Origin of the sequence: Methylobacterium sp. 092160098-2, from assembly GCF_028920805.1 — a bacterium.
GTDB lineage: Bacteria > Pseudomonadota > Alphaproteobacteria > Rhizobiales > Beijerinckiaceae > Methylobacterium > Methylobacterium fujisawaense.
In genome coordinates this window covers 276,553-329,252 of the sequence record NZ_JAQPZJ010000002.1, presented here as the reverse complement: position 1 = coordinate 329,252, position 52,700 = coordinate 276,553, and the positions used below count along the sequence as shown (strand labels likewise).

Sequence of the window (52,700 nt, the reverse complement as noted above, 5' to 3'; positions counted from 1 at the left end):
TGCCGGACGTATCCGAGCATGGCCTCGTAGGAACGGGCGAGCCGCGAGGAGAGGTCGCTGGCGGCACTGTCGGGATCGTGGCCGCAGAGCCTGGACCAGTCCGGGAAGCTGCCGGCGGCCCGCACGTCTTCGGCGTCGGCGATCAGGCATCCGACGGCCGTGGCCGCATCGAAGTCGGGCCAGGACTGGGTGTGGTGGAATTCGATCGGTTCCGCTCCGCCGAGACGGCAGACCCAGTGGAAAAGGGGGATCGCGTCGGCGGCGTCGCCGATCCAGAGCGGATTGATCTCGACCGGAAGGAACTCGACCGGGAGTGTTCGACCTTCGAGCTCGACGAAGGTCTCGCCCGGGACGGCATCCCGGAGCGGACTGTTGGGTTGGAGGTCCATCGCGGCGTTCCTCGTTCCTTCGCGTCGGAGCTTGCAGGCGGCCGACGCTAGAGACAAGGGCCGGCGTGGACTCAGGCCGCCGCCGGCTGCGGACGTCGGGCGTGAAGCGCGGCCGTGCAGATGCACAGCGACAGGGCCTCGGAGGCCGCTCCGACCTCGACCGCGCCGGCCTCGCGGCCCGCATCGGGCATCCAGCCGACCGAAGACCATCCTTCGGGCGTGGCACGCACGTCGATGCGCACCCCGCGGCGGATCGCCAACCCCCTCGCGTGGACGGGAGACGTCGTGTAGCCGGGCACCATCGGGAGCAGCCACGTCATCGCCGACAGGACGTCGTAGTCCACGCTCTCGCGTGGTTCGCTCGAGGCGAGCAGGCAATGGACGATCAGATCGGCCAAGGGGGATCCCTGCCGCAGTTCGGCGAGGAAGCGGACCGCATCCTGCAGGCCGATGCCGCGTCGGTCGGGGTCTACGGCGATGGACGCGCTCATGGTTCGTTTCCCGATCGCAGCTGGATCACGCGGGTGCCCGCCATAAGGTCGTGCCGCCCGGGCCGGCGCCGCACGACCGCGGCCAGCACGAGGGGAGCGAGACCGAACTTGAGGAAGTTTCTCGAAAAGGCGGCCCATGCCCGCGGCGGTCGGCCGTCGGACGCGACCACGCGGAGCCCGCAGAGCAGCTTGCCGGGCGTCGCACCCACGCGGCTCTCGAAGGCGGGGGGCAGCAGCAGGAAGGCGGCGACGTAGACCGCCGCTTCGGACACGGCCTGACCCGCGCGCGAAGACGCCCCCACGGCGGCGTAGCCGAAGCTCCACGCGCCGACGAGGGCGAAGATCGAGAGGATGTCGACGAACGCGGCCGCAGCCCTGTCGTCGAGGTCGGAACGCGGTTCCATGGCCTTCCACATCGAAGGAATGGAAAACGCTAGCCCGGCTTCGCGGACCCGTCAACGAAGCCGGCGACGATCCTCTATTCGGCGTAGAGGACGTCCTCCTCGTCGGTGGCGGCGGTCTCGTCGGGGACGGGGTGCCGCCTGACGTCGTCGAGGAGGAAGAAGGCGTAGTCGACCGCCAGATCGAGGGGCACCTCCCGCCTGTTCTCGGCTATCTGCCTGCGCCAGCGGGTCATCCGGTCCCACCTCGCGTGATCGAACAGTCTCCAGGAGGAGGGGAGGCGATCCTCCATCCAGCCGGGATCGACGCCGTCGACGTCGATCCGCGCGAACATCATGCCGCGTTCGCAGGGCGCCTCGGGCTCCGGCTTCTCCTTCGCGAGCGCCTCGAGCCAGGAGACGAGGAGACTGCCCGGATCGTTTCCGTCGATCCGGGCGTCGAGGCTCGGCGCCGATCCGATGCGGTGGCGCAGGAGCCGCTCGAAGGCCGCCACGTACTGGTTGGACGAATAGCCCAGAGCCTTTGCCCGGGTCAGGAACGAGACGTCGAGCCAGGGACCCTTGCGGCTCTCCTCGTCCCGCAGATGGGCGGTGAAGCGCCGACGCGTCTCCTCCCGCTGCTCCGACTCCGCTTCCCGACGGGAGACCTGGACGAGCTTGCCGAACTCCTCGCGGGGCAGCCGGTTGATCTGACCGCTGATGTCGCCGTCCTCGGCCAGGATCCAACGAAGCCAGAGCGGCTCCGCCGCCAGGAGCAGGTCGAAGTCGATCTCGACGCCCGCCGGCCCCTCCTCCGAAGCGGCGAGGGCCGCGACGGTGAGGTCGTCCGGCCCAGTGGCATCCGAACCCGCGAATCCCGTGTCCAGCTCGGAGACCGGAGCCTTCGCGTACAGACGCGCGAGACCGACATAGGCCATCGCAGGCTGCTCCCGCGCCTGGGCGAGGAAGATCTGTGCGAGCACCGCCTTCTGCTTCTGGCGTCCGATCCGCATGAGGCGGGCGAGCGCGATCTCGCGGGGCCATACGATGCGGTGGAAGCGGTTGGCGTGCCACGCGTCGCCGAGGATCCCGGCGGCTTCCCTGCGCGCGGCTCCCGGCACGATGCGCTCGAGGTAGTAGTCGTCGCGCCGGACGTGGTCCTCGAACCATCGGAGGAAGGCGGAATCCGGATCGCGCCGCGCCTCGGCCACCCGTGCATGGTACGGACCGCCACCCGTCGTGGCGCGGACGGCCTCGATCTCGGCGTACCAGTCCTTGTGACGGCCGACGACGAAGTCCTGATCGACGAAGCCGCAGGTCCGGGCGTGCGCCGCGCACCGTTCGATGGTCGCCGGTGTGACGTCGTAGACCTGGATCGCGCGCAGAATGCTTTCGACCACCCGATCGCCTTCGCGCTGGACATCCTCGACCGTCGCGAAGCGGCGCTCGCCGTCCACGGAGGCCGGGCCGCGGCCCGGTGCGGATACCTTCTTCCGGCTCATCGCCGCCACCTCAGCGCTTCTTGATGAAACGGGCGACGATGCCGCCGTCGGCGCGGTCGAGGCCGGGGTTGTGCTGCTTCTTCATGTGGACGTCGAGCCACAGAAGGAATTCGTTGTGCGGGTCACGAACCGGATCGCCGCCGACGAGGCTTTGTTCCCAGAGGCTCTGATACTCCTCGAAATCGATCGTCTCGCGGTCGACGCCGTACTTCTCGAGCAGGATCGCCGCGAGTTCCCGCGTCTCGGCGTAGAGGACGAACCGGCCGCGCCGCTGCTCGTCGCTGCGCCCGTCGAAGATGTCGGCCGTCTTGGCGTCCCGGACCTTGCGCGATCCGACGAGCTGGATGCCCGGCCTCAGGTGGTCGAGCTCCTCCTTCGTCTTGAGCCTCGGCCTGAACTCGATGTGCGAGATCGTGCTGCCGTCGCCGGACGTGATCGGCTCGAAATCGAGCACGAAGCCGGCGATCTGGTTCACTTCCGCCACTGCCGGCTCGAGCACCTTCTGCCGGAAGTTGTTGTAGCGCGCATACGTGTCGCCGACCTCGCACATGGTGCGAAGCTCGCCGACGGACACCTTCCAGACGGGGTGGTACCGCTTCACGTAGAGGAGGGCATGCTCGTAGAGGCGCTTGGCTCCGATCCTCCGGAAGGAACGGGCGTGCATCAGGTTGATGGCCGCGTAGATGTTCGGCTGGTTCAGGAACGTCAGCATGATCGGATCGAACGCGTAGCGCAGTTCGCCGTTCTCGGCGCGGCAGAGGTCCGCCGAGAGGAAATGGACGATCGCGAGGTGTTCCCGGCCCTCGTCCTTGTAGCGGATCTCTACGTTCACGCCCCCGAGGCGAAGGAGCGACTCCTCCAGATCGACGAGGCGGTAGCCGCCGCCGATGTACTTGAGGCAGTCGCGGACCGGCACGGAATGGACCGGGCGGTGCGTCAGGGCGTCGTGCGCGATGTAGAGGAGGTAGTCGAACAGCTTGTGGTCGACGATCTCCAAAGACGTCTGCGGCTGGGCCGTGACCGCTTCGATCGCCTTCCTGAAGGTCCGATCGTAGCTCGGGGGAATGCGGGCGATCCGCGTCGAAGGAATGGAGGGCATGGTCAACTCCGTTTCGAGGCATACTCGACTACGCGGTCGACTACGGCAAGAGAAAAAGTTGTAGTCGTCTGTGGACCGATCCGTAGTCGTTGATCCAGCGGCGCTCTCGACGGAACATGTCCGATCCGTAGTCGACCCCCCGGCGTTTCGTAGTCGACCCCCAAATTAGAGAACGGGGTTTCTCAGCAAAATCAACGACTTGCAAAATCGTTTTCGGATGTGAATCTTATAGAAGGGCGGGATCCCTTGGAATCCTCGAAAATCCCGATCCGAAGCAACGACGCGACGTTCGGAATTTTTTCGAGGATTCGTAGTCGCCTCGTCCGTCGTTGCTTCATCGTGAGCCGAGAGAGGGGCGTCTCAGAGCCTTTCGCCGAAAATCCCAGGGCAGCTCGAAAGAGCCGACCCAGATTCCCCTGCGACCCAGCCGGGCCTCCGACTCCTGGGCCACGTACCGGGTCGACACGGCCTTCGGAACGACGGCCAGCCCCTCCTGGACAAGCACGTCGGCCGGATCCACGCCGTCCGCGGTGGAGCAGATCGAGGAGACCGCATCGCCGGCCTGGATCTGACCGACGCACCGGAGACGCTTGCCGTCGACCAGCGTGGTCAGACGGTCCCTGGCCTTCTCCCCGCATCGCCAGCCGGACAGCTGCGCCGCACAGATCTGAGCCACCTCCGGCGCATCGGCACCGAACAGGGTGATCAGCCTATCCCCGACCGTCAGAGTGTCCCCGTCGATGACGGCGGCCGAACCCTCGATGATCATGCCCTTCGGGTCGGCGAGCTGGCCGGACCTGCTCGGCTGCAGGACGTTGGTCTGGGTCGGCACCGTCTGGACACCGGAAGAGGCCGGTGCGGACGAAACGGCTGGACGGATGTCCTTCTCCCGGTCCGGCTGCGCCTGCGGCGTGACGGTCTGGAAGTCGCGGTTCGTGTTGTTGCCCAGACCGAACGGATCGGACGGAGACGTCCGGAGATAGGTCTGGCCCGGAAGGACCACGCCCGGAGGAGCGGTGGCGACCGAAGCGACGCCACCGTAGGGCGTGGCGCCCGGCACGACGCCGATGGGGGCACCGGACGGACGGTACGGATTGTAGCCCGGCACCGTGCCGTTCGGGACGTAGTAGGTCGTCTGGGCCTGGACGTCCGCGGTCGCCGCGGTCAGCAGGGCCGCGGCGAGAATGGATCTGAGCATCGGGCACTCCTTCGCTGGGCCGAGTCTCGGGTCGAAACCGCGGACGCGCAAGTCCAGTCCTTCCCTGGCGCGTGGCGAGCCGGCTTCCTAACCTGATCCGCGGGCCTGCATCGGCCCCTCGTTTCGAATGTGCATTCCGGAGAAGGCCCATGGATTGGAGTGCGGACCGCATCGAGACGTTCAGAAAGCTATGGGACGACGGCATGGCGACGAGGGCGATCGCCGCCGCCCTGGGCGTCACGAAGAACGCCGTGGTGGGCAAGGCCTATCGGCTGGGTTTCGAGCGCCGGCGTCCGTCCGTCCGGCCCGGCTCGGCGCCACGGCCGGTCGGAGCGGAGAGGCGGCCCGCGACGCCGGCGAAATCCCAGCACCCGATCCTCTCCCTGACGCCGGATACCTGCCATTGGCCGATCGGCGACCCCAAGCTGCAAGGCTTCCGCTTCTGCCTCGGAGCCACGGAGCGCGGACGGAGCTACTGCGCGACGCACGCCGCCCGTTCGTCCCGCGGATCGGGGCGGATCGGAAGGAACGACGATCGTCCCGGCGCCGGTTGATCTTGGCGTTTCATTCCTTCAAGCTCGGCCGATGCAAGGAACGAATTTCAGGGCCGAATGCGCCGAGGCCCCCGCGGTCGTCGACCTGTTCTCGGGGTGTGGAGGCTTCTCGCTCGGCTTCGAGAACGCCGGTTTCCGCATCGCCGCGTCCGTGGAGATCGATCCGAGCGCCCGGGCCACGCACGCCGCGAACTTCCCCGGGGCGGCCCACTTCTGCGACGTCACGCGGGTCGATCCCGACGAACTGGCGCCGGCGCTGGCCGGAGCTCCGTTCCGCGTGCTGATCGGGGGGCCGCCCTGCCAAGCCTATGCCCGGGTCGGACGCGCCAAGCTCCGGAGCGTCGCCGCCCGCGAGAAGGCGCACCTGGACGATCCCCGGGTGATGCTCTTCCGGCACTGGCTCCGCTTCGTCGAGGCGATCCGTCCGGAAGCGGTGGCGATGGAGAACGTCATCGACAGCCTCAGCTTCGGGGGCCGCAACGTGATGGAGGAGACCTCGGAGATCCTGGTCTCCCTCGGCTACCTGCCGCGCTACACGATCCTCAACGCCGTCCATCACGGCGTGCCGCAGATCAGAGATAGGGCCTTTCTCCTGGCGATCCGGCACGACCTCGGCGTGCAACCTGCCTTCCCGGAACCGACGCACTGCCACGAATTGCCGCGTGGCTATCTCCATTCCCGTCATGTCGCGGTCAGCGGCGGCGGCGCCGCATCTTCGCGTTTCTTCGTCCAGCCCGCGCATCCGACGGCCGGCCTGCCCCCGGCCCGCACCGTCTTCGAGGCGATCGCCGACCTGCCCGTCCTGAACGGCTCCATGGCCGCCGGCGCGCGGAAGGGGCGACGGAGCACGCGGGACTTCACGCCCTACCGTCACGACGTGCGGCCTTCGGAGTATGCGGACGGCCTCAGGACCTGGCGGGGCGAGGCGGGTGCGACCGGCCACGTCACGCGGGCGATCGGGCGCGACGCCATCCTCTGCTCGCTCATGCAGCCCGGAACGGAATATCCGGCCGCCCACGCGATCGCCGAGGGGATCCTGGCATCCCGCATCGAGGCATTGCGGCAGCAGGGATCGGTCCCGGACGAGGCCGCCGTACGCTCCCTGAGAGCGGGCATCGTTCCGCCCCATCCACCGCACACCTTCCCCAACAGATGGTGGAAGATGGTCGCGGACCGGCCGACGCGGACCCTGCTCGCCCATCTGGGGAAGGACGGCTACAGCCAGATCCACTACGACGGCGAGCAGGGCAGGGTGGTCTCCGTCCGGGAGGCGGCTCGGCTCCAATCCTTCCCCGACGCGTTCCTGTTCGAGGGGACGATGAACAACGCCTTCCGCCAGATCGGCAATGCGGTTCCCCCGCTGCTCGCGGCATCGATCGCGAGAAGCCTGCTGGGATCCGTCGTCGGATCGACCATGCGGCTGGCTGCATGACGAAGGAACGTGCGGCTTTGAAACCATTCCACGGCCTCGGCCATTAGACCTGCGAGAACCCGGTGGGGGTACCCGGGCCGCAAGGTGGAAGCGCCGCGATACTCGGGCGCCGATCGGATGGCGGCGCATGGAACAGGCAGCCTTCGAGGCCATCGCTTCGCTTCTGCAGACCGAGACGGACGCGGCGGCGTTCCGGGACCTGTTCACCCGCTTCGCCGCGGCGGCAGGCTACCGGGCGTGGGCCGTCGGCGAGATGAGGCGTACGGAGGAGGGCGGGCATACCCTCAAAATCGTCGCCTCGTCGCCGGAGGTCCGCAGCGGCTGCTACGAAGAGGGGGCCGATGACCGCTTCTCCCGGCTGATCTCCCGGACATGGCGGGCGAGGGCCCCCATGAACTGGCGCATCCCCGGCGAAGCGGGCCAGCGCGAGACGTCGTGCCTACGGCTGCACGCCGACCTCGGCGGTTCCGCCGGCGAGGAGATGGCCGTCATGCCCTTCGACGTCGTGGATCCTTCGCGCCGAGGATACGGCTTCGCGTTGGCCGGCGGCGCGGGAGGCAATCTGGACGAACTGTCCAGAGGCATGCAGCTGTTCGACGCCCACCTCGCGCGACGCAGACGCGAGGCGAACCTGCCGCAGCGCGTCGACCTGAGCCGCCGCGAGCTCGCCGTTCTGCAGAACTGCGCTCTCGGCATGAAGAGCGACGCCATCGCGGCCGCGGAAGGGATCTCGCCGCACACCGTGAAGGACTACCTCGAACGCGCGAGGATCAAGCTCAACGCGCGCACCCTGACGCACGCCGTGGCCCTGGCGATGAGGGCCGGCCTGATCCGTTGAGGCGGCGCTCAGGCCGCCTTGGGCGGCAGAGGCCGACGCGTCCTGCTCTCCGACGGGAGATAGGACATCTGTGCGTGCTCGCTGCAGTAGGGCAGGGGCCCGGCCTTCGGCTTGCAGCAGAAGCGGAAGCCGGCCGCCATCGGATCGCCGATGGGCCACCGGCAGCTGCTCTCCGTGAGCTGCATGATGGGATGGCCCGAGAAGCTGTCTTCCGCGGATCCCGCTGCGGAGACTTCGGCCGGAGGCTGCGGCGAAGGGGCGGGGGCTTCGGGAGTCGCCGAAACGACCTCATCGACGGCGGCGGCAGTCGCGTCCGGGAGACCGGCGTCGGCCGGCGTCTCATCCGGCAGGGACTGCCGGGAAGCAACGACGGCCGGTTCGTCCCCGCGGGCTTCGGCGGTCTTGCGCGTGATGCCGAGGCGATGGATCTTGCCCATGACGGCGTTGCGATCCTTCAACCCGAGGGCGGTTGCGATCTGGGCGCCGCTCAGCTTCTCGTCGATCCAGAGCCTGCGCAGCTCCGCGACCTTCTCTTCGCTCCAGACCGAGTCGACCGCCACAATCGTTATCCATCTTCAGTTCGGATCGGGAAAAGCCCGTGTTCGGTCCTTTGTTCCGGACTGGACCTTCTCGCGGATGCATCCTATCCACGAAGGAATGGCATTGGTAGTGGAGCCCGGATCATGAGGCGATCGGTCCTCGCGGTCGTCGCCCTGACGACGGGCATCGCGTGGCATTCCGCAAAAGCCGAAGACGGGGTTGTCGCCTACGTCGACGGCCGGGCGGTGCAGAGCGCGCAGGTCCGTCAGGCGGGAGCGATGTTCGCCAAGCGCCTCGCGAACGTGCCTGCCGAGAGCCGGGCCGCGTTCCTCGTGGGACAGGTGGTCGACATCGCGGTCCTCTCGGATGCGGCGCGCCGCGACCGGGTCGCCCCGCCCACCGTCGAAGCCGATCGGGACTATGCGCGCGACCTGTCGGCGGCCCAGGCCATGCTGTCGCAGATCAGCCGGGAGGCCGCGCCCGAGGACGCCGCGGTGCGCAGCGCCTACGACGCGCTGAAGCCCCAGCCCGAATACCGGGCCCGCCACATCCTCCTGAAGAGCGAGGAGGACGCGGTCCGGGCGCTCGGGCGGATCCGCGGCGGAGAGCCGTTCGAGCAGGTCGCGCGATCCATGACCCTCGACCAGCGGTCGGCGCCGATCGGGGGCGAGCTCGGATGGTTCACGAAGGATCGGCTCGTCCCGGAACTCGGGCAGGCCGTCGCGGCCCTGTCGCCCGGGTTCCTGTCGGACCCCGTACGCTCGCAGTTCGGCTGGCACGTCATCCAGCTGGAGGAGGTCCGTCCCGGCACCCTACCGTCCTTCGAGGCAGAGGCGCCGCGCCTGCGTCAGGACCTTCTCGAGCGCGGGGTCGGCGGCAGGATCGCCGCGCTCAGATCGGGTGCCGACGTTCGCTGGGTCGTTCCGAAGCCGACCGGCTGGTGAGGGGAAGAGGTTGGGCGAGAAGCGCAACTCCCTCGGCGTGCTCGATCTGTTCAGCGGGATCGGCGGCTTCTCGCTCGGCTTCGAGAGGGCAGGACCGTTCCGGACCCTCGCCTTCTGCGAAGCTCTCGAATCCCGACGTCGCATACTCCGTCGCCACTGGCCGGACGTGGAGATCCATCCCGATGTTCGAACTCTCGACGGACGGCGGTTTCGGGACGGGGACCATCGGGTCGACGTCATCGCTGGCGGCTTCCCGTGCCAGGACATCAGCCTCGCCGGCCGTGGCGAAGGAATCGAAGCGGAACGGTCCGGCCTCTGGTCCGAGTTCGCGCGGCTCATCGGCGAGATCGGGCCGAAGTGGGTCGTCGTCGAGAACGTCGCGGCTCTCCGCTCGCCCAGACGCAAGCTCCGCCGCTGCGGCTGCGGCTGGAGAGGAGCGAAGGCCAGACGAGATTGCCCGTCTTGTGGACGGGACCTGGGTTCAGCCGCAGACGGACTTGCTCTCGCCGCTGGGCTCGGCCGAGTTCTTCGGGACCTGGCCGCGCTCGGGTATGATGCGGAATGGCACTGCCTGGAAGCTGCCAAGCTTGGCGCCCCCCACCTGCGCGATCGTGTCTGGATCCTCGCCCGGAGAGCTGCTGCCGACGCCGGTGTCGGCGGATGCGAAGCGCGGAACGGGCACCTACCGGCGGGGCAGCCGCACCCTCAAGGGGATGATCGAGGTCCACCTGACGGAGCAGCTTCTCCCTACTCCGAGGTCCTGCTCAGGCCTGCGCTCCTCAGGGAGCAACAGATCCGAGCTGTCCAACGCTACTGGCCGGAAACTTGGCGCGAGCGGCTTGATCGGATTGACCAGCTGGATGCTCGGGTTCCCGGAAGCGTGGACCAGCTGTCAGCCCTCGGAGCAACCGTCGTCGTCGCCATCCCCGAGATGATCGGCAACGCGATCATGATCGCCGAAGGCCTGCGGGAGCCTCCGGAGGGGTGGGACGAGATGCGGGCCGCGGCCTGAGGATCAGCCTGCGAGCGGCAGATTGCTCGGAAGGGCGGCCCTGATGCTGCGCGCCGAGGCGCGGCACGCCGATACGAGGTCGGCGTTCTCCACCAGGCGGTCTCCGCTCCACTCCAGGTGGAAGCCGGCGGCGTCCCGACCGAACCGGAACGCGTCCCATTCGAGCGTGGCCGTGCGGACCTCGAGGCCCGGCCTCGTCTCGACGGCCAACGCGAGGGCCTCGAGCGCGTCGGCGACCGGCATGTGGCGCGAGGTCTCCTCTCCGCCGCCGGCGACGATCAGCTCGGCGAGGTCGGTCCTGAGGGGAACCAGGATGCCGACGGCCGCGCCGAAGCTGTCGGCGCGCGGGTCGGTGACGACGATCATGGCGTTCCCCTCCCGGCCTCGGGCGAAGCTCTACCATACCGAAGAGCGCCCCGCATCCCGGAGCCGTCGTCCGTGTCGGTCCTCGAAGTGCTCGATCGTTCGGGATCCGCTTTCGCACCGACCCGTCCATGGACGCCGCTCCGGACGCGGGGCGTCCGGAGACGGGCGTTCCCGAACTCAGGTGGCCGGCGCAGGCGTCAGCCTGGGCGCCTCCTCCGCATAGACGGCTTCGAGCGACGCGGCCTCGTATCGGCGGATGCGGAGATACAGCGTGTCGAGGATCTTGAGCGCTTCGTCCCGCGAGGCGGAAGCCGCATCGGGGAAGTCGAACCGACGCAGATCCGCCGTCATCTCATCGACCCCGGCCAGGAACGGCGCCACGTCGGACCTGTCGCCGGCGACCGCGAGGCGCTCGTATGCCGAGCGGGTCGCCGCGTACGCGTCGACGCCGGCGATCGTCATGTTCGCGACGCGGTCGGCGAAGGTACGGAGCACGAGTTCCCCGAGGCGGCAGGTCTCTGATACGAGATCGTCGCGCCCGAGGAATGCTCCGTCGAACTCGAGGACGCGGCCGGACGGGCCGAAGAGTTCCGGCTGCCGGTGCCGTCTGCGTCCCACCTCGGCGCTCCATCCGAGCATGTCCTCGAGGCGGTCGGCGCGGAACGCGGTCTCCGCGGTGCTCCTGAAGGGGTGTCGGCCCGGTGCCGGGGCATCGAGGTACACGCAATAGCAGCCGTAGCCCTGCTGTTGGACCGCCCACATCGGTTCGGGCTGGATCTGCCAGATCCGGTTGTCCACCAGGAGCAGCTTCTCGGCCATGCCTCTCGCAATCTCGGCCGCTGCGGCCCTGTCGTCGGCGACCGTCTCGCCCTCGACCTCGTCCGGGGTCTTGGTCCTGTACCAGTGGACGTGAGCCCCGGTCCGGTGCTCGTATTCCCTGAGGGTCGCATCGATCTCGAAGGGCGGACGGGATGTCCTGTCGGTCGTGCCCGGAGCGAAGCCGACGGCGACCGTCTGGTCGCGATCGTTCTTGCGGACGACGGGCGTCCAGAGCGAGCGGTTCCATCCTCGATAGGTCACGGTCCGCTCTTCGCCGTTGCCCATCTTGGCCCAACCGGCCTGGCCCGGGACGACGCGGCCGACGTCCCGGATCTCCTCCCGCGCCACCATCGGCACTTCGACGTCCAGCGGGGCACGGAATTCCAGCCGCCTCGGCCTGCGCTGTCCCTTCCCGACCACGTCGGCCCGGTACGGATGCCAGATCCTGATCTTGACGCGGTCGGCCATGTCCATCTCCACGAGGCAGGATCGTGAAGGGCTCCGCAAGCGGCAAGGAGGGGTGTCGATCTTTGCGGGAGCGGATGCCAGTCTCGCCGGACGACCCGGGAGCTAGCGATGACGATCACGGCGGCGGACAGGCGCGAGGAGGCGGCCGACTTCCTGGAGAGGATCGGCTGCAGGATCACGGCCTCGTTCTTCGATCGACGCGAAGGCTCGTACTCTGTCGGCCGCATCGGGCAGGACGGCTACTTCCTGCCGACGACGTGGCCCCGTGAGGAATACGTCCTCGACTGGGTCTACGGGCACCGGGAGCAGGTGCGTCGCGGAGTTCTGGGGGAGCCCGTGGAGTTCGCGCTCTTTCTGGAGCACGCGGTCGAGAAGGCCGCGGAACGGGCAGGGGACGACTGGCACATGTTCGTCGCCGCCCTCGGCAACGACCTCGACCAGGTCCGCCTGGAGGCACGCGAGGCGAAGGACGACGAGATCCTCGATCTGGTCGACGACATCGAGGGGTTGCGGAGCGGATCGCCGACCGAGGTGCTCGCTCGTGTGAGAGAGGTCCTCGGCGTCGGTGCGCAGGCGCCCCGCGTCTGATGGACTGGCTACTCGGCCGCGATCGGCGTGGGGCTGCCGGCGGCCGGCGACGCGACGCCGTACTTGAGGATGTGCCCCTCCCAGAACATCAGCTTGTCGAGCAGGCGCCGCTCCACGAAGGACAGGGGGACGCGGGTGCGGTCCCCCATCGGACCGGATCGGCGGCGGAAGCGGGCCTCCAGGTCGGCCACCGCGTCCCGGAAGTCGGCGCGGTCCCGTTCCTCCGCCATCGCCCGGGCGCAGGAGGCATGGAAGGCCGCGTAGTCGTGCCCGCCGCCGGGAAGCAGGAAGTGCTTGGCGCCCCTCCTTCCCGGTTCGCCCCGAAGGCGGTCGCGCAGCAGCGCCGACAGGCTCGCCAAGGCATCCCAGATGAAGACCTCCGCCGCCGGCTTGGCGAAGACGGACAGTTTGCTGGCCGCGGACGTCTGGCGCAGGCCGCGGGCGTTGCAGGTCCGCAGCTCCTCCGCGAGTGCGGCCACCCCCGCGACCGGCTCGAAATCCTCGGCCGACCTCAGGCGTTCGATCGCGGCCGCCACCGCCGGCTTGTCCCATACGACCCGGTTCGTGAGCTGGAACTGCACCAGGAACCGGTGGACGGTCTCCGCGTCCACGATGCCTTCCGAGGACGGGTCGAAGATGCCCATCCAGTACTGGTCGGACAGATGCCGGTCGGCGACCTTCTCGTCCGGCGGGGGGCACCATTTCAGCGTGTCGGCCTTCGCGGCGGCGAGGAGACATCCACGATCGCGGAGCAGATGCTCGTTGGACACTTCCGGTCGCCTCCCAGCCGGATCGTCCGGCGCGGCCTCGACGCGGATCGGCCGATGCCGGGAGCCGTGATGCACCACCGGAGATTGATGGAGGCTTAGCCGGGTCCCTCGCTTTGGAGCTTCCGGATCTCAGAGACTCGGATGGGAAGGAGCGGCCGCGGGCACGGCATCGAAACGATCCATCCTGGCGATGAACGTCTTCAGGGCATCGCGTTTCAGCTCGTCCCGCGCCTCCCAGCTGCCGATCGGGAAGTCGAACCGGTCGAGATCGTCCGCGGCCGCGGCGATTGCGACCGCCATATGGGCGACGGTCTCCGCATCGCCGTCACCGACGGCGAGACGTCCGAGAAGCGTCCGCGCTTCGACGTAGGCTTCGACGCCCACGTTCGACATCGCGCCGACGAGGCTGCCGAGCTTGGCGACGACGGGGGCGCCGAGCTCGAGGGCATTGGACACCCGGTCGTCCCGCCGCGCATGCTCGGGCACGTGGACGAGACATGCGCCGCCGGGGCCGCGCACGTCGGCGCGGCGCCCTCGTGCCGACGCGAGGTCCCGAGCGTAGGCCATCGCCTCTTCGAGACGGTCGGCAGCGAACGTCCCGAGCACGTTGCGGCCGGACGAGTGGAACCGATCCTTCGCCGTGCGGTCCCATTGGAGACAGACCATGTGATGGTTGCCGTCGCGCTCGACCGACCAGAAGGGCGGCGCCGCACGGCACCAGATGCGCCCGTCGACGAGGAGCACGTCGTCGGCCGCCCGGATCGCGGCCTCCATCGCGCGCCGGCGGTCTTCGGCGACCACCCTGCCCTCGGTCCGATCGAGGCGGACCACGCCGTCCCAACCGGTCACGAAGCCGTACGGCGCCGCATATTGCGCGGCCAGGATCGGATCGGAGATCTCGTACGGATCCGGAAGCGGAGGGCCTCCCGCCATGGCCTCCTGCCATGGCCTCCTGCCACTGTTCGAGCGTGGCTGCCGCGTTGCCGTCAGGGCCGGGAAGCGGCGTCCATAGGGCGCCGTCGAAACCGTGGAGCTCGATCTCCGGGCCGCCGGCGAGCTTGCCCTCCCACGTCTGATAGCTGCTCGATTTGCGGAACCTGGAGGCGACCGCAAGATCTGCGGGGTCGGCCGTCCTGACGTCGACGTCGATCGGTGCGGCCGCCACCCGGCGTTCCGGCTTGCGGGCCCCGGCTCGAACGATATCGATGGGATACGGGTGCCAGATTCGGATGCGGGTGCGGTCGGCCATCGACGTCCTCCTGCGGGAGGAAAGCCGGACCCTACGAAAGGGGCAAGGAAGGGAGCGCCCCGGCGCCGCCGTCGAGTGCGGCCCGGTCGCCGAGGGGGTGGAGGTCCCGCACCATGGCTGCGGTCCGGGACATGTCGGTATGCAGGTAGACCTCCGTCGTACCGAGATCGGCATGACCGAGCATCTCCTGGATCTCGCGCAGGTTCGCGCCGTTCGAAAGCAGGTGCGAGGCGAACGCGTGCCGGAGCTTGTGCGGCGAGACCCGGTCCGGATTCGGGATGCCGGCGGCGACGGCGGCCTCCTTGATCTCGGCCAGGGCGCTCTGGCGGGTGAGGGCCGTCCGACCGTTCCGGACCGAATGGAACACCCAATCCTCCGATTTCGAGCCGTAGGCGGCCGCGAGGCCGCGCCAGAAGCGCACCGCCTCGATCGCCCGGTCGTGGAGCGGGACCAGTCTGTCCTTTCCGCCCTTGCCGGTGACGATCATCGAGTTGGCGCCCGACGCGATCGCCTTGGCCGGCAGGTTCACGGCTTCGGATACGCGCATCCCGGAGGCGTACAGAACCTCGAAGAGCGCGGCACGACGGGCGTAGCCCGCCTGCCGATAGAGGCCGACGCTCTCGTCGCGCGCCTGGGCGTGGGCGGTCTCCACGAGCCTGTCGACCTCGGCCATGGTCAGCACGATCGGCAGCCGCTGCGGGCGCTTCATCGGCGCGACGAGGCTGGTCGGATCGAGATCGGCCATCTCCTCCGAGATCAGGAAGCGGTGCAGGGACCGCACCACCGTCCTGCGGTGCGCGATGGTGGCTTCGGACAGGTGGCGGGCGTCCAGATGCCCGAGGTAGTCGGTGAAGTCCTCACGGGACGCCTGATCGATCCGCGTGCCGCGCCGAGCCAGGAATGCGGCCCAGCAAAGCGCGCTCGTGCGGTAAGCCTCAAGCGAGCTGTTCGCTGTTCCACGTTCCGCGGCCGAGGCCTCGAGCCACAGTTCGATCGGATCGTCCGGCGTCGGCTTCGGCATTCGATCGGATTGACTCGATCCGGTGAGGATTCCGTCAACGACACCCTTGTCCGTCGGGCTCGGACGGCGATCGGCGCGGCGACGGGGGAGGGGGCTGCGACGAGAGCCTCAAGGATACCGCCCGCCCCTTCGGTGGTGCTGCCGGCACCGAGCAACAGGTCCCTGCAGCGAGGAACGCGATCCCAAAAGTGCGCACAAAAGTGCGCCCAAAAATTTATTTCGGGGTGCCGACGATCTGCCGTCGATCCTGGAAAGTACAGAAAATCAGGCCCTTACGAAGCGCAGGAAGATCGATGCTACGCCTTCGGCGGAATTCTAATTGAATTATGAAGTACTACTACCTTGACCGTCTGATAGTTGAAATCAGATCATCAGACATTCCGTACGCTGGAGGTCGAGATGTCGGGATCAGACCACGAAGATTTTCCATCTGATTGGCCGGTCGATGGCGGTGCCGGCGCACCGGCGTTCCCCGATGTGAAGGCTGCGAAGCTTCAGGTTCTCGCCCTGCGCGTGCGCGAGCGACGGATCGGGCTCGGATGGTCTCAGGCCGAGCTGGGGCGCAGGGCGGAGCTCAACCGGAACGTGATCAACACGGTATTAGGTAGCAAACGCATATAGGCATCCGGAGGACGTTAACCGGATCAGGTGGGACGCCCAAGGCTGCAGGTTAAGACGTCCGGAAAACCGTCCAGGAAAATGACTCGACAGCCGTCCAAGTGATCGTTAACGATTTCTGGACGGAGGCGCCGCCATGAGTTCCCTGGCCGACGAGATCAAGGAAACCGAAGGACGGATCGCGCACCTCGATCAGGACGCTACTGCGGAGATCCGCAAGGTCCAGAACGAGGCAGGCGACAAGATCCTGGCGGTCGTTAAAAAGGCGGACGTACTGAAGGCAGGGCTGCGGTTGAGACTGTCCCACTTGAGAGCTGCTCAAGCGGGGGAGACAGATGTCCCTCCGTCTGGCTCGGCTGAAGCTTCCTCGAACGCCCCGGTGTTGGTGGAGGAGGCAAAGCCCTCGGCGAAGGAGCTGATACTTACTGCGCTCCGGGACCGCGGGCCCCTCTCCTCCAATGCCTTGGACGCCGTCGTCATGGGTGCCGGCTGGTCAAAGTTCGCCGCCGAGAAGGCCAAGACGCTGAGCAAGCGCAACGAACTCACGACCAGCGACAAGCGCATCTGGTCGATCACGGCGAAGGGTAGGGCAGAGATTTCCCAGATCGGGCCAAAGGCCTGAAACGAAAGAACGGCGCCGCTTGGGGGCGACGCCGTTCTTAATGCGGACGTAGGTTTAACGGCTAAAACCGACTGGCCCCACCAGGAAGTTGCGGGTTCGAATCCCGTCGTCCGCTCCCATCACGAACCCGCTGGCCCACTGATTCAGATGGTCAGCGGGTTGTCAAGAACGTCGCCGAACCACCCCGAGCGGTTTGTCGTCCTCGTCGAAGGTGAGATCAAGACCGGCGTCGCCGAAAGCCTCTGCTAAGGCTCTGGCGTTATTAGCGATTGGCGTGCGGCGCCCTTTCTCGAAATCGCGGACTGTGGACAACGACACGCCCGCGCGATGGGCGAGCTCTTCCTGTTTCCAATCGAGCCAAGCCCTCGCGGCGCGGCATTGCTCAGGAGATATGACCATGGCTGTGGAGGACAACTTTCAGGATCAACGCCAACGCCTATCGTTGACATTCCAGATGTCCGACTCCACATCTGACGCCAACGGTGGGCGTTGGGATCATGCATGCGACGGGCGTGGGGGGCAAGGGGGACGGGCAGCACTTCCTGCTGTCCGCCGCCGCTCGTCGCTTGTCCGTGGCCCAAGTCGCCAGGCTGGATGACGAGGAAGCCTTCAAGCTATTCTGCGGCATCCGGTGGTGCGCCACCGAAGGCGACCCCGTGTGTCCGCACTGCGGGTGCATCGCCGTCTACAAGCATGCCAAACGCAAGATCTTCACGTGCAAGGCGTGTGTGAGGCAGTTCAGCGTCACCTCCGGCACGATGTTCCATGCTAGGAAGATGCCGATCCGCGACCTACTGGTGGCAATTGCGATCTTCACGAACGGAGCAAAGGGTCATTCGGCCCTGCATCTCGCCCGTGACCTGTGTTGCCAGTACAAGACAGCATTCGTTCTCGCCCACAAGCTCAGGGAGGCCCTGGGCGCCGAGACGGAGACACGCCATGCAATGGGCGAGGTCGAAATCGATGGTGCGTATTTTGGAGGATACGTGAAGCCGGCCAACTGGAAGGTGGATAGGGTCGACCGACGCTTCACGAAGAACCAGAACGGCAAGCGCAGGGTCGTCGTCATCATGCGCGAGCGCGGCGGTCGCACCCTACCCTTCGTCGTCAGGCACGAAGTGGATTCAATCCCAACCCTGCAGGATCGTATCAAGCCGGGCAGCACCGTCCATGCCGACGAGGCTCGGTCATGGGATGCGCTCACCTATGCCGGCCTCGGCCTGATGCGCATCAACCATCAGGAAGCCTACAGTGACGGCGACGCGTGCACGAACCAAGCCGAGTCGTTCTTCTCGCGCATCCGTCGTGCCGAGATCGGCATGCATCACCACATCGCCGGCCCGTACCTTGCGGACTATGCCCACGAGATGGCTTGGCGCGAGGATGCCAGGCGGATCGACAACGGCCAGCAGTTTCTGCTGATCGGTCTGGCGGCGCTAGTCAGCCCGCCCTCGAAGCGATGGAAGGGCTACTGGCAGCGCGCTAAGCGGAATGAATCTGCCTGAATAGGCGGATTTGGAGCCGTGGAGGGAGCCTTCGCTCAGGTGGCATCCGGCCCAGTGTTGACCATGTCCTCGCTGCGGCTCGGCAGCATCGGCGCTACAACCTCCCCTCGCCCGAGACGCCTCGACCACATAAGGTTGCCGGACGCGTCCGTAGCGGACCGGACCCTTCCTTCCTCACGGTGCGACCTGAGCGCCTTGGACACGCGACGGGTCACCTCCGAGATGAGCCGACGGTCGCGGACATCGTCGCCTCGCAGCGCCAGAATGCTCTGGGCGAGCTCACGAGACGTTAGGGGGCCGTCGGCGTCCCGCAACTCCCGCAGCAGGTTCCGCGTCAGCTCGCCCTGCCCGAACAGGACCTGACGCTTCTGTCGGGGCATCTGGTCGTCCAGGTTGCCGGTATGCCCAAGGACGGTCAGCGTTCGATCCAGCGCTCCAATGTCGTTCCGGATCTCGGCCAGCCGATCACGGATGCGCTCGGCCTCGCCGAAGAGCTCGCCGCGCTTCCTGATCAGTCCGGAAATGGTGTGATCGGAGGATGAGAGTGTCCGGTTTTGCATCCCGGCATGATACTGGACCTCGGTCCCGTCTTGCACGGACGTCTATATGCGTTTGCTACCTAATACCGGATCAACACGTTGGAACACCGGACGTCCTTTCCACGTCGCGAGAACGTCGTCCGGATCGCCAAAGCACTCGGCGTCGCGGTCCCGCATCTCACGAACGCGTTCGTTCACGAGGACCTGCAACGGGCTCCGGCTTCGTTGTCGATCACTGAGGCCAGCGGGCGACCGAACGTGGTGCTCCTGCAGATCCACCGCCGCGTATCGACCACGACCGCAGCCAAGGTCATCGCGCTCCTGTCCGAGGACGCGACGGAGGCGGCATGACGGCGGTCACGTGGATCGAGGTCGACGGGCGAGGGTAGGGGGCAGTAAGGAACCGGATCGGCGGTGCCCCCACCTGCCCGGCTCGGGCGGGAAACGGACATGACGTCCGAATCCAGGCGACCGACCGATGGGCTGACGCCGTGGCTCCGGTCTGGAATGGAAGTCGCTTCGGCCTGGGCCGGGCACGTACGTGGCTCAGCCGGACCGTCAAGCGTTTCTTGTCAAAACACCGATTATGCGAACTGGGATATCGCCAGCGATGGCAGACGGTTAACCGCAGTCAACCGCATCTTGGCTGGGATGGCTGATCCTCGGGAACGGCCGCCCTCACCTGCCCGTAGAGCGCGCGTAGATCCGTCAGCTCGGAGACGCGCCCGACCACGAATTCGTTCTGCCCGCCGAAGTCGCCGAAGTCGCCGCCTAGGAATGCGATGATGTTCTTGCCCCTCACGTCGCGGGCGTAGTGCTGCATCAGGGGGATCAGAAGGTCGTTCCTTCCCGGGTCCATCGACATCTCGGAATACGGCGTTTCGCCCTGAAGGATCTCGTATAGCGTCCCGAGCGTCTCCGGGTTCATAAGGTCCGGCCCGAACCGGTTGCCGGCGAGCGCCGTCCGGTAGGTGTCGGCGAGTTCGTCGGCATCGAGACGCATGTAGAGGAAGCGCATCTCGTCGAAGCGCACGTCGTCGAACATGAGCGCCTCCTGCGGGTCAAAGGCATAGGCGTCGATCCGACCGGTTTCGTCGACGTAGCTTCGCGCGTGGCCGACGTAGTCGGTGAAGAAGGAGTTGTCCTCGACCTTGTCTCCGAAGTGCCCGCGGTAGAGCACGGGCCAGCCGTCCGTGGCGTCGATGAAGCCTTCGACGGTGTCGTTCGTCCGGGCCATCTCGACGAAGCCCATCAATTCCACGGGGAGCTGTGTTTCGCGAGGCATGTCGCCCTCCTGGTACAAGGATCTCCCCTCGCCTCGCAAGGATCAACGCCGCCGGACTATACGGCCGCAGTTGAAGGAACGACCCGCGGAAGTCGTCGCGTGGCGGCCGCGATCGGTAACCAAGGCGCCAACAGCGTTGCATCCGGGGTCGAAAAGGCTCGCCCACATGAGTAGGCGGATGCATGATCGGGGGATCTCGACGATGCGGAGGGTTCGTCATGAAGCTTGTCGATGCGTACGTCGCCTGGGTTGCCTCGCTCGAGACCTCGGAACCTCGATCCGCATCGGTGGTGGTCGGATCGAAGGCCGAAGTCGTTGACCGCTTCGAGCGCAGGTCAGGCAGTGCCCGTTGGATTGGTGTGTGCGCGGGAGCGGCCTCGGACCCGGTCTCACAAGCGATGATGATGTTCATCACGTTCAACACGCTGGTCGTGCGAGATCGCGTGGACGTCGATGCCGCACACCGGGAGTTCATGAAAATCGACGAGTATCGTACCCGCATCTCGCGGGACACGCCCGGCGCCGAAGACTAGCGTCCCTTGCGCGGGCGATTGCTCGGTCGGAAGTGACGGTCCGCGGCGGAAGCCCGCCTGCCGCGGCATTTCCTGGTCGGAGGAGGTGGCTTACGGCGCAGGAGCGGATGGAGCCCCGATCTCGCCGTAAGCCACCTGGATGAGACGCTCCAGTTCGTCGCCGAGCTCCGGAGTTGCTGTCACCTTGTCGGGGAAGCCGACGCCGAGCCGGCTGTCCGCAAGCAGGGCGAGTTCGGCCACACCTACGGGACCTCTTTCCAGGAAGGCCTTCACCTCTTGGGCGCCGATCGCCGGAGCCGCGTCGCCGTAGCTCGTCTGCGGCTCGTCCCAGCCCGGCATCCATCGCTTGACGAAGGAATCCCACGAAGGGCCGCGCTCGCCGTGGACCTCGAACGCCAAGCCGTGCGCGCGGCAGGCATCCTCAATGTCGTCCATCGTCGCGCCGAGCTTGTCGCTGCCGTAGATCCAGAGCGGCTTGCCCTGCTGGATCGTCTCCTGGAGCAGGCACATGACCTCGCCGGCGTCCTCGAAGGCGCCCTCCTCCCATCCCGCCTTGGCGTTCTCGGAGACGGCCGCGGCGGCGAGCGCCTGGATCGCTTCCGAGGAAGGAACGGGCCCGACGATCATGATACTGGTGTCCGCCCTGTCGCCCATGGCGCTTCCCATCCTTTCCGCTTCGTAGAAGAACGGTGGCATCCGACTGCGAAAGGGGCAACCGACGGTATCTGGAACGGGGACGAAGCGCAGCCGTTAGGCATCCATGCGCCGGCGATCGGCCGGATGTGATGGAGAACGCGGACATGCGCCGGCTCGCTCTTGCCCTCGCCGCCTGCATCGGCTCGACGGCCGCGATGGCAGGTACCCTGCCCTACGAGGTAAGCGAGCGCGTCCCGCTCGACGTCCCGCCCGCCTATCTCGACCGGGGTGCGGTCGGGCCCGATCTGCATCCAGGCGCGGAGCTGTACGCCAGCGGATGCCAGTTCGTACGGCGCGAGCTCCTGGACGAGCGCGGCGAGATCCGGGTTTTCCGTACGCTCGCCTGCATCTGACGGCTCGGGGAGGCTGCTAGGCCATGCTCACGCGCCAACGGAGGCGCGTGTCTGCCATCAGGACGTCGGCTGGCGACAGAGCGCGCAGACCGACGCTGACGCCGACCTCCTCGACCGCGATGATCCCGACCAATGCGAGCTTCGCGGCAGCCGTCCGCCGCAGCGGCTCGTCGGCCCCCACCCAGGTCGCGCCCGAGGACCTGACGGCCGAAAGCAGCGAAAGTCTTGGGAAAGGCGACCGCGGATCGATCGGGCGGCGTCGGGGCGCGTTCGGGGCGGCGTGCATGGCCGGTTCTCCCGCCCCCAGGCCGCTCTCCGAAGGCGGGGCGCCCGGAGATGATGTGCCGGCGGCTCGCAAAACGGAACTGGTCAGGGGGTAGGGGGCGAAACTTGGACGAAGGAACGAGCCGGCCAAGTTGACAGAGCTGCGCTTTGCCCGGCATCATTCCTTCGCCCGCAGTGGCCAATAGTTCCTTCCAGGCGCCGGCGAGCCATTCTCATTCCTACGGGAGCGTGTCCGTCGGCGGCGCAGCCCCGTCAGATCCTTGAACGCACCCCTCTTCCGGACCCTCGCTGTGATGCCGGCCCTTCTTCTCGGCGCATGCGTCCATCAGCAGCCGCAGGCGGCAGGGCCTGCGGCCGCGCTCGTGGTTCCCATGAAGCCGCATTCCGCCAGACCTGCTGGCAAGCCGTACCAACGCGGCATGGCGTCCTGGTACGGATCCGGATACCGTACGGCCAACGGAGAGCGCTTCAACCCCAACGGCCTCACGGCCGCCCACCCTTCCCTGCCATTCGGAACGAGGCTGCGGGTCGTCAACGGCAACGGCCGTTCCGTCGTCGTGCGGGTGAACGATCGCGGCCCGTTCACGCGCGGGCGCATCATCGATCTTTCGCGCGGTTCGGCATTTGCGATCGGCATGAAAGGTACGTCCGCGGTCGAGGTCTACCGTGTCGCGGACGCCGAGGCGGGCCTCGAGTGAGGGTCTGTCAGAGACGGGGCGCGTAGGCCCGGTCGCTGGTCCAGTCGAGCCCGGTCCGGTACGCGTCCCGGGCTCCTTCGACGAGCCGCGCCGCGATCGTGGCGTCGACGTCGATCAGATCGACGGGCACGCTGCCCTCCGCCGTCGATATCATGGTGCCCTCCCCGATCTCCAGGCGCAGGCGTTCGGCCTCCTCGCGGTACAGGCTCTCGGCCGAGACCCGCCCCAGGCCGTCGCCGCTCTCCAGCACGGCGGATCCGAAATCCCGCCAGAAGGTCGGAAAGCAGGGTCGTTCGAGGGTCGATCGGACGAAGGTGCTCACGCTGCCGCTCCGGTCGCGGGTCGGGACATGGTCGTCCGCCGCGTCTGGAGCCTGATCCGCGGCGACGAAAGAGGAAAGCCTGCGCCGCCCCTCGCCCGCCGGTCGGTTGACGCCCGGCCCGCGCCTCCCACCTGAACCGACTGGAACGGCCGTTGGACCTGATGCCGGGATCGGATGGATAAGCTGGAGCCGGCGGCGCGGTCCGCCCTCATGGGCCGGATACGCGGCACCGACACCGCTCCCGAGATGGCGGTGCGCCGTGCCGCCCATCGACTCGGATACCGGTTCAGGCTGCATCGCAGGTCCCTCCCCGGCCGGCCTGATCTGGTGTTTCCCGCCCGCAGGGCCGTGATCTTCGTGCACGGCTGCTTCTGGCATCGACACGAAGGCTGCGCGAAGGCGAGCACGCCCAAGACGCGCACCGACTTCTGGACGGGCAAGTTCGCCCGCAACGTCGAGCGGGACCGCGAGGCCCAGGACCGGCTCGAGCAGGCCGGCTGGAGGGTCCTGGTCGTCTGGGAATGCGGAATCCGCGATCAGCTGCGGCTCGAATCCACGCTGCGCGAGTTCCTGGGGCCGGCCGGAAAGATGCCGGGACATGGAACGGTGCCTGCATCGACGAAGGAATGACTTGCCGTTTGCGACGAGCTGACGGACACTTGTCGCGTCGTAGGGGAGAGCCCATGGCGCACGTGTCGACGATCGAGGTCCTGGGCGCCCACGCCCGTCTTCGTCGAACGCTCGCCCCTCCCGTCGTCCGCATCGGCTTCGACATCCGAATCCACAGCCGTCGGGCCATAGGCCTGGCTCTCAAGAGGACCGCCGTTCCGACGCCGGTCCTCTTGCCCGTTCAAGCCCCGCAGTTGCCGGCGGCGGAGATCGGGTCCGACGCCGAGGCGTCCGTCGACGATCCCGATCGACGAAGACGCCCCTAACCATTCCGCGTCCCGATCCTTGCGTCGCGCATCGTTCCGCTGTTCCTTCGTCCCCGACCGTCGAGACGAAGGGATCGCAACATGCCGCAGACCGTGCTGAAGGAGTTCAGCGAGGAGGTCGTCGCCCGTTCGACGCGCACGATCCACGTGATCGAGCAGGACAGCGGGACGATCGAACTCTGGCACGAGGGCGTGCGCGTCGACACCCTGACCACCTATACCGATCTCCGGTACGCTCTCGAGGCCGCGCCGGAGATGGTTGAACGGTTCCGCATAACGCCGGCGAGCTCGCTGCACGTGCGGGTCAGAGCCTGCCGCAAGAGGGGGCTCCGGGCCGGTCCCGGCGAACTCAGGTACGGTCGGCGCGACTACGCCGAGACCGTCGGTACCGACTGGTCCGTGCTCCGCCGCCACGTCTGGGACAGCCACGACGGGCCGATGGAGGCCGGCCGCGAACTCGCCCTGCCCTTCTCCATGTCGGCGTTCCACGGCGCACCGGATGCCCGTCCCGACTTCGGCGCGAGCGACGAGGCTCTCGGCCTGACGGTCCGCGAGATCGCGGGCCTTCCCGACGAGCTGCTCTGGTCCGGCTGGGGCTTCGGCGAGGTCCGCGTCGATGCCGTCGATCGGATCGAGCTCGAAACCCGGCCCGACCATGTCGAGGCCGTACGCCCGTCCGGCCGTCCGCTCCTGTGGACCCAGCTGCGGTTCGTCGGTGTCTTCGTCGCGACCGTGCCGGCCGGCATCGATGCTGACGAGGCCCTGCGGACGCTGACGCTCCTTGAGGCCGAACCGGGCATCTGCTCGACCCGCAGCTCCTGGCCGGCCTGGGTCGGCGGCCGCTTCTATTGCGGGTCGCCCGGCAGCGTGCACAAGTGGGGCGACGAACCGGGCGCGCGATGACCGTCTTCCTCACAGCAGATCAGCATTTCGGCCATTCCGGAATCATCGGGAACGCCGGCCGGCCCTTCGCCGGCGTCGACGAGATGGACGAGGTGCTTATCGCGAACTGGAACCGGCGCATCAGGCCGGACTCGGTCGTCTACCACCTGGGCGACTTCGCCCATAAGTGTCCTCCCGCGCGGCTTAGGACGATCTGGAATCGTCTGACCAAGCCGAAGGCGATCCACCTCGTGCCCGGCAACCACGACGACGCGGCGACCCTTGCGCTTCCCTGGACCTCGGTCACGCAGGGGATCCTGACGATGTCGGCCAGCAACCGGCGCTTCAGCCTGTTCCACTACGCTCTGAGAACGTGGCCGGGCATCCGGCGCGGCGCGATCCACGCGTACGGCCATTCGCACAACCGCATGCCCGGATTCCGGAACACGCTTGATGTCGGAGTCGACGCGTGGGGCTTCGCGCCCGCGTCGGTCGACGAGGTCATCCAGAGGGCCGGATCCCTTCCCGAGTTCCCGTTCGGAGAGCCGGAGGACGAGGTGGATGGCGACGCCTCGGCGTCGGGCGGCGAGGCGGGCCTTTGACCACGGCACTTCCCATCCCGCGCGCGATCTGGGGACGCACGTTCGAGGAGTTCCTCGGGCCGGCGAGCCTCGTCGGATCCGCCTTCACGATAGACGGGCACGACGGGGGGTACGACCTCTACTTCGAAGCGCCCTACGATCTCGCTGCGGCCTGGACGTCCTCGGACGGCCTCTACGGCGTGCACCTCGTCGCCGACGAGGACTGGGAGCCTCCGACCGCCGTGCTGATCGATAATCCGACCGGCACCACCGTGGGGTTCTACGCCGGCGGCGAGCTCTGGATCGACGAGGAGCATCGGGGGCGCGGACTGTCGACGCCGCTGATCGTCTGCCTCGTCGCCCGCCTCGGCAGGGCCGCGTACGACAACGCGACCGGCTTGGGCTTCTCGGCGGCGGGGCATGCGGCCCACGCCGCCGCACACCGGAGCGTCGTGTTGCGGGCGGTCGAGGCCGGGTTGAGGGTGCCCGCGCGTGTTCGCCCCGCGGCGGTTCCGGAGTTCGGGGGCGGGCCGCGGCCCTAGCCCGGGCGACCCCGGCGGACGTAGTAGTGGCGCGCGGCGCGTGCCGGGCGGCGATAGGCGAACGAGGCGCCCGGAGCCGCGTGGCGATGGCGACGGCGGACTACCGGCGGCGGCGCGATCGGCTCCGGCGGAAGCGGGCTGGCCAGCGGGAACACGCCGGGCGCCGTGCCGAGGCCCGCGATGCGGGCGCGGTCGTCGCGATCGAGAAGGCCGGGCTTGCAGGCCGCCGTATTGCCCGTCTCGCAGGCCCGGCGATTGCCCTCGTACTCGGCCTGCCGGACGAAGCCTTCGTCGGTGACGGTGAGCAGCTGCCGGTCGCAGCCGGTGCCGTCGATGCAGGACCGGTAGTTGGCCGCATAGCCGTCGTCCGTCCGGACGCGGGGATCGGGAGGAGCGATGCGCGTGAGCTCGCCGGCGAGGGCCGTGCCCATCGAGCAGCCCAGCATCAGGACCGCGAGCGAGGATCGGGAGAGGATGTTCGGCGGAGACATCGGGACCTCCTTCGGTCGCGGTCGGAATTCACTCCTTCCGATGGAACACGGATTTCGGAGCGCGTCCAGCCATTCCTTCGCCACGAGCAGGGGCGGCGCGGCTGTGACGTCCCGCGACGGCTCGGGTCCCTATCGAATGGGACCGTCAGGGTGTCGTCGCGTACTGCGGATCGAGTCTGTCGACGAGCACCGTTTCGGTCGCTCCGGCCGTCCGTCCGCCCTTGACCGGATGGGCTCTGACCATGCGGGTGAACTCCCGATCCGTGCCTTTGTGATAGGTCCGCGGATGCTCTCCGCGATCGTACCCGCCGGATTCGCGGCGGGCGCTTCGCTGGGCCGTCACCGAGGTGACGCGACCCGCCGGGTGCCGGCCGTCGACCTGGAGGGGTGCCCGGTCCACCAGCCATCTGTTGCGGGACCTGGGAGCATCCGAACCGAACACCATGTCGGCGATGCCGCGTGGTCCGCACGCCGGCGCAGCTGGAGGCGTGGCCTCGCTCGAGTGGATCCCGGCCGGCTCGTCGTCGGACGTCCCATCCTGGGTCGTCGACGCGTCGTCGGGCAGATGCTCGACTTGAGGAACGCGGACCCGAGGGATTACGGCTGCGACCGAGGCCATGGCGGCGGCCATCAGGGCGCACTCGATCGCCTCGGTCAGAACGGCACGCCATTCCTCCGAAGGACCGGCTCCGTCGTCCCGGAACGCGAACGGCGCGGGAAATGCGGCCTCCGATGCGAAGGAGTGGCTCAACGCTTCGGAAATCGTCCGATCCGGGTCGTCGGTCGGCACGGTGGCGTGCCAGGATGCGGCCGCGCTGCCCAGGACGTCGCCGGAGCGGCTTTCGCAGATCACCAGCGCCCAGACGTATTCCGCCCAGCCGGCGGCCAGGGCCTCGCGCGAACCGCCCTCCCCCAGATAAATGCCGGCGATCCTCGCCTCCGGGGCGGGCGCCGGGAAGTCGTCCGAGAAGGCGACGTAGACGCAGGGTGAGGGAAGTCGGATGCCGCCAACGCGCATGTCGCCGCGGCGAGTCCCACCGGGCGGCCCGCCGGCGGGAACGCGGACGATCCGGTTGCCGCTTCTCGCCCACTGCAGCGCCCTGGAGAGCCTGAGCGCCTCGTCCCGTGCGACCCGGTCGAGGAGGAAGGAATCGATCGGCACTCCCCCCTCGATGCTCCCGGCCAGAAGGAGACGCCTTATCTCAAGGATGTACGCGTCGACGTCCGCCGCTACCGGAGCGGGGCCCGAGCGGGCCGCGGCGCGTTCCTCGAGATCCGCCAGATGGGAATGACCCGGGAAGACGGTGCGTATCGAGAGCGGATGATAGGTGCGTGACGGCATTGGTCGTCCAGTTCCGATGTCGATCGTACGGTCATCCGCGAAGGAGCGGAAGAGTCGCGGACGTTCCGGCCGTACCTTGCCCTTCCTGCTCGATGCGCCGGCTGACCACGACGTTGGCGTAGAGCGCGGCCTCGACGCACCGGTCGACGAGTTCCGAGAGTGCGGCCCGCCAGGGATCCGCCAGCAGGGCGGCGACGGCCTGCTCGATCGCCGCGCGGGCCGCTGAGAGCGCCGGGCTCTCGCCGTCCTCGATCAGGATGCAGCCGCGGCCGGATCGCTGCTCCACGGTGGCAGATGCCAGAGGCTCGAGGGCGGGGGCCAGTCGGAATTCGATGCGATGACGACCACCCTCACCGGGATGGAGCGAGATCATTCCGTCGCCGGCCGCCGCCTGGAAGACGGGCTTCGAAGGCAGGGCGTGCGAGGCGACGAAGGGTGCGCCTCCGCCGGCCGCGTCCGCCGCGTCGAGGGCTGCGGCATAGGCGGTCTGGGCGATGCCGGTCCAATGGCGGCCCTCCCGATCGAGGCGCACGCCGATCGCGCGGTCGAACGCCGACTTTGCGGTTTCCACCGCCACGACGCGCGCCGCCAGACCTTCGACGGCGCGGTCGAGGTCGTTTCTCAAGCCCGCGTCCGTTTCCGCGCGCAACGCGGCTATGCGCTGCTCGGGCGAAGGGATTCCGGCATCGCGCCTGCAACCGTCGTCTTCTCGGAGCATTAACCCTCGGGCAGGTTCACTCTATGTTCGCATGAGTAGCCTATGACGCGAGCAAACTCCATGCGGTAGTCTGATGTCGGGGCGCTCGTCGCCGAGGCCCCCAGAAGTGGGGATTGCGCGGTGTTCACGTCGGGTTGACCCCCGGATGGCGACCGTGACAAAGCAATTCCAAGCGGTCCGCGATCGCATGAACGTGGATTTTCTGTCGTAGCGGCAGGGACGTAGACGGTTGCAGCAGGTCGAGAACGATCCGTTCGGTCAGGAGGGCATGTTCGCGCCCCCGCAGCACCCGTTCCTTCGGGGAGAATGATGACCGAAGCGGTTGGGCAGAACGACGTGGTCGTTCGACGGGACAGCGTGGTGCGCACGGACGCGCGTCTTCGGGCGCACATTCCGAGCGGGCCGATGCCCGTCGTGATCCAATCCGAGTACGGGCCGATCCGGGTCTTCGTGAGCCAGCGCGGCTCGGTGATCGCCTCGCCGGCGCGCGACCACCTCGAACACGAAGGCTACCAGTGGAACGCCGTCATGGAGTTCACCTACTACGGGGAGAGCTTCGTAGGACCGCTTGAGGTCGTCCGCTATCCGGAGAACCCTCGGATCGCCCAACCCGTCAGCCGCGACAACATCGTCCGGGCGCTCCGCAAGGCCTCCTCGACCTTCATGCTCAAGCAGGAGGCTTCGATCCTGCCGCTGGCGATCAAGGACATCGCGGTCCGGAAGCAGGAGAACGAGGTCATGCTTCGGCGGGCGCGGGTCGATCTGGCGGCGCTTCCGAACGAAAAGAAATCCGTCCTCGCCCGGCGCTTCGACTCGTGGTGCGGCACCCTATGGGTCTCCCCGGCCGAAGGCGAGCTGTCCGTCCAGGGTGGCGGCTTCAGCGGCTCCATCACGGTCAGCGGGAAGATCTGTCAGCTCGCGGCGGCCCTGCCGTTGGAGCACGGGCGCGAGCCGGCGATCGAGCTGGTGAACATCTTCGCCTCGGAGAAGAAGGAGGAGGTTCCTCCGATGCTCCGCTCGGCGCTGCTGGAACTCGCCGAGGTCGTGCGCAGGAACCATCCGGATCTCGTCGAGGCGGCGACCGTCCTGCGGGCCCGCCGCCGGCTGCAGGTCGACATCGCGACCTACGAGAACAACCTCAAGGTCCTGGACCGGTTCGACATGATGTACCGTGACCGGTTGGATCCGGCTCCGGAGCGGCAGTTCCGCGCCACGCCGTCGTCGGCCGCCTGACCCCTCGAAATCGCCTCCGCGTTCTGCCAGGCTCGGGTGCGAGGTGCTCCCGTGCGTAAGATCGTCCTCATCGCGACCCTGCTGTCGACGACCTCCGCCTCGGCGGACGAAGCCCTGCCACGATACGACGTGGCTGCCCTGTGCACGGCCGCCTCGGGCGCGCTCGGCAACTCGGCGTTCGCGAGATCGGCCTGCCAGGACCAGGAGCAGGAGAGCTACGACCGCCTGAAGCAGCGGTGGGCCGGTCTGCCCGACGAGGTCCGGACCACCTGCCAGAAGGTCTCTTCCTGGACTGGGCCGGGTTCGTACTTCGTACTCGGGGCATGCGTCGACGTGGAGCTGGAAGCACGCTCCCGGGCCGCGACCTCGTTCAAATACTGAGCTGTCAGGCGCAAGGCGCTGATCTAGAGGACATTTCGTCCATCGGAGCATCTTCGGGATCGAGCACGGCCGCGCTGGGACGTACGGTGACGGAAACACCAACGGTCTCAAGCGCTTCGACGACGGAGTTCACGCAGCCGTCACCACCGCCCGGCTCGTACCAGGCCCCGGTGATCTCGACGGTCCAGCCCCCGGCGGCGAGGGCGAGATTGTCGGCCAGCACGACCGCCGCCCGGGTCTGGTCGAACTCCTCCATGCTGCAGCCGCGGATCCTAATCGCCGTCAGTCCATGCTCGGCAGCTCGTTGCAGCGCGCTCTCGAGAGACAACCCGAAGTCCCGATAGGCCCGCTGCCGCAGCTGGCTGCTGAGATCCCCGTCGATCACCGCGATCCCGCCGGCCCAGTCCGCGAGATCCTCGGCAAGGGCGGTACGTATGGACGCGGCGGCCTCGTCGCCGCAATTCATGTCGGCGCTGCCGCAGCAGGATCCGGGGTGTACGACGATGAGTAGACGGCGCATCCCGGATTGATGGCGTCATGCGTCGAAAACCGCAAAACCCGATCCCGGACCAGGAGGTATCATGCGCGTCGAGGGACCGGAATTCCGTGACGGCTGGAACGCACGGCTGGATGTCGACGGGACCGTGGTGATCGTCGAGGCGCGCCACAACAGCCGCAACAGGCTTCCGACGGCGCACGAGTTCTCCCGTCAGGCGATGCGGGGCCGAGGCCACTCGATGGTCCAGGTGCCGGAATACGAATGGATCGCGTACGCTCGCGAAGGCGCCGTCGGCCGATGCACGATACGGCCCACCGCTTCGGGCCAGTTCGAGATCACCGGGGTCCGCCGCCTGCACCGGACGCTCGAAGAGGCCGTGCGCGCATGGGCGGTCCCTGTCGTCGCGCGGGCCAACGAAGCCAAGGCGTTTCAGGCGGCGGATGCCGGCGCCCCCTCCCCGCCCAAACCCTGATCGGTCCCGCCGTCGAACGGTCGGCGGCGTGCGCATCGCCGATTGTCCGACGGCGGGGTTCCGCGGCACTTCCGCATGGCCGTCCTGATCTTGGGATTCAGCTACGACCCAGTTGAAAACGCGGTAATAGAACTGGGTTGTATGTACAGCGCCCGGCACTTGGACCCAGGCGCCGTCAGCCGTCGGACCCGTCGAAAAGGTCATCCACGATCCGCCGCTGGGCCTGTTGATCGGTCTCGATCATGTGCTGGAGGCGGTCGAGGGAGCGGTGACCGGCCATGGCCTGGACGTCTCGGAGCGTCGCTCCGGGCACGCTACGGCACTGCCGCGCGGTCTTGGTGATGAAGGCTCTCCGAGCCAGTCGCGCTGCGGCATCGTCCGGAATGCCGGCGATCTTGGCTAGCCGGAAAAACAGGAAGCTGATCGAGCTCGATCGCATCCGTTCCAGGCCCGCGGATCCCGGATCCTTCGTGGCGCCTCCCCCGTCCAGCGCCCGCTCCGAGATGATGAGCGGGTCGTACGGTGTGCCCGGCGCATTGGCGAGTACGGCATCGATCGCCTTCCAGAGCCGGCCCCGGACGACGATCGGGATCTTGCGGGCGACGAGCTTCCTGCCCGGCTTGGCGGTCAGATCGATATGGTCGCCCAGGACGCCGCGATCGGTCAGAACGGCTTCGCGCGGGATCCAGACGATCTCGGCAGGCTTGAGACCGGCATCGGCGGCCAGGAGGACGATCAGACGGTTCCGTTCCGGGTAGCGGGTCTGGAGGCAGGCGGCGGCGAGCGCCTTTATCTGATTGTCGTCCAGTGCGTGGTTCGCCGCCATGGCCGCCCCGAGCCCGCTTCAGGAGCGGACCTCTTTACGGACGGCCCGGCGCGCTGCAAGCGCCGACCCTCAGGGGGTCGGAGCGGAGATCGATCCCGCCAGACGCGCGGAGGCCTCGTACTTGTCGCGGGTTCCGGGAATGCCGCGTTGGAGATCGCCCACGAAACTGTCGTCGAGGCCGCACCACCGGAGCCACTCGTCATATTCCATCGCGGAATCCGGAACGAGATTCTCGGCGCGGGCCGTCTCCTCGCAGATGGCGTCGTAGGCCGCCTTGGCTACGGCGACGGTCTGCTCGGCCCATGCCGGCGCCGAGTCCACCACCGCGAGATCCCATACTGCCGGATCGTCGAATGGGCGGTTGGTGGCGAGATCCTCCGCAACGTCGAGCAGCTCGGCGGGGGTCGCGTCCCGCCAGCCCGCGACCGGGCCGGTCTCGATCTGCACGGCGAGAAGAAGGGCGGTCTCCATCTCGAAGACGAACCGGGTCATCCTTTCACGCTGGTCGGGGAAGATGTGCCCCCACAGCGACGTGTTCTCGTCCGCGACAAGAAATTTGGACATGATCAACCTCCGTGGCCAAGCCTAGCCGCGGGGTTCGCAAGACCAAAGGACGAAGCCGGTCCTGCAGCGGCGCCCGCGGCGCGGTTCCTTCGCGACGGGGAGTCTCGTGCGGCCGGCTGCCGGGCCTACTGGGCCTCCCAGGGGCTCTGCAGAACGACCCGGACCTGCCGCGACGGATTGTCGGCCGCCTGCTGCACGGGCTCTGGGAGAAGACCGGACGGCACTGCGACGGGAAGGGCGACCGCCAGGGTCAGGGCAAGGGACCCGACGAGGAGCGAAGCGACGAACGCGGCCGCCGAAATGGTGTAGGGGTGCCGCAGCATGGCGATCCTCCTTGCGTCGCGGTGAACGGCCGAATTGACGCCGGGTTCCGAACGAGCCGACCAGATCACGGACGCATCCGTATCCAATAGAAATGAACGGGAACTGTTAAGGTTGGGCTAACGACCGCTCCGAGCGTCGGTCATACCTTCACGGCCGATGCATTCCTTTAACGAGGACGTAAGGAACAGGGGGCGACAACCGTCCCGCAACCAACGGGTTCGGCATGCAGGTCCTGGTCGTCGACGACAACAGATCCAACCTTGCGGTGTTCGCTCGGATCCTCCGCGCGATCCCAGGTTGCGAGCCGTCCTCGTTCGCGGATCCCGGCGCGGCTCTGGCCCACTCCGAGCGGGAGAGGGTCGACCTCGTCGTCGTCGACTACCGCATGCCCGGGATGGACGGCATCGAGTTCATCCGGCGGTACCGGGCGCTGCACGGTTCAGAAACCCAGATCATGATGGTCACCATGGCCGGCGAACGGGAGGTCCGCTATCGGGCCTTCGACGCGGGAGCCAACGAGCACCTCTGCCGCCCCCTCGACAACCGCGAATTCCGCGTCCGGATCACGAACGCGATGGCACTCGTCGCCGCGCAGCAGGCGCTCCGCGACGAGAAGGCCTCCCTCGATCGTCTGGTCGCCGAGCAGAGGACCATGATCGAACGCCAGGCCGAGGAACTCGTCGGACGCCTGCTGCGTGCGGCGGAGCGTCGGGACGACGACACCGGCAACCACATCGTGCGGATGGCGGAGGCCTCGCGGGTGATCGCCCGCCGCCTCGGTCTCGACGACGAGACGGTCCGCCTGATCCACGGCGCCGCCCCGATGCACGATGTGGGCAAGATCGGCGTGCCCGACGCGGTTCTGCTCAAGCCCGGCCGCCTCGACGAGAACGAACGCCGGATCATGGAGAGCCACGTCGAGGAGGGCTACGAGATCCTGCGCGACAGCACGATACCGCTCGTCCAGGTCGCGGCCGAGATCGCGTCGTCCCACCACGAGAGATGGGACGGAACGGGGTATCCGCGCGGCCTCAGCGGCGAGGCGATTCCCCTGTCCGGGCGCATCGCGGCGGTGGCGGACGTCTTCGACGCCTTGGCTTCGGACCGGCCCTACAAGACTGCATGGCCGTCGGAGAAGGCGCTCGACTACCTCGTCCAGAATTCGGGCAGGCAGTTCGACCCGAAATGCGTCCAGGCCTTCGTCGACGGCTGGCAGGAGATCGCCCCCCTCTATGCCGCCCGCGGGCTCGGCGCCGCCGCCTGATCGCGCGTCGCGCCTTCCCGCTTGCGCGATCTGCGGCTACGCTTCCTCGTCGCGGGGGCGCATCCGCCTGCCGCTGCCCTTCCACGGAGAACCATGACCGACCTTCTGCCCGTCCACGGCCGGATCGCCTGCGACATCTGCCACGCCGCGGCTTCCCAATTCGACACGGTCGCCGCCGGCACCCCCGACTGGCGCATCAGGGCCAACCCGTTGTCTTGGGGCTCCGCGCAGCCGGAGGTGCTCGTCCTGGGCTTCTCGAAGGGGCCGACGCAGGCAGGCGCTCTGGAGCGGACGGAACACGACCTCGTGGCCTTCAAGGGACAGCGGGTCTGGGTCGGTCGCATCCTGGCGCGCCTGGGCGTGATCCCGCCGCTCGCGGATACGGCGGCGATGGCGCGGGTCGTCGACGACATGATCTCCGATCGCCACGGGCGGTTCGCCTTCGGTTCGCTCGTCCGCTGCACCGTCGAGCGCTTCGACGGCACCGTCTGGAAGGGCACCGGCGGCGACATGCTGGGGGGCTTCGTCTCCAACGACTTCGGACTCCGGATCGCCGGCAACTGTGCCCGTCGCCATCTCGGGAGGCTACCCGTTCCGACGCGCCTCGTGGTCCTCATGGGCACCGGTTCCAAGGGCAACTACGTCGATGCGGCCGAGATGCTGGTCCGGGAAGCCCGGGGAGCTCCGACTTCCTGGAGGCGGATCAACGCCGTGGCTTACGGGGACGACGCGACCACCTTCGTCCACACCGTCCATTTTGCCGCCCAGGGCCGCCTGAGGGGCGATTGGTTCGGGCAGACAAGAGCGGACGGATCGCCGCCGGACGCGACTGCCGTGGAATGGGCACGGCTCGCCGCCGAAGCCGCCGCGCAGGCCTTGGCCAAAACCTCCGTCCATGCCGCGGCTTGAGGTGAACGGAATGCGCGCACCTGTTCCGAAGAAGGCCGGGACCCGGATCTTCACGCGCGAGTTCGATTTCGTCGGATCGTCGGCCGCTGTGCTCGACCCGGCGTTTCCGGCCTTCGCGGCGGCGGTCGAACGGCGGGCTTCCGCGGCGCTGCCCTACGAGCGCGAGGGGTTCTCCCGCGATCCCGGCCCGCGCCTGCTCGACGACGCGGCCGTGGTCGCCCTGCCCCGGTTTCAGGGCGGCGAAGACATCGTCGTATCGATCCTGGTCGATCAATCCGGCAACCTGCGTGGCCGGAAGTCGGATGCCGTCGTTCAGTGCGTCGACCGGCTTGCCCTCGCCCTCGAAGGGGCGGGCGTCCCCTTCGAGGTGCTCGGCTTCTCGACGCTGCGCTGGAAGGGCGGCCTGTCGCGCGAGAGGTGGTTGGCGGCGGGAAGGCCTGAATCGCCGGGCCGGCTCTCCGACCTGATGCACGTCGTCCACAAGGAGACGGAGGAGGCCTGGACCAGCGGCTCGCCCGCCCCTCGCGAGCGTCTCGATCTGATGATGCGCTCTCCGTACATGCGCGAGGGGCTCGACGGCGAGGCGATCGCCTGGGCGTTGGACCGTCTCGCCACCCGGGGCCCCTCGAAGCGGGTGCTCGTCGCGGTGGGCGACGCGACCCCGATCGACGACGCCACCCTCCATGCCGAGAGCGAGGCCTTCGTCGTAGCCGATCTGACCCGGGCGATCCGCCGCGCCGCGGTGGAAGGGGTGATCGTCGAGGCGGTGGCGACGAGCAGCGATGCGGCCACGCCGGAGTTCTTTCCGAAGACGACCTACATGCCGCCCCCCGGCGAGGACATGGATCCCGCCGCGGCCGCCGAAGCCGTCGTCGCTGCGCTCGGCCTCGTTCCGGAACCCGCACCTTCGCCCCGGTTCTGACGCGCCGCTACTGGAGCGTGCGCATCTCGCGCGCAGTCGTGCCCAGTACGGATTCCACCACCGGACCGAGCCCGTCTAGAGCACGGAGGTCGGTCTCGCAGTCGCGGACGAGACCTTCGAAGATCTCGATCGCCTCTGCGGTCCGTTCGGGTTCGGCCCCTGCGAGGGCGTCGGCCGACAGCGCATCGTTCATCCGGTGGTGGTGGCGGACCATGATCTCCTCGGTCCGGTCGATGGCGTCGGCCGCAGTGACCGGGTGCCCCGCCTCGCCGATCTCCGCAGCGTAGCCGCGGGCAACCTTTCGCATCCGCTCGCTCATCTCCATCAGACCCGATCGGAGCTCGGCAAGGCGTTCGGAGGAAGGTCTCATCGGGGCGCCTCCAGGTCGGCGGACGTCGACGGCAGGTACGGACGCGTCCGGCGCTTCGGTTCGGGGATGGTGGAGCCTGACGGGTTCGAACCGACGACCTCATGCTTGCAAAGCACGCGCTCTCCCAGCTGAGCTAAGGCCCCACATCCTGGAAGGGGCGATGGCCGCCCCGTTCCTTCAACAGCCCCCAAACGGCGCCCCTGTCAACCGCAGCCTGGGCCCGTACCGCCGTTCCTTCGGGGAACCGGACCACGGGTATCGCCGGTTGTTTCGTTGGCGGATGCAGGGGGAGACGGGATGGCGACGACATATCCGGCCGAGCCGATCGCGGTCTCCGTGCGCAGGCTCGCATCGCGGGCCGTCGGTCGCGACGAGGGACTGCTGGACGACGGGCAGATGCTGGATCTGGCCCGGTCCGCCATCGGCATCCCCGTCCTCTGGGCCACCATGCTCGGTGCGTTCGGCTTCGGCTTCCATGGCGGACCTCTGCTGCCGGCGGTGGTCGGCACCGCTTCGGTGGCCCTGTTCGTCTGCGTGCTGCAGACCATGACGGTGCCGCTGATGATCCTTCCGTCCAGGGTGCTGCGCGCGCTCGGCTACGCCGAAGCCGACGGGCTGGCGGAAGCCGTGCTGGTGCTCGCCGCCGGCGGCGGCCTGGTCGCGGTCAACGCCGCATTCGCCTACCCCTTCTCGCGCGAGTTCCTGCTCGCGCTGGGCGCGGCCTCGGTGATCTACGGCTTCGGGGTCTCTCTCGCGCGCCTGCCGGATCTGCGGCTGCGGGAGCCGATCGCCCCCCAACTCGTGCGGCTGGTCATCCCGTTCCTGCCGGGTCCGATCTGGTTCGTCGCGACCGCCATCGTGCTCGACGTCGCAGAGCGGTTCTCCCTCGGGAGGAGACTGGCGGATCTCGCGACGGCGATCCTGGCCTGAGCGTCAGCGGACGACGCAGTTCCGGAAGGCGGCGTGCGCTGCCGGCAGGAGGTTCTCTCCGCCGGTGGCGTAGTCGATGCGTCCGCCGGACGAGACGTCGACGAGCTTCGTGGAGGCGCCCGGCCGTGGCTGGAAGTCCCGGGGCAGGCGCAGCGCGAGATACACCTCGCCCGGCTCGGCCGAGAAGTCCGCGCCCGCGAGCCGTATCTCGCGGCCGAAGAGCTCGACGCTCCGTCGCGACGCGAACCAGCGGCGGTAGATCTCAACCTCGCGTCCCGTCAGCGGTGCTTCGAAGCGATGGACGAGGACCGCCCTGCGTGTGCCGGTCTCGTCGCAGAGCAGGCTGAGATCGGCCGACCCGTCCGCGGAGCGCGAGACCGCCGCGAGACCGCCCATGAACGTGCGTACCTCCCACGGCGAGAACGTGTTCGGGTTCCAGACGACCCGAAGGCGCCGCAGCTCGTCCGGGTTCAGGACCTCGAGGTCGGCCTTGGACGTGGCGAGGGAGACGAGACGCGCGTCGACGCCCATGCTCGAGGCGTAGTTCACGAGCTGCCCGGTCAGCTCCTGCAGCAATCCCAGCTCGTCCTCGTCGTAGGTCCGGGTGCCGCCCGGAAAGAAGAACCGGTGCACCCCGAAGCGGGACCCGGGCGACACGTCGCGGCGGCGCCCGCCGATGAATGCGAGAGCGCAGGCCGATGCGCAGATGCCGTCCGACTGCCGCCCCGCCTCGTCCAGGCGGCCGATGCGGGTGTCGAACCCGAGGCGCCGGATCGCCCGCCCCAGCTTCAGGCCCCCGAGCAGACGCCCGCCGGGCGAATCCAGCACGAGGATCGTGCCCCGCCCTAGGCCGCGCCGCGCCGCCTCCGCCGACAGGATCTCCGCGGTATCGCTGTCGATGTCGCCCCGCGCGAACACCAGCGTGCAGCCCATGCAGTAGGTCGGTTCGACGACGTCGAAGGTCATGGGAGCGGCCGCGGCCGCCCGGAGCGAGCACGAGGCGGCTAAGATGCCGATCAGGACCGAGGAGAAACGTCGCAAGGCCCTCTCCCGCTGAACTCGGGAAGGTATCGAACGCGCCACTTCCCTTCAATGGCCGAGCCTTTCGGCTTGCATCCCCTTCTGCAACTATCCCTCGATTGCGGAAGGATTCGACATGGCGGTCATCAGGGACGTCTCGGGTGCCGTGCTGGCCGAGGATCCTTCGCTCGATCAGCGGGAGCTCGTCGCCGACCTCGTGCGGCACCGCAAGTCGCTTCGCCGCGCCGATCTCTCGGGGCTCGATCTATCGCGGCTCGACCTGCGCGGCGCATCTCTTCCCGAAGCGAAACTCGACGGCGCGGATCTGAGTCACGCCCTGCTGGACGAGGCGTCGATGCGTGGCGCCTCCCTGGTCGGGGCCAAGCTCAAGGGCGCACGTCTCGACGATGCCGTGTGCGAGGCCGTCCAGGCGGACGGCGCCAATCTCAGCGGCGCGTCCCTGCGGCGGACCTGGCTTCTGGATCTCCGCGCCGTCGGCGCCCGCTTCGACGATGCGGATCTCGCCGGAGCGGACATGGCCGGAGCGCACGTGAAGGGCTCGCATTTCCAGCGGGCCGTGATGCGCGACGTGCGGCTCGCCGATGCGGAACTCTACGGCAACGACTTCCGGGAGGCCGACCTGACCTCCTCCGACGGCGGTCTGCCCCTCAGCCATCGCCCGGACCGCGCGCTCGGCGCGAGGGCGGTCGGTAACAAGTTCTCTCCGAAGGCGGCCATCTGCCCTTCGATGAAGGCCCTTCGGCGCGACACGTGGCTCGGCTGGGCCTCGAACGCCTCGGCGGTCGGGGCGGCCGGCGGACTCGGCAGCTTGGCCGCGCTCGCCGTCATCCCGAACATCGTCGACGCGAAGGTCGGCCTCGACCTTCTGAGCAGCGGCATGTCCGTCATCGCGATGACGACGCTTCCGCTGTTCCTTCGGACCGTCGTCGGCGGCAGGATCAAGGACTACGTCCAGCCGCACATGGACAAGCTCGTCCTGGGCGTCGCCGAGGTCCTCGATCGCACCGCCAAGGCCGGGGTCGCCGCGAAGGACGTAGCGACGCTCATGTGGAGCGGCGGCACGAACGCGCTCCAGAAGGCGGTCGCGGCGACCCGCGAGAAGGCGGGCGCGCGGGGATGGGGCGCCGCCTTCTCAGCCCTGTCCCTCGGTGGCATCAAGGTCGTCTTCTGCGACCGGCGGCATCTCGCGCTCGCGTTGCAGGAGATGTCCCGCCCCCGGCTCGCGGGAAGCCGGGGCGATGCGGAGACCGTGCTGGTGCGCCAGGGCCCTCCGGGCGAGGCGCCGGACGCGCTCCGTCTGCATTCGGACGGCGCCACGACCGCCGTCTACCTGGAAGGCTCCGTGACCTGGTCGCGTCGCGGCGCCCCGACGACCGTCGGGGTCGTTCCGCCGTCCGCCCTCGCCGGCGGCGAGTTCGGTGCCCGGCAGGCGTTCGAGGCCGCACTGTTCGCGGATCACGGCCTGACGCCGATCGCCAAGCACTGGTTCACCAACCACTTCGAAGCCGGGGGGGACGGCAGTCTCCTGGTCGTGGACCACGTCGCGCGCCGGGTGAGCAATCCCGTCGGGCCGGCCGTCCTTCTCAAGGACGATACCACCGTGGCGGTGCTCGACGGCAGCGTCTGGGACGGTCCGAGGAACGCGTGCGGCGGCCCTGCCGGCCGCGAACCCGTGCCGTTCGAGGCTGCGGACGCGATCGAGGTCCCGGACGCCGAACCGGAGCTCGCGCCGGCCCCCCGGTGACGCGGATCGTTAGGATTGTCACGGCTTCGTTCGGCCGGATGAAGGAATGGCGCGGTAGCTTGACGGCTTCCGGCCCGCGGCGGATGTTTGAACGCCGGCGGTCGGGCCGAATCGAAGGAACCGCGCTTGTATCGGCTCGGAAAGAAGGCGATCTCCCAGTTCGTGCAGGGAGGGTGCCGGCTGCGGCTCCGCAACGAGCTGTACCCCGGCGACGCGGCCCGCCTGCGCGCGGGCGTTCCCGCCAAGGACACCCGCAACCCCGGTCTGCTCGTCGCCCACGGCCGGCTCCACGAGCGGACGGCGTTCAGGGAACTCTACGACGTCTTCCCCGGACGCGTCTTCTTCGGTCCTGAAATCGTCGAGGCCGACGACGAGCGCGCGTTCCAGAAGATCGCCCTCGCCGACTACCTGCCGACCGCCGAGGCGGGCGATTTCATCATCGAGGCCGAGTTCGAGGTGGTGCGGACTTTCCGCGAGGCCCACGGCCTCCTCGGCCTGGAGGCCCGCGTTCCCGGCGGAATGCGCTATGCCCGGGTGCGGCCCGACATCGTGGCCGTCGAACCTCCGGTCTCCCGACCGCGGCGCGTCATCCTCGCGGACGGCGACATCGTCGAGGCGCCGTCGACGGACGGTCGTCTCGGCCTCAGGATCGTCGACGTGAAGCTGGCCGGCGAGCCGAGCCCGGCGCATTTCGCCGAGCTGGCCTACTACGGCATGACCCTGGATGCATGGCTGGCCGAGAGCGGGCTCGCCGACCGTTTCGTCGTCCTGGCCGATGCCGGCATCTGGCCGGGCAACCACGAGGGTTCGGCGCTCAAGACGATGCTCGACGCGGCGGGGGGCGTTCCGCCGGACGCGGCCGAGGCGGAGCGCGCCTGGCTCGGCAGCCTGGAGATCCTGCCGGCCGAGGTTGTCGTCGACCGGGTCCGGCGCTTCCTCTCCGCCGATCTGCCCGAAGTCCTGGCCGTCGAGGACTGGCGGACGCTGCCTTGGCACGTCGGGCGGAGCTGCAGCGGCTGCGACTGGCTCGGCTTCGCCTGGACCAGGGACGATCCGGAAGACCCCGCGCCGCCGCCCCCGGCCGACGTGCCGGACGGCGGCAGGGGGGACTACTGCTGGAACCGCGCCGAACGCGAGGGGCACCTGAGCCGCGTTCCCGGCATGACGGCCGGCGCCTGCGGCAAGCTCGCCCGGCGCGGCGTGCACGACGTCGCCGCCTTCGCGGCCCTTCCTTCGGACGATCCGGCCTACGACGACCATCAGGCGTTGAAGGCCGGCCGCGCGGTGCTGCGGCACCGGGCCGAGGCTCTGACCCAGGGTCGGACGATCGGCGTCGCGGATCGTGCCGGCACCTCGGCCGTGCTCCCCAAGTGGGCCGACGCGCGCGTGGCCTTCTCGGTCGACTACGACGTCGCGAGCGGGCTGACCTTCGCGTTCGGGTACAAGCTCGTGGTGGTCTCCGGCGGCATGGCCGCGGAGACCCGCGACGTCGTCGAGATCGTCGGCTCGAAGGACGTGCGCGAGGAGGGGCGCGTGTTCGCCCGGCTCATGGCGCGGCTGCAGACGGATCTGCTGGATGCGGAGCGGATCATCCTGGAAGGGCGCGAGCGCGCCCTCGGCAGGGCCGCCAAGGACAAGGCGAAGCGGCTCGCCCCGACGGTCCAGTTCTACATCTGGGACCGGAACTCGTTCGACCACCTCTCCCGGCTGATGGGGCGCCATCTCGATGCAGTCCGCGAGCCGTCGGCGGAGGGCGTCTCGGCTTCGCCGATGTCCTGGATCTTTCCGGCGGCGCAGCTCCTGAAGGACGCCCGGAACGTCAGCCGCAATTCGCCCGTGACCATCGTATCGGAGGCCGTCAGGCTCCTCGCCGTCGACATCCCGCACCACTATTCGATCCTGGAGGTCGCCGCGCGCTACCAGATGGTCGGGGTCCTGAAGCTCGCGAAGCCGACCCGCCGCTTCCCGGTCAGCACCCTCTTCCGGGACCCCCTCTCCGACCAGATCCCGTCCGAGCGCGGGCTGGAGGTCTGGTCGGGCAGCCGTCTGGTCGAGACCATGGGTCGGGAGGCCCACGGCGAGAAGATCCGCCGGACCGTCCTGGTCAAGCTTGACGCCATGCTCTCCATCGTGCGCCGGCTCACCGACGATCTGGACGAGACGCTCTCGTCCCAGGCTCCGACGATCCGTAGCATCATGCACGACCAGTCGAAGCTCGACGGGGTCAGCGACGACGGCCAGATCATCCGCCAGCACGCCAGGCTGATGAAGGCGGCGGAATCCCTGGACGTCGATCTGGCCATGGCGATGTCGCCCCAGGAGCGCGAGGCGCGGTACCGCAGCATGCGGCTCCTGCGCCGGATCGGAGGCCCCGAACGCGGCACGATGCTGGCGGAACTCGGCGTGCCGGACGGACCGCGCATCCACCTGTTCGAATTCCGCGGGTCGTCGTCGGAGGCCAAGATCAAGGTCGGCGACTTCAACCTCTCCCTCATGCCGGAGGACGATCTGCACCTGCAGCACGTCACGCTCCGCATGCTGAAGAAGGACCATCCCGAGCTCTCGAAGCGGATCAAGGACGATTTCGTCCGCGATTCCAGGCGGCTGCGCGCGAACTGCAACGTGACCATCCTGGCGCTCGACCGGAGACGGCGCGTGGTCGCGGTCGAGGACGACGAGGGCCTGCCGACGATCCTGCACGAGATCGGCGTCTGGAGCCTGGATTTCGACGGCTCGTCCGGCGCCGGCGGGATACTGGACCCGATCGCGCGTGACTTCTTCGTCGGCCCCCGCCTGGAGCCGGCTCTCCGCAGCTTCGGCGTTCCGCCTCTATCCGTGTCGCGGCCACTGTTCGGACGCGGCATCTCGAACGTCGCCCTGCGGCGGTCGACGCGATCGGGTCCGGCGGTGCCTGCCGACCGCTTCGTCTGGGACGCCGACGTCCTGGCCACCGAACCGACGGGCAGGAGCGGAGCGGACGTGCTCGCGTTCCTCGACGGCCTTGGCGAGCGGCCGTTGACGCCGCGGCAGCGGCAGGGCGTCGTCGCCGGCGTCGAACGCCGGTTGAGCCTGCTCTGGGGCCCGCCCGGCACCGGCAAGAGCCGGACGGCGGTGGCGCTCCTGAAGGGTCTGATCGGCGCCGCGCGCGGCCGTCCGCTCAGGATCGCGATCACCGGACCGACCTGGGTCGCCATCGAGAACGTCGCGGCCGAGATGCCGGCCGCGCTGGAGGAGGCGGGCCTGGGGCCGACCGTGCGTCACGTGCGGCTGGCCTCCTCCCGGGCGAGCGCAGGCGACGTCCACGAACGGCTCCGTGCCCACATGCTGGCGCCGAGCGGCTCGAAGGACGACAAGGCGACCAGGGAGCTGCTCGCCGATCTCGACGGAGGATCCCGCCACGTCGTGCTGTCCGGAACGGCCGAACAGATCGCCCGGCTCGTGAAGATCGCCGCCGAGGACAAGGATGCTCCCCGGGCCCCGCTGATCGACTTCATGCTCGTGGACGAGGCCTCCCAGATGGACGTCGCGCACGCCATGGTGGCGCTGACGGCGCTCGCGCCGGGGGCTTCCCTGGTCGTGGTGGGCGACGACCTGCAGATGCCGCCCATCCATCCGGTCGAAGCGCCGGACGGCGCGGCCCATCTCGTCGGCTCGATCTACGACTTCTACCGGCTCTACAGGACCGGCGTGCCCGAGACCGGCATCCTCCCGACGATGCTGGACGTGAACTACCGGTCGAACGCCGAGATCGTCGGCTTCTTCCGGGAGGCCGGGTATGGACCGGACCTGCGCTCCCACGAGACCGGACTGCGCATACGGCTCGCCCCGCCGGCGGCGGGCTCGACCGACGTCGAAAGGATCCTCGATCCGGAGGAGCCCCTGGTCGCCGTCGTCCACGACGACGCCTTCTCAAGCCAGCGCAACGAGGCCGAGGCGGCGTTCGTGGCGGGGCTGGTCGGCCAACTCTACGGACGCATGTACTCGCTCGAGAACCCGGGCATCCTCCTCGACGGCGCGAGCTTCTTCCGGGAGGGCGTCGGCATCGTCACGCCCCACCGCGCCCAGCAGGCGGCGATCCTGGAGCGGCTGGACGCGATCATGCCGCCCGAGGTCGACCGCGAGGCGATGGCGAAGGCCGTCGACACGGTCGAGCGGTTCCAGGGGCAGCAGAAGGCCGCGATGATCGCGAGCTTCGGCATCGGCGACCCCGACCAGATCGCGGCTGAGGAGGAGTTTCTCTTCGGGCTGAACCGCTTCAACGTGATCGTCTCGCGCGCCAGAGCGAAGATGATTGTGGTCATGAGCCGCGGGATGGCCGACCACCTGCCGCGCGAGCTCGCGGTCCTCAGAGGATCGAAGCTCCTCAAGAACTTCGTCGGTCGGCACCTTCCCGTCTCGAGACCGATCCGGGCCGCCGGGCTGGATCGTTGTGAGATCCGGACCGCGCGATCGGCGCGGGACGAACCCGGCATCCCGCTCGAGCGGCTGGTCGCTGCCGAGTGACCGACGCCGCGCACGACATGGCCGTTCCTTCGCGATTTTCGATCCGGCCCGCTACCGTCGGATGGACGTGGATCGCAGGAAATCGCCTTGGCAGCGGACGACGTCGTCCACCGACTTCGTCGACGAGACCCGCTCGATGCGCCCCTGACACCTCCGATCCCCCGTTTCATCTCGAAAAGGCGACCGCCATGCTCGTTCTCGACCGCCCCTCCACCATGGAGCAGGCCCTGGCTCAACGGAACGCGCTCGCCCAAGCGCTGCATCGGCTCGGCATCGGCATCGGTCTGCTCGACGCCACCGTGGCCTGCGACGGCCCCACCCTGTTGATGGCGACCGAAGCCTTCGCGGACCATGCGCTCACCGACGAGATGAGCCATCCCGTCCTGCAGTCGGCGCTGCGCTCCGCATACGCCGCCTCCGAGGACATCGGATCCTCGACCGGGCGGCGCAGCGATCCCCTCTATCAGGTCGTCGAGGGCGCCCTGCTGACCGGAGACGATGATCCGGGGCAGATCCCGGTCCGGCTCGAGGCGCTCGCCGAGATCATCGGCGTGCTCAAACGGCGCATCGAGGACGCCGCGCCCTCCGCAGCCGGCCCGGCGGCCTGAGGAGGTCCGCCATGATCGAGCCCGATCGGATCGCGGCCGCCATCGCGAAGGTCGCCGCCGAAGGGCGCTACGACGGCACCATGGGCAACTGCGCGCGCTTCGCGGTTGCCCTGAACCACGCCCTGGGAGACCTCGGGGAGTACCACTACGTCGACGGCGATCATCCCGAGTACGCCGACCACGTCCTTCTCAAGGTCGGCGACACGTTCTTCGATTCCGCGGGCGCCTCGAACGAGGACGAGGTGGTGGACGAATGGGGCGGTCCGCCGGAGTATTTCGGCGCGGCCGGGGAGGAGTCGCTCGTCCTCCGGCTCGCCGACGACAGCGGGGCGCTGGCCGCTCCGATCGACATGGATGCCCTGGAGAGCGACCTCCGCGACGCGCTCGGTCTCGCCGAGGTCCCGGCACCGGCGGCTTGACGTTCACTCCCCGAGGTAGCGGCCCCGCTTGAGGTAGGCGTCGTGAACGCAGGGCCGCAGGCGTCCCAGGATCCGGTCGGCCTCCGGTCTCGTCCGGTAGGGGCCGACCACCACGACGTCGTAGCCTTCGGCGAACCCGAACTTGCCGCTGAAGTCGTTGAAGGGCTGCAGGCCGCACCGTTTCACCGCCGCCGTCGCGCGGGCCACGGCTTCGGTCTGGAAGTTGGAGTTGTCGGCGTTCCTGAACGAGCCCGCGACGACCCAGATGCCCTCGTCGAGAGCCGAGGCAGGCGTGGGTCGAGCCGCATGGAGGCCGGCCACGACCAGAAGCGCGCCCCCTAGCAGTCGGGGCCCGGGCTTCACGATTTCGGACCGGGGAAGATGCCGGGCGCGTCGGTCGGAGCGAGACCACTCTGAAGGGCGGCGACGGCCGTGCGGTACTGCCGACGAAGGCCCTTCGGCTGCCAAGCTTCGCCCGTCTCCGGATCGTAGAAGTCGTCGTGGATCTCGAAGAAGCTGCCGTAACGTGCCAGCAGGGCTTCGAATTCGTGCGGTTCGAGCTCGCAGCCGACGAGGCCGGCGTACTCGTCCACGGTCAGGGGCATCTCCAGATCGTGCGTGCGCACGATGATCGCCGGCGCACCCGAGATCACGCTGACGACGCCATCGAGCGGCTTCCAGGCGGCGACCATCTCGGGGCCGACGACGAAGGCCATGATCTGCTCGTTCGGACCGAAATGCTCCGTGCCGCTCGCGTGCTCGACCTCGATGTCCAGGACCGGCCGTGCTTCCGGAAGGCGGTTTCGGGGCGATAGATCCGTGTCGCGAGCCATCGACGGCCTCCTCATGATCGGGTGCGGCGGCAGCCTACGCCGCGGGGAGTGAACTTCACCTTTCCGCGGCCGGGCCACAACCGTGTAGGCGTCCGGGATCTTCGGTTCCGAACCGCCGGCGTCCACAACTTGCGACTGGCGGCCGCCGGAAGCAGGCTCGCTGGTGGGCATGTCCGGATGCCGGCCGAGGAGACGTCGATGCTGCTGAACGTCGTGCACGCCAAAGGCAGGATCTTCGTCGACGTTCCCGTGGAGATCGGGCTTCCCGACGAACCCACCCTGCAGGATCTGATCGAGGTCCTGCCCGCCGCGGCGGCCGCCGCCCGGGCATCCGATCCGTCGGGCCATTTCGCGGGTCTCGAGATCGCCGAAGGGGTGCGCCGCGATTGGATCGTCGAAGGACGAGGGGCGAACGGGCAACCCTGGAGTCGGGAGGCGTGGGCCGTACAGCCGGGCGAAGCCGCCCTGCAGGCGGTCGTGGCCCTTCTGGAGGAGACGCGTGCCGTCCGTGTCTCCGACGTTCCCGCCCTCGTCGACGTCATGCGGCACATGACCGTCTCGGCCGTCCTGCCGGGAGATGCCGCGCCGGCCCCCTAATGGCTTGGCCTTTGGCCTTCCCGACGCCGGAGGCGTCGCGAAGGCCCTGCCGGGCAGAGGCGGATCCGGACCACGGCGGCCGGACGTTCCTTCGATTGGTCGTGCCTGCCGTTCTGGCAATGCGTCGACCATCGCGTCTCGCGTCGCCCCGCTCTAAGGTATCGGCAAGGAGCGTTCGATGCCGGCCTACTATCTCGTCGACGACGGCTCTTCCATGCCGCGCTGGTGCGAACTCGGCATCGACGGGTCCGGCTCGTTTTGGATCGACTTCAAGGCTCGCCGCAAGCCGTACGCCGAAGCGCGCCCGCTCGCGGTCGTGGAGGCCCCGAACGATCGCGCCCTCCTGGCGGCCATTCCCCGCGAGATCGCACTCCTCGAGCGCGACTACGCGTTGCGGTTCCTTCTCGACCCCTGGTCCGATCAGGGCTGGATCACGCCGGCGGGGCGGTTCTACGGATGCCGCTTCTACGCGCACGACGACATCGCGTACGCGCTCCTGCACCGTACCGTGCAGGAGCTCGCCGGGGAGGGGTGGGTGCGCGTGCATGCGGACTCGTACCGCACGTCGGAGTACTTCGGCCGGAAGGTGACGCCGGCGCAGGAGAAGACGCTTCGGCAGCTCGGATTCCCCGAGCCCGGGGAGATCGGCGTGCGCAGGCGGTGGTCGGAGCCGGACCGGAACGGTCCGCCGCCCCGCTACGCATACGCGCCGCCCAGGTCGCGGCCTCGGGAGCCGGAGGCGACATCCCCGAAGAGGACGCGCGGCAGTCGCGAACGCGCGGTCCTCGACCTCGCCGCCCGGCTGGCCGACGACCCCTTCTTCCGGCCCCTGTCGGGCGAGGCGCCCCGCGTGATCGCGAGGGTGGGGCCTGGCCGCTGGATGTGGATGCTCGAGTTCGGAGACCTTCATGTCGGCAGCCCCGAACCGCCGGACCTCCTCGCAGCTTCGCCCGGTCTCTACGTTTCCGCTCCGGCTACGGATCAGCTGGAGCTGGAGGCATGGCCGGAACCCGGTGTCGAGGCCTGCCCCGACGCCCGCCGGATCATGGACCGGCAGGCCGCGGCGATGCGGGGGCCCACGCCGTGATCGCCGTCGACCTCGAGATGCCGGAGATCGGTGATCCGGCGATCGCCTACCCGCGCGGCGCGTTCCCGCATCGCCCGGTGTTCGTGGTCGCGGTGCCCCCCGGAGGCGGTGAGGAGGACGCCCGTCTCTTCGCCGTCTGCGTCGATTGGGACAAATCGTCGTTGAAGCTCGGCGGCGCGTTCCACGAGGGGGCCCGTCCGCCGGCCGCGCCCGCGCAGGCCTTCGCGTTGGAGCCGATCGATCCCGATGCCGTGCCGCGCCTCTTCGAACGCGGCGGACATCCGGGCGATCTGCTCGTCGCGGGATCGGGCGGTGATGGCCATGGTCGCGCCGCCAAGGCGGTCCTCGTGTTCATGGATCTCTCGGAAGGCTTCTCGCACTCCGCGAAGGTGTCCACGGCGATCGAGATGCGTCTCTCCCTGGCCCAGGCATTCTCCGGGATGGGCGGCCCGTGGCGCCGGGCGGCCGACCTGCTCGATCCGGCGGCCCTGATGAGGAGCGGAGCTGTGCAGGCCCTCGGCGGCAATCCCCTGACCGCCGAGGGGCACCACAGGCTCATGCTAGAGACATCCGCCGCAGCCGACGCCGGCATGGACGTCGATCGGCATCCGATCCTGGATTTCCGGTCCCTGACGCGTGCGGAGCTCGCCCACGAGATCCGAAGCGATGGCCGGGCCGCCGCCTACGGCGTCCCGGATCTCGATCCCAGGGGGCCGGGAGCCCGGCTGCTGGTGCAGCTGCTCGGCCGCCTGTCCGACGCGATCGAGGCCGGCACGGACGTTGCCCCCGGGATAGATGCGGTACGGCACGGATTGGATGCCGCGCTGGCTGCCGAGGAGGATCCGATCCGGCGCCTCGCGTCGGGCGCGGGGCCAGGGGCGGTCTGCTGGAGGAACCTGTTCGCCCCTGCCGGGCTGATCGGGGCGGCCTACCGCCGAATGGCCGATCCGTCGTGCGATCTGCCGATCGTCGAGGCGGCCGCGACCCTCCCGGACTGGGCGCGGCGCGCGTTCCGGGACCCTGGCGCCATCCTCCGATGTCGCCCGAGGCGCATCGATCACCTCGAAATGATCCTGACCGACCGCCACCGACCGTGGTTCGCGCTCTCCGCCAAGCGGATCTCGGCGGGACCTGCGGTGGCCAAAGCGTTGGCCGCCCTCGATGCCGACCGCCTGGAGACGGTCCTCTCGGGAACCGGTCTCCTCGTCTCTGCGCTCGATGCCATCCCCAACAGCCATCCCCGAGCATCGGAGGCGCGGGGCGCGCTGGCGCTCGGGTGGCGCATCCTCGCACGTGCCGCCTGCGAACGGGATATCCTGGCTCGGGAGGAGATCGAGAATGCCGACCCCGGGATCCCGCAGGTCGCCGTCGGTCTACCCTACGCCGGGGCGTTCGCCATGCCGGCCGCCTACCGACCGATATGGCGAAACCCCGGGATGTAGGCGGAGGAAAGACGGGTACGGCGGGTGCCGGCCGAACGTCATGGGCAATCCACAAAGGAACAGAAAATCGTCGGAGGCTGGACCGGTGAAAAGCAACGGCCCTCGGCGCGCGATTTCACCGTTCGGTGTACGGATCGCGTGGGACGTGGCACATCGCCCAACGCCGCCGGGACATGTCGATCAAATCGCCGGATCGAAGGTGCGAAACGCTCCAAAAAGCCCCCAGTTCCTTTGACACGGCGCCGCCTCCGAATTAGTTCGAAATATGGGAAGGGGTGTCGGGCACTCCTTCGGTGGGTGCCTTGATGTTCGTTCGTTCCTTCCTGCTCGCCACGGCCTCGTGCGTCGCCCTGCTGGGTGCGACCGCGGGTGCCGGCTTGGCGCAGACGGCTCCGGCCCAGACCGACCAGACAGATCCGTCCACGACGGCTCCGTCCAAGGACGTCATGCAGGGGTACGGCAACTTCTTCCGCTACCGCATCGACGGTCTCGATCCGTCCCTCTACGACAACCCGGTCCTGAAGGTCGTCCAGCCCCGCAAGTTCTTCATCGGCGAGAAGGCCGACCTCACCATCAACGTCAAAGGCGGCAACCGCCCCTACGCCTTCTCCCTGATCGGCCCACCTCTCGCCCAGGGCCTCACCTTCGACCCGCGCCTCGGCAATTTCGTGGGCACCTCCAAGGTGCCCTCCGAAGGCACGTACGTGATGGCGGTCCAGGATGCGAAGGGCCGCATCTCGGAGTCCGATCCCTTCGTCGTCACGTGGCTCGACGACTTCGACGAGACCCAGCAGCACGCCTATCCGGTCCAGGCCTTCGTCGGCGACACCGCCCTCCCCTCCCCGCAGCCCATCTTCGACGGATCGGCCACGACCGACGTGGCCGCCAGCGGCTTCGGCGCCTCGGTCGCCGTCCACTTCGATCATCCGATCCGCGCCAAGACCGCCGTCGTCGCCTTCTCCACGGACGCGGACTACGGCTCCTGCTCCTACGACCTCGAAGCCAAGGACGAGGACGCCAACTGGAAGCCGGTCCACCGCGCCCAGTCGCTCGCGTCCGGCGGCGTGCTGTCCGCCTTCAACCTCATGCCGACCCCGCGCTCCGGGTTCGTTTCGGCAGACTGGCGGGTCAAGCTGACCAACAGCTGTCACATGCGCGTCTCCGAGCTGCGCATCGCCTCCTCGCCGCCCAACCCGCCGCCCGCTTGGCAGACGCCCGAAGGCCTCCTCGTGGCCGTCGGCCCCGTGCCGCTCGGCGTCAGCGTCGTAGCCCCGGAGCAGTCGCCGTATTCCGACACGCCCACGGTCTTCGAGCTCGCGTCCGGCTCGACGCTGCCGACCGGGTTCGCGATCCAGCCCAACGGCGATCTCACCGGGCCGACCGGCGAGGGCTTTCCCTACGGCCGGGTGGACTTCACTCTCCGCGCGACCGACGGCATCGGCTACTGGACGGAGCGCAAGTACTACCTGACCCCGGACGCGGTCCCCGCCCGCACGGCATACCCGAACTCCGTGGGCGTCGGCGACGGCGTCGACATCCGCCACGCCATGAACGACGGCGTGACCGACAAGACGGCGCAGTCCGCGACGGTCAAGGCCGGCGGCAACATGCTCTTCGACTACGGACGCTTCGTGCTCGTGACCGGCGGTACGGTCCTGGCCGGCGACAACGTCGGCCAGATGGTCCTCGAGGCCGAGGCGGGTTCGGGCGTCTGGGTCGCGCCGGAGCAGGTGGCGGGCATCGCCAAGCGGTGGCGCCTCGTGAACGAGTCGGGCGACGTGGCGACGGTGCGCGAGGCGCGCCTGGACGCGGCCGACTACAACCACCCGCCGCTGTGGCAGACGCGCTCCGGCGCGTGGATCGTCGGCGACTCCGGCATGAGCATTCCGACGCTCTCGGGCCCCGATTGGGTCGTGCCCGGCGTGGACGTGAAGGGCTTCAACCTCGCGCTGAAGGCCGACGAGCAGACCATCTACTCGAACGAACCCGCCGTTCTGACGCTGGCACCCGGCGCCGCGGTGCCGGACGGCCTCGCGTTCGACGGTGCGTCGCTCCTCCTGGGGCCCGGCGGATCGCTTCCCGCCGGGCGTCTGTCGACGACCATCCGTGCCACCGACGCCCTCGGGTACGTCTCCGACCAGCAGTTCGTGTTCAACCCGGCCAACGTCCGGGCCAATACGGTCGCGCCGGCGGTCACGGGTCCGGGCGGCGACGTCTCGATGGTCCTGAACGACGGGAAGTCGGACGCCTCCGTGGCACTCGCCGCAGGCGACACGCTCGTTTGGGATTTCGGCCGGTTCGTGAACGTGGCGGCTGCCGCCACGGTGATCGCGGACAAGCCCGGCTCGCTCGTTCTGGAAGCGGCCACCAAGGCCGGCTGGGTCGATCCCGTGACGGTCGACGGCATCGCGGTCCGCTGGCGCGTGCGCGCGACGGCGGCGGTCAGCGTCCAGGAGTACCGTCTCGACGGGGCGTCCCCGATCCTGATCCCCACGTTCTCGCCGAACTCGACGCTCCGCACCGTCGACCAAGGGGGCGTGGACGGCTCGGGCCAGCTTCAGCTCCCGGTCACCGCCACCGCGCGCAATCCCTACACCTCGTCCGCCACGACGATCTCGGTCGCCGGGACCGCGCCCGCGGGCTTCTCGTTTGCGAACGGCGCGATACGGGTCCCGCCGGGCGAGAGCTTCCAGGCCGGTCTCCAATCGGTGACCCTGCAGGCCGTCGACAACCTGGGCGTCTCCGCGACCCAGACCTATGCCTTCCAGCCGGCCTCGCTCCGGGCCTCGACGCTCGTGCCGCAGACGCGCGACGCGTCCGGCAACGATGCCTACTTCGTCCTCTACGACGGCGTGACGGGATCCACCGCGCGCTCGATCCATCTCGACGCCGGTCAGGCGATCACCTTCACCTTCCAGCGCTACGCGCAGGTCGCCGTCGCCAACGCGGTCGATGCCACCGATCCGTCCCTGCTCGTCTTCGAGGCGCAGACCGCGGACGGCTGGGTGCCGGCGGCCAGCGTCAATTCGATCGCCAAGGCCTTCCGCGCCCGTGCGACCGCCTCGGTCGACGTCCGCGAGTACCGCCTCGACGGCGCCGCCGTGCCCGGAGCCCCGACCTGGGGC

At 68.6% G+C, this 52,700-nt stretch carries 61 protein-coding genes, 2 tRNA genes and 2 pseudogenes (2 of these 65 only partly in view); 35 read left to right on the top strand and 30 right to left on the bottom strand.

The window, feature by feature from the left end; translation table 11 throughout:
- From PQI07_RS26920 to PQI07_RS26895, 6 genes are all read right to left on the bottom strand, one after another.
- A protein-coding gene (locus PQI07_RS26920; RefSeq protein WP_274928098.1) for a hypothetical protein crosses the window boundary here: on the bottom strand, positions 1-389 show its 5' portion. It extends 61 nt beyond the left edge of the window; only the first 389 of its 450 coding nucleotides appear in the window; it begins with the start codon at positions 387-389; its stop codon lies off the left edge, out of view.
- Positions 390-460: 71 nt separating this feature from the next.
- The gene (locus tag PQI07_RS26915; protein ID WP_274928097.1) at positions 461-880 is read right to left on the bottom strand and encodes a hypothetical protein; all 420 of its coding nucleotides are present in this window, start codon (positions 878-880) and stop codon (positions 461-463) included.
- On the bottom strand, positions 877-1,284 hold the full coding sequence (locus PQI07_RS26910; protein WP_274928096.1) for an RDD family protein: 408 nt from the start codon (positions 1,282-1,284) through the stop codon (positions 877-879). Before PQI07_RS26910 ends, PQI07_RS26915 begins: the two co-directional genes overlap by 4 nt.
- 74 nt (positions 1,285-1,358) lie before the next feature.
- Positions 1,359-2,762, bottom strand: coding sequence for a hypothetical protein (locus PQI07_RS26905; RefSeq protein WP_274928095.1), 1,404 nt, complete (start codon positions 2,760-2,762; stop codon positions 1,359-1,361).
- A gap of 10 nt (positions 2,763-2,772) precedes the next feature.
- Positions 2,773-3,861, bottom strand: a complete 1,089-nt coding sequence (locus PQI07_RS26900) for a replication initiation protein (protein ID WP_274928094.1) — start codon at positions 3,859-3,861, stop codon at positions 2,773-2,775.
- 334 nt (positions 3,862-4,195) lie between these two features.
- Positions 4,196-5,059 (bottom strand): thermonuclease family protein, encoded by an 864-nt coding sequence (locus PQI07_RS26895; RefSeq protein WP_274928093.1) that lies wholly within the window; start codon positions 5,057-5,059, stop codon positions 4,196-4,198.
- A 149-nt stretch (positions 5,060-5,208) separates the two neighbouring features.
- Here PQI07_RS26895 and PQI07_RS26890 point away from each other — a divergent pair, with 149 nt between their 5' ends.
- The 3 genes from PQI07_RS26890 to PQI07_RS26880 all read left to right on the top strand — a co-directional run bounded on the left by PQI07_RS26890 (position 5,209) and on the right by PQI07_RS26880 (position 7,883).
- Complete coding sequence (locus PQI07_RS26890) at positions 5,209-5,613, top strand: GcrA family cell cycle regulator (protein WP_274928092.1); 405 nt, start codon at positions 5,209-5,211, stop codon at positions 5,611-5,613.
- A 31-nt stretch (positions 5,614-5,644) separates the two neighbouring features.
- Positions 5,645-7,045 carry a DNA cytosine methyltransferase gene (locus PQI07_RS26885; RefSeq protein ID WP_274928091.1) on the top strand — a complete coding sequence of 467 codons (1,401 nt, stop codon included), beginning with the start codon at positions 5,645-5,647 and terminating at the stop codon, positions 7,043-7,045.
- A 127-nt stretch (positions 7,046-7,172) separates the two neighbouring features.
- Positions 7,173-7,883, top strand: coding sequence for a helix-turn-helix transcriptional regulator (locus PQI07_RS26880; protein ID WP_274928090.1), 711 nt, complete (start codon positions 7,173-7,175; stop codon positions 7,881-7,883).
- Between the two features lie 8 nt (positions 7,884-7,891).
- Here the strand turns inward: PQI07_RS26880 and PQI07_RS26875 are convergent, their stop codons facing one another.
- Positions 7,892-8,443 carry a GcrA family cell cycle regulator gene (locus PQI07_RS26875; protein WP_274928089.1) on the bottom strand — a complete coding sequence of 184 codons (552 nt, stop codon included), beginning with the start codon at positions 8,441-8,443 and terminating at the stop codon, positions 7,892-7,894.
- Positions 8,444-8,566: 123 nt separating this feature from the next.
- Here PQI07_RS26875 and PQI07_RS26870 point away from each other — a divergent pair, with 123 nt between their 5' ends.
- The 3 genes and pseudogenes from PQI07_RS26870 to PQI07_RS26860 all read left to right on the top strand — a co-directional run bounded on the left by PQI07_RS26870 (position 8,567) and on the right by PQI07_RS26860 (position 10,379).
- Complete coding sequence (locus PQI07_RS26870) at positions 8,567-9,367, top strand: peptidylprolyl isomerase (RefSeq protein WP_274928088.1); 801 nt, start codon at positions 8,567-8,569, stop codon at positions 9,365-9,367.
- Positions 9,324-9,713 (top strand): annotated as a pseudogene (locus PQI07_RS37755) (DNA cytosine methyltransferase); the annotation flags it as partial. The gene PQI07_RS26870 and the pseudogene PQI07_RS37755, both read left to right, overlap by 44 nt.
- Before the next feature lie 534 nt (positions 9,714-10,247).
- Positions 10,248-10,379 carry a hypothetical protein gene (locus PQI07_RS26860; RefSeq protein WP_274928940.1) on the top strand — a complete coding sequence of 44 codons (132 nt, stop codon included), beginning with the start codon at positions 10,248-10,250 and terminating at the stop codon, positions 10,377-10,379.
- Positions 10,380-10,382: 3 nt separating this feature from the next.
- Here PQI07_RS26860 and PQI07_RS26855 read toward each other — a convergent pair whose 3' ends face one another.
- Positions 10,383-10,745, bottom strand: a complete 363-nt coding sequence (locus PQI07_RS26855; RefSeq protein WP_274928087.1) for a hypothetical protein — start codon at positions 10,743-10,745, stop codon at positions 10,383-10,385.
- Between the two features lie 177 nt (positions 10,746-10,922).
- Positions 10,923-12,032 (bottom strand): hypothetical protein, encoded by a 1,110-nt coding sequence (locus PQI07_RS26850; RefSeq protein ID WP_274928086.1) that lies wholly within the window; start codon positions 12,030-12,032, stop codon positions 10,923-10,925.
- 108 nt (positions 12,033-12,140) lie between these two features.
- Between PQI07_RS26850 and PQI07_RS26845 the strand changes: the two genes are divergently transcribed.
- Complete coding sequence (locus tag PQI07_RS26845; RefSeq protein WP_274928085.1) at positions 12,141-12,620, top strand: hypothetical protein; 480 nt, start codon at positions 12,141-12,143, stop codon at positions 12,618-12,620.
- 8 nt (positions 12,621-12,628) lie between these two features.
- Here the strand turns inward: PQI07_RS26845 and PQI07_RS26840 are convergent, their stop codons facing one another.
- The 4 genes and pseudogenes from PQI07_RS26840 to PQI07_RS26830 all read right to left on the bottom strand — a co-directional run bounded on the left by PQI07_RS26840 (position 12,629) and on the right by PQI07_RS26830 (position 15,660).
- Positions 12,629-13,390 (bottom strand): hypothetical protein, encoded by a 762-nt coding sequence (locus tag PQI07_RS26840; RefSeq protein WP_274928084.1) that lies wholly within the window; start codon positions 13,388-13,390, stop codon positions 12,629-12,631.
- A 129-nt stretch (positions 13,391-13,519) separates the two neighbouring features.
- Positions 13,520-14,503: a hypothetical protein gene (locus PQI07_RS26835; protein WP_490356183.1), complete on the bottom strand. Its 984-nt coding sequence runs from the start codon at positions 14,501-14,503 to the stop codon at positions 13,520-13,522.
- A pseudogene (locus PQI07_RS38095) lies at positions 14,484-14,639 on the bottom strand (hypothetical protein); the annotation flags it as partial. The gene PQI07_RS26835 and the pseudogene PQI07_RS38095, both read right to left, overlap by 20 nt.
- Positions 14,640-14,670: 31 nt before the next feature.
- Positions 14,671-15,660 carry a tyrosine-type recombinase/integrase gene (locus PQI07_RS26830; RefSeq protein WP_274928082.1) on the bottom strand — a complete coding sequence of 330 codons (990 nt, stop codon included), beginning with the start codon at positions 15,658-15,660 and terminating at the stop codon, positions 14,671-14,673.
- 399 nt (positions 15,661-16,059) lie between these two features.
- Between PQI07_RS26830 and PQI07_RS26825 the strand changes: the two genes are divergently transcribed.
- The 3 genes from PQI07_RS26825 to PQI07_RS26815 all read left to right on the top strand — a co-directional run bounded on the left by PQI07_RS26825 (position 16,060) and on the right by PQI07_RS26815 (position 17,015).
- Positions 16,060-16,281, top strand: coding sequence for a hypothetical protein (locus PQI07_RS26825; RefSeq protein ID WP_274928081.1), 222 nt, complete (start codon positions 16,060-16,062; stop codon positions 16,279-16,281).
- A 133-nt stretch (positions 16,282-16,414) separates the two neighbouring features.
- A complete protein-coding gene (locus tag PQI07_RS26820; protein ID WP_274928080.1) occupies positions 16,415-16,900 on the top strand; it encodes a hypothetical protein in 486 nt (161 codons plus the stop codon).
- 42 nt (positions 16,901-16,942) lie between these two features.
- A tRNA-Gly gene (locus tag PQI07_RS26815) sits at positions 16,943-17,015 on the top strand.
- Between the two features lie 47 nt (positions 17,016-17,062).
- Here the strand turns inward: PQI07_RS26815 and PQI07_RS26810 are convergent.
- Positions 17,063-17,299, bottom strand: coding sequence for a helix-turn-helix domain-containing protein (locus PQI07_RS26810; protein ID WP_274928911.1), 237 nt, complete (start codon positions 17,297-17,299; stop codon positions 17,063-17,065).
- Between the two features lie 98 nt (positions 17,300-17,397).
- Here PQI07_RS26810 and PQI07_RS26805 point away from each other — a divergent pair, with 98 nt between their 5' ends.
- Positions 17,398-18,405, top strand: a complete 1,008-nt coding sequence (locus PQI07_RS26805) for an IS1595 family transposase (RefSeq protein ID WP_274928079.1) — start codon at positions 17,398-17,400, stop codon at positions 18,403-18,405.
- Between the two features lie 35 nt (positions 18,406-18,440).
- Here PQI07_RS26805 and PQI07_RS26800 read toward each other — a convergent pair whose 3' ends face one another.
- Positions 18,441-18,785 (bottom strand): hypothetical protein, encoded by a 345-nt coding sequence (locus PQI07_RS26800; protein ID WP_274928078.1) that lies wholly within the window; start codon positions 18,783-18,785, stop codon positions 18,441-18,443.
- A gap of 21 nt (positions 18,786-18,806) precedes the next feature.
- On the opposite strand from PQI07_RS26800, the gene PQI07_RS26795 reads away from it, so the two are divergent.
- Both PQI07_RS26795 and PQI07_RS26790 read left to right on the top strand, forming a co-directional pair.
- Positions 18,807-18,947 carry a hypothetical protein gene (locus PQI07_RS26795; protein ID WP_274928077.1) on the top strand — a complete coding sequence of 47 codons (141 nt, stop codon included), beginning with the start codon at positions 18,807-18,809 and terminating at the stop codon, positions 18,945-18,947.
- A 96-nt stretch (positions 18,948-19,043) separates the two neighbouring features.
- Entirely contained in the window at positions 19,044-19,295 is a 252-nt protein-coding gene (locus tag PQI07_RS26790; protein ID WP_274928076.1) for a hypothetical protein, read from the top strand.
- A 280-nt stretch (positions 19,296-19,575) separates the two neighbouring features.
- Here the strand turns inward: PQI07_RS26790 and PQI07_RS26785 are convergent, their stop codons facing one another.
- Entirely contained in the window at positions 19,576-20,229 is a 654-nt protein-coding gene (locus PQI07_RS26785) for a hypothetical protein (RefSeq protein ID WP_274928075.1), read from the bottom strand.
- Positions 20,230-20,447: 218 nt separating this feature from the next.
- Here PQI07_RS26785 and PQI07_RS26780 point away from each other — a divergent pair, with 218 nt between their 5' ends.
- On the top strand, positions 20,448-20,762 hold the full coding sequence (locus PQI07_RS26780; protein WP_274928074.1) for a hypothetical protein: 315 nt from the start codon (positions 20,448-20,450) through the stop codon (positions 20,760-20,762).
- Positions 20,763-20,852: 90 nt separating this feature from the next.
- Here the strand turns inward: PQI07_RS26780 and PQI07_RS26775 are convergent, their stop codons facing one another.
- Positions 20,853-21,416: a hypothetical protein gene (locus tag PQI07_RS26775; protein ID WP_274928073.1), complete on the bottom strand. Its 564-nt coding sequence runs from the start codon at positions 21,414-21,416 to the stop codon at positions 20,853-20,855.
- Between the two features lie 146 nt (positions 21,417-21,562).
- On the opposite strand from PQI07_RS26775, the gene PQI07_RS26770 reads away from it, so the two are divergent.
- On the top strand, positions 21,563-21,811 hold the full coding sequence (locus tag PQI07_RS26770) for a hypothetical protein (RefSeq protein ID WP_274928072.1): 249 nt from the start codon (positions 21,563-21,565) through the stop codon (positions 21,809-21,811).
- Between the two features lie 656 nt (positions 21,812-22,467).
- On the top strand, positions 22,468-22,794 hold the full coding sequence (locus tag PQI07_RS26765; protein ID WP_274928910.1) for a septal ring lytic transglycosylase RlpA family protein: 327 nt from the start codon (positions 22,468-22,470) through the stop codon (positions 22,792-22,794).
- Between the two features lie 7 nt (positions 22,795-22,801).
- On the opposite strand, the gene PQI07_RS26760 is transcribed toward PQI07_RS26765, so the two are convergent.
- Complete coding sequence (locus PQI07_RS26760) at positions 22,802-23,116, bottom strand: hypothetical protein (RefSeq protein WP_274928071.1); 315 nt, start codon at positions 23,114-23,116, stop codon at positions 22,802-22,804.
- Positions 23,117-23,290: 174 nt separating this feature from the next.
- On the opposite strand from PQI07_RS26760, the gene PQI07_RS26755 reads away from it, so the two are divergent.
- From PQI07_RS26755 to PQI07_RS26740, 4 genes are all read left to right on the top strand, one after another.
- On the top strand, positions 23,291-23,746 hold the full coding sequence (locus PQI07_RS26755) for a very short patch repair endonuclease (RefSeq protein ID WP_274928070.1): 456 nt from the start codon (positions 23,291-23,293) through the stop codon (positions 23,744-23,746).
- Between the two features lie 386 nt (positions 23,747-24,132).
- Positions 24,133-24,954 (top strand): hypothetical protein, encoded by an 822-nt coding sequence (locus PQI07_RS26750; protein WP_274928069.1) that lies wholly within the window; start codon positions 24,133-24,135, stop codon positions 24,952-24,954.
- Positions 24,951-25,535, top strand: a complete 585-nt coding sequence (locus tag PQI07_RS26745) for a metallophosphoesterase (RefSeq protein WP_274928068.1) — start codon at positions 24,951-24,953, stop codon at positions 25,533-25,535. The genes PQI07_RS26750 and PQI07_RS26745 overlap by 4 nt, the downstream gene beginning before the upstream one ends.
- Entirely contained in the window at positions 25,532-26,056 is a 525-nt protein-coding gene (locus PQI07_RS26740; RefSeq protein WP_274928067.1) for a hypothetical protein, read from the top strand. Before PQI07_RS26745 ends, PQI07_RS26740 begins: the two co-directional genes overlap by 4 nt.
- Here the strand turns inward: PQI07_RS26740 and PQI07_RS26735 are convergent.
- From PQI07_RS26735 to PQI07_RS26725, 3 genes are all read right to left on the bottom strand, one after another.
- Positions 26,053-26,547 carry a hypothetical protein gene (locus tag PQI07_RS26735; protein WP_274928066.1) on the bottom strand — a complete coding sequence of 165 codons (495 nt, stop codon included), beginning with the start codon at positions 26,545-26,547 and terminating at the stop codon, positions 26,053-26,055. The genes PQI07_RS26740 and PQI07_RS26735 overlap by 4 nt on opposite strands.
- A 145-nt stretch (positions 26,548-26,692) precedes the next feature.
- A complete protein-coding gene (locus PQI07_RS26730; protein ID WP_274928065.1) occupies positions 26,693-27,709 on the bottom strand; it encodes a hypothetical protein in 1,017 nt (338 codons plus the stop codon).
- 211 nt (positions 27,710-27,920) lie between these two features.
- Complete coding sequence (locus tag PQI07_RS26725; RefSeq protein WP_274928064.1) at positions 27,921-28,514, bottom strand: hypothetical protein; 594 nt, start codon at positions 28,512-28,514, stop codon at positions 27,921-27,923.
- 498 nt (positions 28,515-29,012) lie between these two features.
- Here PQI07_RS26725 and PQI07_RS26720 point away from each other — a divergent pair, with 498 nt between their 5' ends.
- Positions 29,013-29,840 (top strand): hypothetical protein, encoded by an 828-nt coding sequence (locus PQI07_RS26720; RefSeq protein WP_274928063.1) that lies wholly within the window; start codon positions 29,013-29,015, stop codon positions 29,838-29,840.
- 51 nt (positions 29,841-29,891) lie between these two features.
- Positions 29,892-30,221: a hypothetical protein gene (locus PQI07_RS26715; RefSeq protein WP_274928062.1), complete on the top strand. Its 330-nt coding sequence runs from the start codon at positions 29,892-29,894 to the stop codon at positions 30,219-30,221.
- Between the two features lie 4 nt (positions 30,222-30,225).
- Here the strand turns inward: PQI07_RS26715 and PQI07_RS26710 are convergent, their stop codons facing one another.
- Positions 30,226-30,741, bottom strand: a complete 516-nt coding sequence (locus PQI07_RS26710) for a hypothetical protein (RefSeq protein WP_274928061.1) — start codon at positions 30,739-30,741, stop codon at positions 30,226-30,228.
- A gap of 61 nt (positions 30,742-30,802) precedes the next feature.
- Between PQI07_RS26710 and PQI07_RS26705 the strand changes: the two genes are divergently transcribed.
- Positions 30,803-31,192, top strand: coding sequence for a hypothetical protein (locus PQI07_RS26705; protein ID WP_274928060.1), 390 nt, complete (start codon positions 30,803-30,805; stop codon positions 31,190-31,192).
- A 175-nt stretch (positions 31,193-31,367) separates the two neighbouring features.
- Here the strand turns inward: PQI07_RS26705 and PQI07_RS26700 are convergent, their stop codons facing one another.
- From PQI07_RS26700 to PQI07_RS26690, 3 genes are all read right to left on the bottom strand, one after another.
- Positions 31,368-32,018, bottom strand: coding sequence for a hypothetical protein (locus PQI07_RS26700; protein ID WP_274928059.1), 651 nt, complete (start codon positions 32,016-32,018; stop codon positions 31,368-31,370).
- Between the two features lie 69 nt (positions 32,019-32,087).
- On the bottom strand, positions 32,088-32,582 hold the full coding sequence (locus PQI07_RS26695) for a hypothetical protein (RefSeq protein WP_274928058.1): 495 nt from the start codon (positions 32,580-32,582) through the stop codon (positions 32,088-32,090).
- A 125-nt stretch (positions 32,583-32,707) separates the two neighbouring features.
- On the bottom strand, positions 32,708-32,905 hold the full coding sequence (locus PQI07_RS26690) for a hypothetical protein (protein WP_274928057.1): 198 nt from the start codon (positions 32,903-32,905) through the stop codon (positions 32,708-32,710).
- Positions 32,906-33,129: 224 nt separating this feature from the next.
- Between PQI07_RS26690 and PQI07_RS26685 the strand changes: the two genes are divergently transcribed.
- The 3 genes from PQI07_RS26685 (at position 33,130) to PQI07_RS26675 (ending at position 36,001) form a co-directional block, all read left to right on the top strand.
- Positions 33,130-34,170: an HD domain-containing phosphohydrolase gene (locus tag PQI07_RS26685; RefSeq protein WP_274928056.1), complete on the top strand. Its 1,041-nt coding sequence runs from the start codon at positions 33,130-33,132 to the stop codon at positions 34,168-34,170.
- A 93-nt stretch (positions 34,171-34,263) separates the two neighbouring features.
- Complete coding sequence (locus PQI07_RS26680) at positions 34,264-35,079, top strand: hypothetical protein (RefSeq protein ID WP_274928055.1); 816 nt, start codon at positions 34,264-34,266, stop codon at positions 35,077-35,079.
- A 10-nt stretch (positions 35,080-35,089) separates the two neighbouring features.
- Positions 35,090-36,001, top strand: a complete 912-nt coding sequence (locus PQI07_RS26675) for a cobaltochelatase CobT-related protein (protein ID WP_274928054.1) — start codon at positions 35,090-35,092, stop codon at positions 35,999-36,001.
- A 7-nt stretch (positions 36,002-36,008) separates the two neighbouring features.
- Here PQI07_RS26675 and PQI07_RS26670 read toward each other — a convergent pair whose 3' ends face one another.
- Positions 36,009-36,371: a hypothetical protein gene (locus PQI07_RS26670; RefSeq protein WP_274928053.1), complete on the bottom strand. Its 363-nt coding sequence runs from the start codon at positions 36,369-36,371 to the stop codon at positions 36,009-36,011.
- Positions 36,372-36,438: 67 nt separating this feature from the next.
- Positions 36,439-36,514 (bottom strand) — tRNA-Ala (locus tag PQI07_RS26665).
- Positions 36,515-36,668: 154 nt separating this feature from the next.
- Between PQI07_RS26665 and PQI07_RS26660 the strand changes: the two genes are divergently transcribed.
- The gene (locus PQI07_RS26660; RefSeq protein WP_274928052.1) at positions 36,669-37,301 is read left to right on the top strand and encodes a hypothetical protein; all 633 of its coding nucleotides are present in this window, start codon (positions 36,669-36,671) and stop codon (positions 37,299-37,301) included.
- 3 nt (positions 37,302-37,304) lie between these two features.
- On the opposite strand, the gene PQI07_RS26655 is transcribed toward PQI07_RS26660, so the two are convergent.
- A complete protein-coding gene (locus tag PQI07_RS26655; protein WP_274928051.1) occupies positions 37,305-38,342 on the bottom strand; it encodes a COG3904 family protein in 1,038 nt (345 codons plus the stop codon).
- 115 nt (positions 38,343-38,457) lie between these two features.
- On the opposite strand from PQI07_RS26655, the gene PQI07_RS26650 reads away from it, so the two are divergent.
- The 4 genes from PQI07_RS26650 to PQI07_RS26635 all read left to right on the top strand — a co-directional run bounded on the left by PQI07_RS26650 (position 38,458) and on the right by PQI07_RS26635 (position 45,616).
- Positions 38,458-40,086 (top strand): pentapeptide repeat-containing protein, encoded by a 1,629-nt coding sequence (locus tag PQI07_RS26650; protein ID WP_274928050.1) that lies wholly within the window; start codon positions 38,458-38,460, stop codon positions 40,084-40,086.
- A 126-nt stretch (positions 40,087-40,212) separates the two neighbouring features.
- Positions 40,213-44,589: a bifunctional RecB family nuclease/DEAD/DEAH box helicase gene (locus PQI07_RS26645; RefSeq protein ID WP_274928049.1), complete on the top strand. Its 4,377-nt coding sequence runs from the start codon at positions 40,213-40,215 to the stop codon at positions 44,587-44,589.
- Positions 44,586-45,197: a hypothetical protein gene (locus PQI07_RS26640; RefSeq protein ID WP_274928048.1), complete on the top strand. Its 612-nt coding sequence runs from the start codon at positions 44,586-44,588 to the stop codon at positions 45,195-45,197. Before PQI07_RS26645 ends, PQI07_RS26640 begins: the two co-directional genes overlap by 4 nt.
- An 11-nt stretch (positions 45,198-45,208) precedes the next feature.
- Positions 45,209-45,616, top strand: a complete 408-nt coding sequence (locus tag PQI07_RS26635) for a hypothetical protein (RefSeq protein WP_274928047.1) — start codon at positions 45,209-45,211, stop codon at positions 45,614-45,616.
- A 3-nt stretch (positions 45,617-45,619) separates the two neighbouring features.
- Here the strand turns inward: PQI07_RS26635 and PQI07_RS26630 are convergent, their stop codons facing one another.
- On the bottom strand, positions 45,620-45,979 hold the full coding sequence (locus PQI07_RS26630) for an SPOR domain-containing protein (RefSeq protein WP_274928046.1): 360 nt from the start codon (positions 45,977-45,979) through the stop codon (positions 45,620-45,622).
- Positions 45,976-46,449 (bottom strand): hypothetical protein, encoded by a 474-nt coding sequence (locus PQI07_RS26625; protein WP_274928045.1) that lies wholly within the window; start codon positions 46,447-46,449, stop codon positions 45,976-45,978. Before PQI07_RS26625 ends, PQI07_RS26630 begins: the two co-directional genes overlap by 4 nt.
- 198 nt (positions 46,450-46,647) lie before the next feature.
- On the opposite strand from PQI07_RS26625, the gene PQI07_RS26620 reads away from it, so the two are divergent.
- From PQI07_RS26620 to PQI07_RS26605, 4 genes are all read left to right on the top strand, one after another.
- Positions 46,648-47,046 (top strand): hypothetical protein, encoded by a 399-nt coding sequence (locus tag PQI07_RS26620; protein WP_274928044.1) that lies wholly within the window; start codon positions 46,648-46,650, stop codon positions 47,044-47,046.
- Between the two features lie 178 nt (positions 47,047-47,224).
- A complete protein-coding gene (locus tag PQI07_RS26615; protein ID WP_274928043.1) occupies positions 47,225-48,133 on the top strand; it encodes a hypothetical protein in 909 nt (302 codons plus the stop codon).
- Positions 48,130-49,575: a hypothetical protein gene (locus PQI07_RS26610; protein WP_274928042.1), complete on the top strand. Its 1,446-nt coding sequence runs from the start codon at positions 48,130-48,132 to the stop codon at positions 49,573-49,575. Before PQI07_RS26615 ends, PQI07_RS26610 begins: the two co-directional genes overlap by 4 nt.
- A gap of 305 nt (positions 49,576-49,880) precedes the next feature.
- Positions 49,881-52,700 carry the beginning of a putative Ig domain-containing protein gene (locus tag PQI07_RS26605; RefSeq protein ID WP_274928041.1) on the top strand. Its footprint extends 4,974 nt past the window's final position, so the window shows 2,820 of its 7,794 coding nt (coding positions 1-2,820); the start codon lies at positions 49,881-49,883; its stop codon lies beyond the right edge, outside the window.

Bases quoted from the DNA above. Each gene is read 5' to 3' on its own strand.
- PQI07_RS26915 (WP_274928097.1), bottom strand. From the start codon at position 880: ATGAGCGCGTCCATCGCCGTAGACCCCGACCGACGCGGCATCGGCCTG.
- PQI07_RS26910 (WP_274928096.1), bottom strand. From the start codon at position 1,284: ATGGAACCGCGTTCCGACCTCGACGACAGGGCTGCGGCCGCGTTCGTC.
- PQI07_RS26905 (WP_274928095.1), bottom strand. From the start codon at position 2,762: ATGAGCCGGAAGAAGGTATCCGCACCGGGCCGCGGCCCGGCCTCCGTG.
- PQI07_RS26900 (WP_274928094.1), bottom strand. From the start codon at position 3,861: ATGCCCTCCATTCCTTCGACGCGGATCGCCCGCATTCCCCCGAGCTAC.
- PQI07_RS26895 (WP_274928093.1), bottom strand. From the start codon at position 5,059: ATGCTCAGATCCATTCTCGCCGCGGCCCTGCTGACCGCGGCGACCGCG.
- PQI07_RS26890 (WP_274928092.1), top strand. From the start codon at position 5,209: ATGGATTGGAGTGCGGACCGCATCGAGACGTTCAGAAAGCTATGGGAC.
- PQI07_RS26885 (WP_274928091.1), top strand. From the start codon at position 5,645: ATGCAAGGAACGAATTTCAGGGCCGAATGCGCCGAGGCCCCCGCGGTC.
- PQI07_RS26880 (WP_274928090.1), top strand. From the start codon at position 7,173: ATGGAACAGGCAGCCTTCGAGGCCATCGCTTCGCTTCTGCAGACCGAG.
- PQI07_RS26870 (WP_274928088.1), top strand. From the start codon at position 8,567: ATGAGGCGATCGGTCCTCGCGGTCGTCGCCCTGACGACGGGCATCGCG.
- PQI07_RS26855 (WP_274928087.1), bottom strand. From the start codon at position 10,745: ATGATCGTCGTCACCGACCCGCGCGCCGACAGCTTCGGCGCGGCCGTC.
- PQI07_RS26850 (WP_274928086.1), bottom strand. From the start codon at position 12,032: ATGGCCGACCGCGTCAAGATCAGGATCTGGCATCCGTACCGGGCCGAC.
- PQI07_RS26845 (WP_274928085.1), top strand. From the start codon at position 12,141: ATGACGATCACGGCGGCGGACAGGCGCGAGGAGGCGGCCGACTTCCTG.
- PQI07_RS26830 (WP_274928082.1), bottom strand. From the start codon at position 15,660: ATGCCGAAGCCGACGCCGGACGATCCGATCGAACTGTGGCTCGAGGCC.
- PQI07_RS26825 (WP_274928081.1), top strand. From the start codon at position 16,060: ATGTCGGGATCAGACCACGAAGATTTTCCATCTGATTGGCCGGTCGAT.
- PQI07_RS26820 (WP_274928080.1), top strand. From the start codon at position 16,415: ATGAGTTCCCTGGCCGACGAGATCAAGGAAACCGAAGGACGGATCGCG.
- PQI07_RS26810 (WP_274928911.1), bottom strand. From the start codon at position 17,299: ATGGTCATATCTCCTGAGCAATGCCGCGCCGCGAGGGCTTGGCTCGAT.
- PQI07_RS26805 (WP_274928079.1), top strand. From the start codon at position 17,398: ATGCATGCGACGGGCGTGGGGGGCAAGGGGGACGGGCAGCACTTCCTG.
- PQI07_RS26800 (WP_274928078.1), bottom strand. From the start codon at position 18,785: ATGCCCCGACAGAAGCGTCAGGTCCTGTTCGGGCAGGGCGAGCTGACG.
- PQI07_RS26795 (WP_274928077.1), top strand. From the start codon at position 18,807: ATGCCCAAGGACGGTCAGCGTTCGATCCAGCGCTCCAATGTCGTTCCG.
- PQI07_RS26785 (WP_274928075.1), bottom strand. From the start codon at position 20,229: ATGCCTCGCGAAACACAGCTCCCCGTGGAATTGATGGGCTTCGTCGAG.
- PQI07_RS26780 (WP_274928074.1), top strand. From the start codon at position 20,448: ATGAAGCTTGTCGATGCGTACGTCGCCTGGGTTGCCTCGCTCGAGACC.
- PQI07_RS26775 (WP_274928073.1), bottom strand. From the start codon at position 21,416: ATGGGCGACAGGGCGGACACCAGTATCATGATCGTCGGGCCCGTTCCT.
- PQI07_RS26770 (WP_274928072.1), top strand. From the start codon at position 21,563: ATGCGCCGGCTCGCTCTTGCCCTCGCCGCCTGCATCGGCTCGACGGCC.
- PQI07_RS26765 (WP_274928910.1), top strand. From the start codon at position 22,468: ATGAAGCCGCATTCCGCCAGACCTGCTGGCAAGCCGTACCAACGCGGC.
- PQI07_RS26755 (WP_274928070.1), top strand. From the start codon at position 23,291: ATGGATAAGCTGGAGCCGGCGGCGCGGTCCGCCCTCATGGGCCGGATA.
- PQI07_RS26750 (WP_274928069.1), top strand. From the start codon at position 24,133: ATGCCGCAGACCGTGCTGAAGGAGTTCAGCGAGGAGGTCGTCGCCCGT.
- PQI07_RS26745 (WP_274928068.1), top strand. From the start codon at position 24,951: ATGACCGTCTTCCTCACAGCAGATCAGCATTTCGGCCATTCCGGAATC.
- PQI07_RS26735 (WP_274928066.1), bottom strand. From the start codon at position 26,547: ATGTCTCCGCCGAACATCCTCTCCCGATCCTCGCTCGCGGTCCTGATG.
- PQI07_RS26720 (WP_274928063.1), top strand. From the start codon at position 29,013: ATGCCCGTCGTGATCCAATCCGAGTACGGGCCGATCCGGGTCTTCGTG.
- PQI07_RS26710 (WP_274928061.1), bottom strand. From the start codon at position 30,741: ATGCGCCGTCTACTCATCGTCGTACACCCCGGATCCTGCTGCGGCAGC.
- PQI07_RS26705 (WP_274928060.1), top strand. From the start codon at position 30,803: ATGCGCGTCGAGGGACCGGAATTCCGTGACGGCTGGAACGCACGGCTG.
- PQI07_RS26700 (WP_274928059.1), bottom strand. From the start codon at position 32,018: ATGGCGGCGAACCACGCACTGGACGACAATCAGATAAAGGCGCTCGCC.
- PQI07_RS26695 (WP_274928058.1), bottom strand. From the start codon at position 32,582: ATGTCCAAATTTCTTGTCGCGGACGAGAACACGTCGCTGTGGGGGCAC.
- PQI07_RS26690 (WP_274928057.1), bottom strand. From the start codon at position 32,905: ATGCTGCGGCACCCCTACACCATTTCGGCGGCCGCGTTCGTCGCTTCG.
- PQI07_RS26685 (WP_274928056.1), top strand. From the start codon at position 33,130: ATGCAGGTCCTGGTCGTCGACGACAACAGATCCAACCTTGCGGTGTTC.
- PQI07_RS26680 (WP_274928055.1), top strand. From the start codon at position 34,264: ATGACCGACCTTCTGCCCGTCCACGGCCGGATCGCCTGCGACATCTGC.
- PQI07_RS26675 (WP_274928054.1), top strand. From the start codon at position 35,090: ATGCGCGCACCTGTTCCGAAGAAGGCCGGGACCCGGATCTTCACGCGC.
- PQI07_RS26670 (WP_274928053.1), bottom strand. From the start codon at position 36,371: ATGAGACCTTCCTCCGAACGCCTTGCCGAGCTCCGATCGGGTCTGATG.
- PQI07_RS26660 (WP_274928052.1), top strand. From the start codon at position 36,669: ATGGCGACGACATATCCGGCCGAGCCGATCGCGGTCTCCGTGCGCAGG.
- PQI07_RS26650 (WP_274928050.1), top strand. From the start codon at position 38,458: ATGGCGGTCATCAGGGACGTCTCGGGTGCCGTGCTGGCCGAGGATCCT.
- PQI07_RS26635 (WP_274928047.1), top strand. From the start codon at position 45,209: ATGATCGAGCCCGATCGGATCGCGGCCGCCATCGCGAAGGTCGCCGCC.
- PQI07_RS26625 (WP_274928045.1), bottom strand. From the start codon at position 46,449: ATGGCTCGCGACACGGATCTATCGCCCCGAAACCGCCTTCCGGAAGCA.
- PQI07_RS26620 (WP_274928044.1), top strand. From the start codon at position 46,648: ATGCTGCTGAACGTCGTGCACGCCAAAGGCAGGATCTTCGTCGACGTT.
- PQI07_RS26615 (WP_274928043.1), top strand. From the start codon at position 47,225: ATGCCGGCCTACTATCTCGTCGACGACGGCTCTTCCATGCCGCGCTGG.